51 protein-coding genes (1 of these 51 only partly in view) are annotated in these 57,671 nt (G+C 48.6%); 26 read left to right on the top strand and 25 right to left on the bottom strand.

The window, feature by feature from the left end; translation table 11 throughout:
* The 3 genes from J4G07_05515 to J4G07_05505 form a co-directional block, all read left to right on the top strand.
* A protein-coding gene (locus J4G07_05515) for a hypothetical protein (GenBank protein MCE2413442.1) crosses the window boundary here: on the top strand, window positions 1-360 show its 3' portion. 132 nt of this gene lie to the left of the window's left edge; 360 of the gene's 492 nt are visible here — the last part of the coding sequence; its start codon lies off the left edge, out of view; it ends in the stop codon at window positions 358-360.
* Window positions 361-419: 59 nt separating this feature from the next.
* Window positions 420-746, top strand: coding sequence for a hypothetical protein (locus J4G07_05510; GenBank protein MCE2413441.1), 327 nt, complete (start codon window positions 420-422; stop codon window positions 744-746).
* A 235-nt stretch (window positions 747-981) separates the two neighbouring features.
* Window positions 982-2,577, top strand: coding sequence for an AAA-like domain-containing protein (locus J4G07_05505; GenBank protein MCE2413440.1), 1,596 nt, complete (start codon window positions 982-984; stop codon window positions 2,575-2,577).
* A gap of 94 nt (window positions 2,578-2,671) precedes the next feature.
* Here J4G07_05505 and J4G07_05500 read toward each other — a convergent pair whose 3' ends face one another.
* From J4G07_05500 to aroC, 7 genes are all read right to left on the bottom strand, one after another.
* Window positions 2,672-3,499, bottom strand: coding sequence for an NAD(P)-dependent oxidoreductase (locus J4G07_05500; GenBank protein ID MCE2413439.1), 828 nt, complete (start codon window positions 3,497-3,499; stop codon window positions 2,672-2,674).
* 158 nt (window positions 3,500-3,657) lie between these two features.
* The gene (locus tag J4G07_05495) at window positions 3,658-5,337 is read right to left on the bottom strand and encodes a hypothetical protein (protein MCE2413438.1); all 1,680 of its coding nucleotides are present in this window, start codon (window positions 5,335-5,337) and stop codon (window positions 3,658-3,660) included.
* 89 nt (window positions 5,338-5,426) lie between these two features.
* Window positions 5,427-6,401 (bottom strand): ROK family protein, encoded by a 975-nt coding sequence (locus tag J4G07_05490; GenBank protein ID MCE2413437.1) that lies wholly within the window; start codon window positions 6,399-6,401, stop codon window positions 5,427-5,429.
* A gap of 105 nt (window positions 6,402-6,506) precedes the next feature.
* The gene (locus tag J4G07_05485) at window positions 6,507-7,082 is read right to left on the bottom strand and encodes a CHAD domain-containing protein (protein MCE2413436.1); all 576 of its coding nucleotides are present in this window, start codon (window positions 7,080-7,082) and stop codon (window positions 6,507-6,509) included.
* A 7-nt stretch (window positions 7,083-7,089) separates the two neighbouring features.
* Entirely contained in the window at window positions 7,090-7,593 is a 504-nt protein-coding gene (locus J4G07_05480; GenBank protein ID MCE2413435.1) for a CHAD domain-containing protein, read from the bottom strand.
* Window positions 7,594-7,607: 14 nt separating this feature from the next.
* Window positions 7,608-7,877, bottom strand: a complete 270-nt coding sequence (locus J4G07_05475) for a magnesium transporter (protein MCE2413434.1) — start codon at window positions 7,875-7,877, stop codon at window positions 7,608-7,610.
* Window positions 7,878-8,080: 203 nt separating this feature from the next.
* On the bottom strand, window positions 8,081-9,211 hold the full coding sequence (gene aroC, locus J4G07_05470) for a chorismate synthase (GenBank protein MCE2413433.1): 1,131 nt from the start codon (window positions 9,209-9,211) through the stop codon (window positions 8,081-8,083).
* Between the two features lie 302 nt (window positions 9,212-9,513).
* Between aroC and J4G07_05465 the strand changes: the two genes are divergently transcribed.
* Window positions 9,514-10,221: a M50 family metallopeptidase gene (locus J4G07_05465; GenBank protein ID MCE2413432.1), complete on the top strand. Its 708-nt coding sequence runs from the start codon at window positions 9,514-9,516 to the stop codon at window positions 10,219-10,221.
* A gap of 46 nt (window positions 10,222-10,267) precedes the next feature.
* On the opposite strand, the gene J4G07_05460 is transcribed toward J4G07_05465, so the two are convergent.
* Window positions 10,268-10,480 (bottom strand): hypothetical protein, encoded by a 213-nt coding sequence (locus tag J4G07_05460; protein ID MCE2413431.1) that lies wholly within the window; start codon window positions 10,478-10,480, stop codon window positions 10,268-10,270.
* A 299-nt stretch (window positions 10,481-10,779) separates the two neighbouring features.
* Here J4G07_05460 and J4G07_05455 point away from each other — a divergent pair, with 299 nt between their 5' ends.
* The 5 genes from J4G07_05455 (at window position 10,780) to pyrB (ending at window position 16,201) form a co-directional block, all read left to right on the top strand.
* Window positions 10,780-12,729, top strand: a complete 1,950-nt coding sequence (locus J4G07_05455) for a hypothetical protein (GenBank protein ID MCE2413430.1) — start codon at window positions 10,780-10,782, stop codon at window positions 12,727-12,729.
* A 126-nt stretch (window positions 12,730-12,855) separates the two neighbouring features.
* Window positions 12,856-13,128 (top strand): hypothetical protein, encoded by a 273-nt coding sequence (locus J4G07_05450; GenBank protein MCE2413429.1) that lies wholly within the window; start codon window positions 12,856-12,858, stop codon window positions 13,126-13,128.
* 10 nt (window positions 13,129-13,138) lie between these two features.
* Entirely contained in the window at window positions 13,139-14,068 is a 930-nt protein-coding gene (locus tag J4G07_05445) for a dihydroorotate dehydrogenase (GenBank protein MCE2413428.1), read from the top strand.
* A 41-nt stretch (window positions 14,069-14,109) separates the two neighbouring features.
* Complete coding sequence (locus J4G07_05440; protein MCE2413427.1) at window positions 14,110-15,066, top strand: hypothetical protein; 957 nt, start codon at window positions 14,110-14,112, stop codon at window positions 15,064-15,066.
* Window positions 15,067-15,121: 55 nt separating this feature from the next.
* Complete coding sequence (gene pyrB, locus J4G07_05435; protein MCE2413426.1) at window positions 15,122-16,201, top strand: aspartate carbamoyltransferase; 1,080 nt, start codon at window positions 15,122-15,124, stop codon at window positions 16,199-16,201.
* 200 nt (window positions 16,202-16,401) lie between these two features.
* Here the strand turns inward: pyrB and J4G07_05430 are convergent, their stop codons facing one another.
* The 5 genes from J4G07_05430 to J4G07_05410 form a co-directional block, all read right to left on the bottom strand.
* Window positions 16,402-16,704, bottom strand: a complete 303-nt coding sequence (locus J4G07_05430; GenBank protein ID MCE2413425.1) for a hypothetical protein — start codon at window positions 16,702-16,704, stop codon at window positions 16,402-16,404.
* A 442-nt stretch (window positions 16,705-17,146) separates the two neighbouring features.
* The gene (locus tag J4G07_05425; protein MCE2413424.1) at window positions 17,147-17,911 is read right to left on the bottom strand and encodes a hypothetical protein; all 765 of its coding nucleotides are present in this window, start codon (window positions 17,909-17,911) and stop codon (window positions 17,147-17,149) included.
* Window positions 17,868-18,104 (bottom strand): hypothetical protein, encoded by a 237-nt coding sequence (locus J4G07_05420; protein ID MCE2413423.1) that lies wholly within the window; start codon window positions 18,102-18,104, stop codon window positions 17,868-17,870. Before J4G07_05420 ends, J4G07_05425 begins: the two co-directional genes overlap by 44 nt.
* Complete coding sequence (locus J4G07_05415) at window positions 18,076-18,465, bottom strand: hypothetical protein (GenBank protein MCE2413422.1); 390 nt, start codon at window positions 18,463-18,465, stop codon at window positions 18,076-18,078. Before J4G07_05415 ends, J4G07_05420 begins: the two co-directional genes overlap by 29 nt.
* A gap of 29 nt (window positions 18,466-18,494) precedes the next feature.
* The gene (locus J4G07_05410; protein MCE2413421.1) at window positions 18,495-19,745 is read right to left on the bottom strand and encodes a hypothetical protein; all 1,251 of its coding nucleotides are present in this window, start codon (window positions 19,743-19,745) and stop codon (window positions 18,495-18,497) included.
* A gap of 428 nt (window positions 19,746-20,173) precedes the next feature.
* Here J4G07_05410 and dgoD point away from each other — a divergent pair, with 428 nt between their 5' ends.
* From dgoD to J4G07_05380, 6 genes are all read left to right on the top strand, one after another.
* Entirely contained in the window at window positions 20,174-21,277 is a 1,104-nt protein-coding gene (gene dgoD / locus J4G07_05405) for a galactonate dehydratase (protein MCE2413420.1), read from the top strand.
* A 45-nt stretch (window positions 21,278-21,322) separates the two neighbouring features.
* On the top strand, window positions 21,323-22,123 hold the full coding sequence (locus tag J4G07_05400) for a sugar phosphate isomerase/epimerase (GenBank protein ID MCE2413419.1): 801 nt from the start codon (window positions 21,323-21,325) through the stop codon (window positions 22,121-22,123).
* 47 nt (window positions 22,124-22,170) lie between these two features.
* The gene (locus J4G07_05395; protein MCE2413418.1) at window positions 22,171-22,986 is read left to right on the top strand and encodes a sugar phosphate isomerase/epimerase; all 816 of its coding nucleotides are present in this window, start codon (window positions 22,171-22,173) and stop codon (window positions 22,984-22,986) included.
* 136 nt (window positions 22,987-23,122) lie between these two features.
* The gene (locus tag J4G07_05390; GenBank protein ID MCE2413417.1) at window positions 23,123-24,268 is read left to right on the top strand and encodes a DUF2961 domain-containing protein; all 1,146 of its coding nucleotides are present in this window, start codon (window positions 23,123-23,125) and stop codon (window positions 24,266-24,268) included.
* A gap of 119 nt (window positions 24,269-24,387) precedes the next feature.
* The gene (locus J4G07_05385; protein ID MCE2413416.1) at window positions 24,388-28,482 is read left to right on the top strand and encodes a hypothetical protein; all 4,095 of its coding nucleotides are present in this window, start codon (window positions 24,388-24,390) and stop codon (window positions 28,480-28,482) included.
* A gap of 61 nt (window positions 28,483-28,543) precedes the next feature.
* Window positions 28,544-28,882 (top strand): DUF350 domain-containing protein, encoded by a 339-nt coding sequence (locus tag J4G07_05380; GenBank protein MCE2413415.1) that lies wholly within the window; start codon window positions 28,544-28,546, stop codon window positions 28,880-28,882.
* Window positions 28,883-28,894: 12 nt separating this feature from the next.
* Here the strand turns inward: J4G07_05380 and J4G07_05375 are convergent, their stop codons facing one another.
* Window positions 28,895-29,068, bottom strand: a complete 174-nt coding sequence (locus tag J4G07_05375) for a hypothetical protein (GenBank protein ID MCE2413414.1) — start codon at window positions 29,066-29,068, stop codon at window positions 28,895-28,897.
* Between J4G07_05375 and J4G07_05370 the strand changes: the two genes are divergently transcribed.
* The 3 genes from J4G07_05370 to J4G07_05360 all read left to right on the top strand — a co-directional run bounded on the left by J4G07_05370 (window position 29,062) and on the right by J4G07_05360 (window position 31,851).
* Window positions 29,062-29,871, top strand: coding sequence for a phytanoyl-CoA dioxygenase family protein (locus tag J4G07_05370; protein ID MCE2413413.1), 810 nt, complete (start codon window positions 29,062-29,064; stop codon window positions 29,869-29,871). The two genes, J4G07_05375 and J4G07_05370, sit on opposite strands and share 7 nt — an antisense overlap.
* A 23-nt stretch (window positions 29,872-29,894) precedes the next feature.
* On the top strand, window positions 29,895-30,716 hold the full coding sequence (locus J4G07_05365; protein ID MCE2413412.1) for a nucleotidyltransferase domain-containing protein: 822 nt from the start codon (window positions 29,895-29,897) through the stop codon (window positions 30,714-30,716).
* A gap of 76 nt (window positions 30,717-30,792) precedes the next feature.
* Window positions 30,793-31,851, top strand: a complete 1,059-nt coding sequence (locus J4G07_05360; GenBank protein ID MCE2413411.1) for a zinc-binding dehydrogenase — start codon at window positions 30,793-30,795, stop codon at window positions 31,849-31,851.
* A 147-nt stretch (window positions 31,852-31,998) separates the two neighbouring features.
* On the opposite strand, the gene J4G07_05355 is transcribed toward J4G07_05360, so the two are convergent.
* The gene (locus tag J4G07_05355) at window positions 31,999-32,331 is read right to left on the bottom strand and encodes a helix-turn-helix transcriptional regulator (protein ID MCE2413410.1); all 333 of its coding nucleotides are present in this window, start codon (window positions 32,329-32,331) and stop codon (window positions 31,999-32,001) included.
* Window positions 32,332-32,729: 398 nt separating this feature from the next.
* Between J4G07_05355 and J4G07_05350 the strand changes: the two genes are divergently transcribed.
* From J4G07_05350 to J4G07_05315, 8 genes are all read left to right on the top strand, one after another.
* A complete protein-coding gene (locus tag J4G07_05350) occupies window positions 32,730-40,088 on the top strand; it encodes a LysM peptidoglycan-binding domain-containing protein (GenBank protein ID MCE2413409.1) in 7,359 nt (2,452 codons plus the stop codon).
* 141 nt (window positions 40,089-40,229) lie between these two features.
* Complete coding sequence (locus tag J4G07_05345) at window positions 40,230-40,409, top strand: hypothetical protein (GenBank protein MCE2413408.1); 180 nt, start codon at window positions 40,230-40,232, stop codon at window positions 40,407-40,409.
* Window positions 40,410-40,520: 111 nt separating this feature from the next.
* The gene (locus J4G07_05340; GenBank protein ID MCE2413407.1) at window positions 40,521-42,509 is read left to right on the top strand and encodes a hypothetical protein; all 1,989 of its coding nucleotides are present in this window, start codon (window positions 40,521-40,523) and stop codon (window positions 42,507-42,509) included.
* 253 nt (window positions 42,510-42,762) lie between these two features.
* Window positions 42,763-43,830 (top strand): hypothetical protein, encoded by a 1,068-nt coding sequence (locus J4G07_05335; protein MCE2413406.1) that lies wholly within the window; start codon window positions 42,763-42,765, stop codon window positions 43,828-43,830.
* A 116-nt stretch (window positions 43,831-43,946) separates the two neighbouring features.
* Window positions 43,947-44,408, top strand: coding sequence for a PqqD family protein (locus J4G07_05330; protein ID MCE2413405.1), 462 nt, complete (start codon window positions 43,947-43,949; stop codon window positions 44,406-44,408).
* A gap of 144 nt (window positions 44,409-44,552) precedes the next feature.
* Window positions 44,553-45,365: an ABC transporter ATP-binding protein gene (locus tag J4G07_05325; protein ID MCE2413404.1), complete on the top strand. Its 813-nt coding sequence runs from the start codon at window positions 44,553-44,555 to the stop codon at window positions 45,363-45,365.
* A 108-nt stretch (window positions 45,366-45,473) separates the two neighbouring features.
* Window positions 45,474-46,592 (top strand): aminotransferase class V-fold PLP-dependent enzyme, encoded by a 1,119-nt coding sequence (locus J4G07_05320; protein MCE2413403.1) that lies wholly within the window; start codon window positions 45,474-45,476, stop codon window positions 46,590-46,592.
* Window positions 46,582-47,292, top strand: a complete 711-nt coding sequence (locus J4G07_05315) for a metal-dependent hydrolase (GenBank protein MCE2413402.1) — start codon at window positions 46,582-46,584, stop codon at window positions 47,290-47,292. The genes J4G07_05320 and J4G07_05315 overlap by 11 nt, the downstream gene beginning before the upstream one ends.
* Here J4G07_05315 and J4G07_05310 read toward each other — a convergent pair.
* The 10 genes from J4G07_05310 to J4G07_05265 all read right to left on the bottom strand — a co-directional run.
* The gene (locus J4G07_05310; GenBank protein ID MCE2413401.1) at window positions 47,284-48,219 is read right to left on the bottom strand and encodes an NTP transferase domain-containing protein; all 936 of its coding nucleotides are present in this window, start codon (window positions 48,217-48,219) and stop codon (window positions 47,284-47,286) included. The two genes, J4G07_05315 and J4G07_05310, sit on opposite strands and share 9 nt — an antisense overlap.
* Before the next feature lie 111 nt (window positions 48,220-48,330).
* Window positions 48,331-49,095 carry a LamG domain-containing protein gene (locus J4G07_05305; GenBank protein ID MCE2413400.1) on the bottom strand — a complete coding sequence of 255 codons (765 nt, stop codon included), beginning with the start codon at window positions 49,093-49,095 and terminating at the stop codon, window positions 48,331-48,333.
* 218 nt (window positions 49,096-49,313) lie between these two features.
* Window positions 49,314-50,339, bottom strand: coding sequence for an ATP-binding cassette domain-containing protein (locus J4G07_05300; protein MCE2413399.1), 1,026 nt, complete (start codon window positions 50,337-50,339; stop codon window positions 49,314-49,316).
* A 169-nt stretch (window positions 50,340-50,508) separates the two neighbouring features.
* Window positions 50,509-51,309, bottom strand: coding sequence for an ABC-2 family transporter protein (locus J4G07_05295; GenBank protein ID MCE2413398.1), 801 nt, complete (start codon window positions 51,307-51,309; stop codon window positions 50,509-50,511).
* A 109-nt stretch (window positions 51,310-51,418) separates the two neighbouring features.
* A complete protein-coding gene (locus J4G07_05290; protein ID MCE2413397.1) occupies window positions 51,419-52,234 on the bottom strand; it encodes an ABC-2 family transporter protein in 816 nt (271 codons plus the stop codon).
* Window positions 52,231-53,277: a Gfo/Idh/MocA family oxidoreductase gene (locus tag J4G07_05285; protein MCE2413396.1), complete on the bottom strand. Its 1,047-nt coding sequence runs from the start codon at window positions 53,275-53,277 to the stop codon at window positions 52,231-52,233. Before J4G07_05285 ends, J4G07_05290 begins: the two co-directional genes overlap by 4 nt.
* Before the next feature lie 162 nt (window positions 53,278-53,439).
* Window positions 53,440-54,675 carry an ABC transporter permease gene (locus J4G07_05280; protein MCE2413395.1) on the bottom strand — a complete coding sequence of 412 codons (1,236 nt, stop codon included), beginning with the start codon at window positions 54,673-54,675 and terminating at the stop codon, window positions 53,440-53,442.
* Window positions 54,676-54,701: 26 nt separating this feature from the next.
* A complete protein-coding gene (locus tag J4G07_05275; GenBank protein MCE2413394.1) occupies window positions 54,702-55,772 on the bottom strand; it encodes a Gfo/Idh/MocA family oxidoreductase in 1,071 nt (356 codons plus the stop codon).
* 113 nt (window positions 55,773-55,885) lie between these two features.
* Window positions 55,886-57,004 (bottom strand): hypothetical protein, encoded by a 1,119-nt coding sequence (locus tag J4G07_05270; GenBank protein ID MCE2413393.1) that lies wholly within the window; start codon window positions 57,002-57,004, stop codon window positions 55,886-55,888.
* 158 nt (window positions 57,005-57,162) lie between these two features.
* Window positions 57,163-57,671 (bottom strand): T9SS type A sorting domain-containing protein (locus J4G07_05265; protein ID MCE2413392.1); only part of this gene is annotated, 509 nt, incomplete at its 5' end.

Below are 57,671 nucleotides of genomic sequence, written 5' to 3'. Positions count from 1 at the left end.
GTCGCCGCCGCTTATCTCAATGCTAAACCGGATGCGCAACACCTACAGGTGCGAGTGAGTCGGTTTAGCAGTAACCTGAATAAGTATTTCGTTGGGAAAACATGGAGACGACGCAACAGTGAGACATTTCCGCACAACATTGACTTCGATTATGATGTTGAGTACGTCCGCGGTAGACAGATTCAAGGATCCTCTGTGGATCCCCTCCCTGAAGGCGGCAAACCGTCATCCGTTTTGCAACCCCGTAGTGATCTTCACCGTGAACTCGAACACGTGGTGCGGTTAAATGGGATTGACTATGTTTGGATATATCGCGTCCTTGACACACGCGGAAAAAACGTTCCAGCGGTAACACAATGAACCTACGTCTGCTTATCAGCGAAAGCGTGAAGGGATGAAAATCGTTTTTAGGCATCGTTATGAAAAAAGAAATTATTCTTACAATCTCTGAAAGACATCGCGTGAACACCGAAAAAATCCGTATTACAGGGCATACACAAACGGGGGACGTATACACCTTTTACGTTCTCGGAGACAACGCTTGGTGGTTTGAAAGCTTCCTCTCTGAAGGCACACAGATGACCCTCTGCCCTATAGAAACCTACGCAATCTACACAGGGACACAGGAGAACCCGATTCGCATTCCACCCGAAAGTACCATCAAGGTGGAGAAGCAAATTGACAATCAGGGATGCGTCAAAAGCGCAGAGACAGCACAAGACTTGACGCAATTTGAACCGCTCTGAAGGCACTATCAAATCACACCTCCGAAATACACGACTCCAACTCCGAGAACAACTCACCCCCTTTTTCGTTTGAAAAGCTTCGGAAAGGGGTGTATAATTCTTAGCAGTCAGCAGTCAGAAAGAGTCGCGAGCGCAGCTCGCTCCTACAGCTGATGGAAACCGAAAACCGATGAAAACCCATTGCGAATAGGCTGAAAGTCGATAGCCACTACGAAGTTTGGAGATGCGAATAAATATGCGACGCTTTGGAACCCAAGGCCGCCTATATCCTGAAGATAACTACCTCGTCCCTCGGACAGCAGAGGTTTCCGATTTTATTAGGCGCGTCAAAGAAGGAAAGTATATCGTCCTTTTCGCGCCCCGGCAGACGGGTAAAACGACTTTCTTCCAATTAGCACTCGCAGAACTCGCCGCTACAGATTTAACCTACTTCCCTATACACCTCAATTTTGAGGTATATGAAGGCTGCACGCCTGCAGAGTTTTACGGAGGCATCGCGGAAGATATTCCTGAGAAAGTAGTGGCTGTCTTCCAAGAACGGGATGAGTCACTGCCTGAGCCACTCGTGCAGCCTTTGGGGAACGCGCAATTCACGAATCACCTCTCCTTGCGAAGGTTCTTTAGACAATTAGCAGGATTTCTAAAGAACCAAAGGGTTGTCCTCATTATTGACGAATTTGATGCGATTCCACGTGGTGCCGTGACGGGGTTTCTCCGCGTGCTCCGTGATATTTATCTATCGGGTAAAATACGGTGCCCCCATAGCGTCGGGATCGTTGGGGTCAAAAACATCACACAACTTGATTACGACCGTTCCATCTCGCCGTTCAATATCCAAGATGAATTCCACCTCCCCAACTTCACGCGCGAACAGGTAGGCGATCTGCTTGCGCAGTATACGGACGAAGTTGGACAAACCTTCGCTCCTGAAGTCATCACATCGCTCCATAAGCAGACTGCTGGGCAGCCCTTCCTCGTCAACCGATGTGCACAGATCCTTACGGAAGAACTGGACATCCCGAAAACTGAAACGATTACGATGGCACACTTTGCAGCAGCACATACACGCCTCCTTGAGGAAATAAATGTCAATATCGCCCACCTACTGACCAATATCCGCAGAAATCCGCGTTTTGAAAGCATCCTCATGGAAATCGCCTCTTACGAGAGCGGGGTGCGCTTTAACCGGGACGACCCGGTCATCGACGAACTCACGACTTATGGTGTCATTGTGAGAGGGGCTGACGGAATGTGTGAAATTCTCAATCCTATTTATCAGCAACGTATTTTGCAAACGTTCAAGCCGCTGGTGAATGGGTTAGAGCAGGAATATTTTCCTGAGGGCACCAGCCCCGACCTGGCTGATTACCTCACGCCTACAGGGCAGATTGAGATGGGTTTACTCCTTGATAACTTCCGGGATTTTATTGCCCGTGCAGGCTTCCGGATCCTGCAAATCCCTGATACCCCGAAAGAGTTTGTTGGGCAATATCTCCTCTATGCGTATCTGGATCAGTTCGTCCAATTGGTGCACGGAAATATCTACCTTGAAGGGCAAACCGGGCGCGGCAAAATGGATATAGCGATTTTCCATCAGGGGCGAAAACATATTATCGAGACAAAGATATGGGAAGGGGCCCGATACTACGAAGCTGGTAAAAAGCAACTTGCAGCGTATATGGAATTGGAAGACACTGCAGAGGGGTACTATGTTGTCTTCGATCATCGTCAAAATCCAGAAGCGCGAACAGAGACAGAAACCGTTAACAGTGTGAAGATTCGGAGTTATGTGATTCCGGTGGTGCAAAAACGCCTATCGCAGGTCCTCTAAATCTGATAGATCGTTAATCTCTCGCAAACTGGCAAGTTTGTCCAAGCCTCACAGGTTAACGGTTTCCTATGGTACATTCGCGAAAAATTACGCGCTATGTCTTTTTCGCCTGCTCTAACAATTCTGCCAACCGGTCAGCAAAACGGAGTTGGCTGTCGTCCTCAGGGGCGTAGCCTATCACCTTCCGTGCATTGGCGATACTCCAAAATTTATGCGAATTGTCGCTGATACCGTAGAAAATCTGGAACGGGATCCCGTTTTCGTCCTCTATGTCCTCTGTCTCAATGCTCTTGACGAAGAGTTGGACCTGATCCCGGATGCTCAAATACGCGCCAAGTCCTCGGTGCATCGCCTTCAAATCGTCCGCTGAAGAATTCGCCATATCTGTCTCGCGCGGCCCACCGATACGCAGCTGGACGTTCTGTAATTTCTTACCGTCAACATGTCCTGTCGCAAAGACAAAGCCGAGGTGCTCATACGCCTCTTTCGCCCATCCGTAGAAGTTATCGGAGAGCGGTCGCATCTCTGGGGTTACCACATCCCACTTATCTGCCCAGATGAGACGTTCGTAATAGTCGGCAGCGTGGTTGGAACTACAGACGACGACGCGTCGGACACCGGTCTCGACACAGGTCTGATAAAGGTTATATGCCATCTGGACGTTGGCAAGTTCATTCTCAAAACTGCCGCCCTTAAAAGCACAGTGGACGACTGCATCAACACCTTCAAAATGGTGACGATACGCGTCTCGATTGGGGTCGGTCAGTTCAGCAATTTGAACGCCTTCTACCTCCTCGCCCTGTCGATTCGTGGTTTTCACGTCTAACAGGACGAGTTCATAACGTTGGCGAAATTCGGGGAGCATCCGTCCAGCGATATAGCCGGACGCACCGGTGATAAGAATTTTTCTACGGTTTTCCATTTTTTAAATTTTCCTTGCGATTCGGATAACGTGGAATCGGGTACTATCCGTTCAACCCAACCTACGAGGTCCCGATGCAATTTTTTCTAAAATTGACAGCTATGGGTTCACCTGCAGTTCAATCAAGGGGAAACACCCAAGCAAAAACACCTACAGATTTACGGAATTTCCAGCTTCTCTTTGCAATGCCGAGCGAGGATTTTCATTTCTGCGATGACCTGTGCCTCGGTTTGCATCAACTGATTAAAGATGGGTGGGAGAGGTCGCCTGCTGAAAAGTCTTTCAAAGAAACCCTGTTGGACATGGAGCGGCACCCCAAAACGCGAAGTTCCAATACGGTCAGGTTCCAGCCCTAAGTATTCAATTGAGAGATAATGTACAACTTCGTCCTGGGTAAGGTCGCCTTCATGGATGCTGCCGGTATTCCTGCGTCCGTAACTCACGAGATAGATCCTCCCACTCATCCGACTGAGGATGGTATAACCACCGACATCGACGGCTTCATTCCAACATTTTTCAAATCCGTTTTTAGGGAGACGTTCGCGGAGCTCCTCGGCGGAACGGACCACGAATTTGTTCTGATGCGGTGTTTTGATGATGAGGAACTCTTCATCCTGGTCCTTTAATGGCGGTTGCCCTGTGAACAAATCAACGGAATCTAACGTCCAGACGATACCATCTCGGATACCTTTCGCCATGTTATGATGCCGTTCAACAAACTCGTCGTTCAGTGGATGCAGGCGATAAGCACCGCCACCATTAAAAATACTTCGCAACTTTCGACGATGTTCTATAACAGAAAACCGCTTTTTAGTGACGGGTATTTCTAACTGGAGCGTATATCCGGTATGTAAATCGGTTGTGAGATTCAACTGAGATTGGCGAAGCTCGGCTAATCGAGTCAGAGCCGTCTGGCTTTTCGACAAAACGCGTCCGATGAGGTATTCGCGGCGGAGTCCAGGGATCTCCGTAGCGAGCCGCTCAAGCGTTGGAGCATCTAACTGATCCAACATAACTTTGTGTTCCCACCGTGTGCCGCGTTCATGTGCTAAAATTTGGAACTGTTGCGCGTCGCCAGTGGTGCGGATATAGCCGAGTGCTGTCCACGGGTCGAATGTCGCACGGTAGTTCCCGCTGGTTTTCGCATCGCCATCTGCCAATACACAATCTCGTCGTTCATACCGAGAATAGAGACCAAACCGAAATTCAAAATCTTCGTAGGGTGCTAACGCTTCGCGCAAATCATGGGCAAATTCTTTTCCCTTGGCAAAACGTTTGAAAATTTGCTCAGTCTGTTTCGGTTGATTCAGCGCATCAAGGAACGTTCCAATCTGAATCCCACCCTCTTCTACACCTTCATCTTCATTCTTTCCAAAAACCTTAGTTTTGGTTTTAAAAGGCGGATTCCCGAGAGACACGTCGCGTTGTGAGACGAGATGTAACGCCGGATCACCTGTTACCTTCTTGAGTGCCGGTGCATCGCCGAGGATTTCCGCGAGTTTGGCATCGTCAATCTTTTCCGTCAAGTCAATACCGCGTTTTAATTCAGCAAAATGGATGATGTCATCAAGACTATACTGTAGGGGTGCACTCGAAGAGAGGTTGTCGTAGTTAGAGCGATGGAAGCGGATGCGCGGCTTGATACGAAATACCGGCGTGAGACCGTAATCCTTCAGCAACACATACAGCGTGACGGTATAGGAGTCGGCGTGAACCTTCTGCGCCAAGATTCCATCCTGCTTTGCGTCTTTTTCCACGATTAACCGCTCTTGAACGAGACGGCTATCGTTGCCGAAAATCATCATCCGGTGTTCTTCTCTGTTATCATCAACTAACATGGATTTACCCTCCCTCGATTTTGGCGCAGCTTGCAAGCCAAAACTTGCTATAGAAAAGTAAAACGATACCGTCGCGGGTCTGAGTTTCGCTACGCCGCTTCGGATCGTTGCCGTGCCAGTGCTGCTGCGCCAAGAATAGCGGAATTATCCCCCAGCTTTGCGGGTACAATCTGAACCCCGCTCAGCGTATTGGGCAGCGCGTATTTTTCCGCAGCGGCGCGAATATCGTCCAAAAACGTGTCGTCTAATGCTTCAACGACACCGCCGCCCAGCACAATCATCTCTGGATTCAAGAAATTCACAATGGAACCAATGCCGATTCCAAGGTATTTCGTTACTTTTTTGAAAACTTTGAGGGTTAACTTATCGTTTAAGCGGATCGCTTTCGCCAAAACACCACTCCGAATAGCGGTCAGGTCGCCACCGGTGAGTTCGGAGAGAACGCTTTTCTGTCCCTTTTTTAGAATAGCCTTTCGGAATTGCTTCGTCATTGCCGTGCGGCTGGCGATCGCTTCCAAACAGCCACGCGTCCCACAGCCACAGCGCGGACCGCCAGCTTTGACAATGATATGCCCGATTTCACCAGCTGTCTTGCTCGCACCATGGAACAATTCACCGTTTAGAATGATGCCACCGCCAATACCCGTGCCGACAAAAATCCCAACGACGTTCTGAACACCTTGACCTGCACCAAACACGTATTCACCGAGTGTTCCGACGTTCACATCATTGTCAACAAAAGTTGGGAAGCCGGTGCGTGTTTCCAACTCCGTCTTCAGTGGAACATCCCGCCAGCCGAGATTCGGGGCGAAAATGACAACGCCTGTTGCCGGGTCAAGCGGTCCCGGAGCACCAATGCCGATCGCTTGAATTGAATCAGAGGCAACGCCTGATTTGTCAATCGCTTTTTGGACAGAGCCTGCGATCCGATCAATCACTTCGGATGCCCCTTTGTTCGCCTTTGTTGGAACTTTGGCTGTGGCTAAGATATTCCCTTCTGCATCAATGACAGCGGACAGAATCTTGGTGCCGCCCATATCCACACCGATAACATTAGCACTCATAATTTTTTAACTTTCCTTGCGGTTCGTTGCGGCGGGTTTGGTACGTGATGTGCCCTTGCGCAGATCCGCCCTCCACTACGTCCCGGGCTTGCGTGTTTGGTTTTTCTACGATAGTAAAAATGATAACAACTTCTGTTTGAAACCTGCGGCGGAGAGTTGATCCCACTTCTCTAAAAACGTTTCATAATCCGATTCTCGGGTTTCCTTCGTCCGAGCAATGAGTGTAACGACACCCGATGGGACATCAATCTGTCCTCCTTGGTTTCCCGATTGAGATGTATAACCCGCTAAAACCTCTAAAACGACATCAGCATCATGAATATCGCCGAGTATCTCTTGTAAATCAACGATCACGGCAAGAAATTCAGCGTACTGGTTATAAGTAATCAAGTCGCTTCGCCCTCGACTTTCAGTGGACACCTGAAACTGGCCGCTATTCCGCCGACGGCTGACTGCTGATTGCTGACCACCATTTGGGTAAGCCACGCGAAAAAGTTCCATGGTATAGCGGAGGCGTTTAATGGAAATTCGCATATTGTGGAGTTCTTCACACCTCGTCTCATCTCGAATGAACGGCTCCCACGTGTAGACCTCTTCAAGCCTTTGTGGGAGAATGATGCGAGCATTCTCCTGATAACTCCGCAGCGGTGCAACACCGATGACCTTATGTGCCTTTGCCATTTTTTAATTATACCTTGCAGTTCGGTGAAGTCGATTGGCGACCTACAAAGAATTCCAAAAACTCGGTCTCAAAATTGGTTTCTTCCAATTCCTTAAAGAGGGTTAGCATCGGTTCTCGTGCGTCCTTCCGTTTCCGCCGTAGGGATTCGATCAATCCTCGGAGGTCTTGTTGCTCTACTGTAGTCAGATTTGTTAATTCGGTCTCAAAACGAACGATGAGGACATCCAAATCCCGCACGGCTCCCATCGTTTGGGTTATTGCCCTTATCTTTTTGTAATGTTTTCTGAACGGAGACCTCCTTGGAAAGCAGTCAGCGAAATTGTCCATTGCGGCTCGTAAACGACGCGAGGTGACGCGCATATCATGGACAAATTCGATATCAGTTCCCACTTTAGCACCCTCTTTATAGGACATCATTTCATGAAAGTAACTGGCGATTATCTGCCGAGCACAGACTTCCAAGGTTTCATCAGGCGATATTCCTTTAATTTCCGGTTTTGTGGTTTCCATTTGTCGCATTCCAATTAGAAGAGTAAAATTTTCGCCAGCAAAAAATAAGCGAAAATACCGACCACATCAATAGCAGTTGTAACGAACGGTCCTGTCGCAATAGCCGGATCAATGCGAATCCGTTTGAAGAACATCGGAATAAGCGTGCCAACGGTCGCGGTAATGATCATAGTTACATCATCTGCAGGCACTGTGTGCAAGATGCTCGCGACAACCGATGGCTCCGTTTCTTCAACGAATTCGCCGATATCGGCACTGTTGAGATCCCGTAGAACCTCTCCCATCCGTTTTTCCTCAATCAAAACCTTGAAGAGGGTCGCCTTCGCTTCAGCACGGAGGTGCGGAAACCAGCGAGCGATGTCCGCTGAGTGGGTTTTGGCAATAATATTCCGGAGGTTAGGGAAGGCGCGCCGCTGGATCAGTCGAACAACCGTAGAAATAAACAGTTCATCGACATCGTGTGTCGTTATGATTGTTTGGCCCTACATCAGAATCTTTGCGGAGGCACGCCATCACGATGATCGAGATCGCGTGACCTCCGAGCGCGCTGGCGGAGTAGATGATCCGTGAGGACAAGTGCTGCCATCGCTTCGACAATAGCAGGGGCTCGCACTAAAACACAGGGATCGTGTCGTCCGCTTGCTTCTAACGTCACCTCATTCCCGTGCATATCAACGGTCTGTTGCGGTTTACCGATTGTCGCTGTCGGCTTGAAAGCGACTTGGAACAGAATATTTTCGCCATTTGAAATACCGCCCTGTGTGCCGCCGGAATTGTTCGTGCGGGTCCGAATTCGGTCGGTCTCTCCGCCTTTCTCCATATAAAAAGGGTCGTTGTGTTCAGAGCCGGTCATTGCAGTTCCCTCAAAGCCTGAGCCGATCTGGAATCCCATCGTTGCGGGGAGAGACATCATTGCTTTCGCCAAATCCGCTTTGAGTTTGTCAAATACCGGTTCGCCAAGCCCCACAGGAACGTTACGAGCAACCGATTCAATGATACCGCCGAGAGAGTCAAGATCACGCCGCGCCTGATCAATGCGTTCTACCATTTTTGGACCCACAATCGGGTCCGGGCACCGCACAGGACTTGCCTCTATATCTTCAAGCGTCACCCTGTCTGCATCCACTTCGGCTTCCAATGTATGAATCTGCTTGACGTAAGCAAGTGTTTCGGTCCCGGACACTTCGCGCAAGACTTGCTTGGCGATTGCCCCTGCCGCGACGCGTCCAATGGTTTCCCGTGCGCTCGCTCTACCGCCACCTTGCCAGTTTCGAATACCGTATTTCTCTTGATACGTAAAGTCGGCGTGCGAAGGTCTGTAAAGGTCTTTCAGATGTTCGTATGCTGAGGGACGCGCGTCTTTATTCCACACCAGCATCGAGATAGGCGTTCCGAGCGTCTTTCCCTCAAAGACACCGGAAAGTATTTCAACGACATCGCTCTCCTGACGCGGTGTTGTAAGTCGGCTTTGCCCGGGTCTCCGCCGATCCAGTTCAAATTGTATTGTCGATATATCCAGGGCGATTTGCGGTGGACACCCGTCAACGACAACGCCGACAGCCCCGCCGTGCGATTCGCCCCAAGTCGTAATCCGAAAAAGATGACCGAATGTATTCATTTATTTATTCATTGTTGGTTGTCAGTTGTCGGTTAGAGACTATTCTGGGACAATCTACCCAAATTTGGTTTCCCACACGCGGAGAGCCAAATTTGTCTTTGCTCTACACGCTTGGAGTACTCCAGAAAGAGGTACATTGTTACGCAGAAACCTCTTAACTGAAAACTGAAAACCGAGAACTGATAACTTATACTTAGAATTGTATATTTTCAACGTCTTATGGTATACTATATCAAATTCCATCGCAAAAAGCAAGCATTTTTAACTACCCGCATCATCTAACCGCAAGGTAAAATTAAAACATGCTAACAATTTTTCAACGCTACATTGCGCTGCTCCTGATTTTCATCGGTATCGGGTTTTTATGGAACACGCCGTTTGTGTATCCCCTCAAAATCTTTGTCGTCTTTATGCATGAAGTGAGCCACGGTCTTGCGGCGATCGCAACTGGAGGCAGTATTGTAGAGATTCAGATTAATCCGCAGCAGGGAGGGCACGCGCTGACACAAGGCGGCTCGCGGTTTTTGACGTTGACCGCAGGTTATCTTGGTAGTCTGTTATGGGGCGGACTCATCTTACTCTTGGCAGCGAGAACCCGTTTAGATAAAGCGATTAGTATCCTTATCGGCACCGGTATGGTGGCTATCTCCATCGGCTACGGCGAGAGCACATTTACTTACCTGTTCGGCATCGGCTTTGGCATCGCGCTGGTGGCAATCGGTTTCTACCTCCCAGAGGCAGTCAACGATTGGATTCTCCGTATTATCGGCGTGACGAGTTGTCTCTACGCAATTCTTGACATTAAAAGCGATGTTCTGGACAGATCGAATCTCCGTTCGGATGCCCGAATGCTCTCGGAAGTCACAGGCATTCCGACTGAGGTTTGGGGGGTACTGTGGATTCTCATTGCAAGTGGACTCACGCTATGGTTTCTCTACCTCTCTGGCAAAACAGCGGATGCCGAACCGACATCTGCCGAAGAAAAGACCGAGGAAATCTCTAATTTATAGGGACACTGACAATTGAGGCGCACACCGATCCAAGAATTCCGTATCATCAAAATGGACTAAAGTTCTCAGACGATACGCCACTGAAGAAGATAAACCACACACAGAGACCTAACAGAAAAAGTGGAACGCAGATAAGTAGGATAAGAATCAAAAATCCCCATATCCACGACTTCTTGGATTTGGTAACCGTTGCCAGTCGTGCAAGCAACATACCGCCACATATCATAACTATAACAACGAGCGTAAATACTACTATCATCTTTTAATTTATCGGCTCCTTGGTTGCTTGCCGCTTCGTTTCAGGCAGGTTTTTGGGCACATTGATTTTAATTAAGGAACTTGTTCGGCTTTTTAAATATTTTATCCGCACATACCCTCCTAAATTTACACATCATTCGGCTTAACCCTTACTCGAAAAACCCACCTATACGAACCACAAGGAAAGGTAAAATATGAAATCACCAAAGCACGTAGCCCGCAACGTAGTGGAGGGCGGCTGCTCGGAAAAAACGTCAAAGTCCTAATCCACCTTGTCTAACCGCAAGGTAAATTAAAAACATGAAACACCCTTCAAAAAGTCCTATTACGCTACGTGCAACGCTGATCGGTATCCTCCTCATCCCCTTTAATAGTTACTGGGTTCTACATCTGAGTTATATCTGGGATTCCAACCGACCTACGAGTTTGGCATTACTGTTTAATGTTCTATTCACGTTACTCGTCCTGATCGGATTCAGCGCGGTCCTGCGCCGTTTACGCCCCACACTGGCGTTTACGCAGAGCGAATTGTTAACCATCTATGCGATGCTGTGCCAAGCCTCCGTTTTCGCAGGTCGCGATATGCTACAGGTCTTGGTGCCGTTAATGGGTAACGGTTTTTGGTACGCAACGACCGAAAACGAATGGGCACAACTTTTCCATCAACATCTCCCCGAATGGCTTGTCGTCGGAAAACAGGAGGTACTGCAAGGCTTCTACAAAGGCGAATCCACATTCTATCTTCAGACAAACATGCAGGCATGGCTGCTGCCAACACTGATATGGGTGGGCTTCTGCCTCGTCATCGGAATGACAATGCTCTGTCTCAACGTGCTTTTACGCAAGCAGTGGCAGGAACATGAACGGCTCACCTACCCGATCGCGCAACTTCCTTACGAAATCACACGCGCAGCTTCAAATGTAGGAAACTCCCTGCGAACAACGTCTCATCTATTTTTCAATAAACGGATGATGGTTGTCGGCTTAAGCATCGCGGCTGTCCTGAACCTACTCTATAGTTTACACCAAATCGATCCAGTTTTCCCTACAATTCCGTTGTATCGCGGATTCCGACTCCCCGATAAGCCGTGGAGCGCGATGAACAATCCGGGTTTCCGTATCAGTTTTTTTCCGTTTGCGATTGGCGTAGGTTTCCTGATTCCGCTGGATTTAGGGTTCTCCTGCTGGTTCTTTCACCTATTTTGGCACTTCCAACGGATCGTCGGTGAAATGTTCGGCTGGCGCGGAGCCATTGGATTTCCGAGGGAAATGGCGCAAATCCGAGGTGTATGGATAGCCCTCTTCCTCTGGACATTATGGATGGGACGCGCACACGTCAAGGTCGTGTTGCAAACGATTTTCAGTAGGGGCGGGGGAACCCCACCTCTACACGACGAAGGTGAAGCGTTACGCTACAGGACAGCGGGAATCGGGGTGGTTGTCGGATTTATTTTGATTATGGCGTTCTGTCTCAAGGCAGGGATGTCGCTCTGGTTTGCGGGTCTATTTTTCGCGCTCTATTTCGCGATGTCCATAACAATCACCCGGATTCGTGCCGAACTCGGACCGCCCGCGCACGATCTCTACAACGCCGGTCCAGATCTGCTCTTGACAGATGCATTGGGTACACGACGCATCGGGAACCGGAATCTTTCGGTGATGTCGCTCTTTTTCTGGCTGAATCACCTCTCCTATCGCGCGCACCCGATGCCGCACCAATTGGAGGGATTAAAACTCGCACATCAAACCCGTTTCAACCCGACACAACTGCTGTGGGTATTAGCGATCGCCATTTTTGTAGGCGCACTCTCCGCCGCTTGGGGACATCTACACCTCTCCTACGAAGTCGGCTTAGAACAAGCACGCTCGTGGTATGCCCGCGCTGCTTTCAACAGGCTCGCGGGATGGCTCTACAATCCCACCGAAACGAGTATTAGCGGTATGCTCTATACCAGCGGCGGATTCGCTTTCGCCGTCAGCCTTTTGCTCTTGCGATGGCGATTCGTTCAGTGGCCCCTACACCCCGTCGGTTACGTCGTCTCGAGTTGGTGGACCTTTACTGGACTCTGGTTTCCACTCTTAATCAGCTGGATTGTGAAACGGATTTTGCTTTCAACGGGTGGTGTTCGGTTGTATAGGCGTTCTATCCCCTTTTTCATCGGTCTGGTTATTGGAGATGTAATCGTTGCATCCATCATTAGCATTCTGGGACTAATTTTCGACTTTCGCGTCGTCTATCTGAGTTGGTAACATGCGTTGCTAAAAGCGTGCGAAAAATTACTTGACTTCCGAAGTATATTGGTGTTACACTTCTTGGACTGAAAGGGTGAATCTTTAACACACTTCAAAATCATATCGTCCGTAGGAGCATTTTCTATGAAACGGCACCATGTTGTCGGTATCATCGCGGGAATATGTGGGATAGGTTTGACAGTGGACCGTGTTCTTTCGGGAACTATCACCGGCTGGGCAAATATCATCGACGCAGTCGTAACTTTTATCCTGTTATCTGTTGTAGCCCTTTCAACCTTCTTTAAAGACAGATTACCATCTCAACTGTCCCAACGACGAATACCGACATCTTGGGGATTGGTTGTTATAGTTGGCATTTTATTGTTTTGCTCTGTTGCTCTCGACTATTTTCGCTAAAATGGACACAATGGATTTATCACTCAACGTGAATATCGGCGGGATTCAGATGCGAAATCCTGTCATGACTGCATCTGGCACCTTCGGCTACGGCAGTGAATACGTCGATTTCGTGGATCTGAACCAACTCGGTGCAGTGGTTGTTAAAGGCGTTACGAGTGTGCCGTGGCCCGGCAATCCGATGCAACGCATCATGGAAACCCCGTCCGGCATGCTGAATGCAATCGGACTCCAAAACGTCGGTGTAGATGGCTTCATTTCGGAGAAACTCCCCTATCTGCGCGATTTTGACGTGCCGGTGATTGTCAACGTCTGCGGGAAAACAGTCGAGGAATACCTCATCGTAACCGAAAAACTAAACAGCGCAGATGGTGTTGCGGGTATAGAACTCAATATTTCCTGTCCGAACTTAGACTGTGGTGGTATGAGTTTCGGTGTTGATGCGACATTGGCACACCAACTCGTCAAAGAGGTTCGGGCGAAAACCGACCTATCCATATTGGTCAAACTCTCCCCAAACGTTACAGATATTACAGTGATTGCCCGTGCTGTTGAAGATGCCGGTGCAAACGCACTCTCTGCCATCAACACACTCCTCGGCATGGCGATTAACGCAGAAACGCGGCGACCAGAACTCGCAAACGTGACAGGTGGACTTTCAGGTCCCGCGATAAAGCCGGTTGCTTTACGATTGGTTTGGGAGGTCTATAAAAGCGTCTCGATCCCCATCGTTGGAATGGGCGGTATTATGACTGCCACGGACGCTGTCGAATTCTTCATCGCTGGGTCATCCGCTGTAGCAGTTGGGACAGCAAATTTCGTCAATCCACAAGCATCAATGGAAGTGGTGAAAGGTATCCACACCTATCTCAAGCAGGCAAATATGAAGTCGGTTAAAGAACTGGTTGGGAGTCTAAAAGTCAGTCTTAACTTACCATAAAAACGTTGATATTTCCTGACACTCTGGTGTAAAATAATAATATGGCACAGTATTACAACAATGCATCGAAATATATCATGCTGGAACACTCACAAGAATTCGCAGAATTCATAATCGGACATTCAAATCTCAAAGTTCTAGAGAAACTCGAAACTGAAGAACCGACACTCAAAACGCATCAAAATGATAGTACTTTGAAGGTGCAGCTCCCAAACGAAACAGTAATACTCCACACCGAAGTACAAACAGGCGATAGCCAAAAACCGATGTGGAGCCGCATTGCAGGCTATAACGGTTTTCTTATTCATCTACATCAGATACCTGTCTATTCTAACGTCATCTATCTGCGCCCTAATGCAGGTAGAAATGATAAAGGTTATTATGCTTATAAGGGACCCGGTTACGAGTACATACTACGCTATAAAGTGATAAGACTGATTGAGATAGACGGACAATCGGTTTTGGAAATGCAGGCACCGGGATTATTGCCTTTAACACCGCTGATGAAACCACCAGAAAGAATAGAACCAAACCGCTGGCTGGAAAAATGTATTGACGTGACAGCGTCGGTACGCGCGGATCAATACACCCGGGATATTTTACTCGCAGCACTCGGCATTTTTGGTGGATTGATTTATGAACCACAATTGATTAAACACCTTTTACCGGAGGGCATCATGCAAGAATCCCCTTTTTTTCAACTTTACATTCAAGAGGCAAAACAAGAAGCTCTTGAACAAGGAATTGAACAAGGAATTGAACAAGGAATTGAACAAGGAATTGAACAAGGAATTGAACAAGGAATTGAACAAGGCGAGAGAAAAGGCACTATCGAAAGCATCATCGCATTGTTAACAATGCAATTCAACACTGATGCTGTTGAAACCTTAAAGCCTGCCCTTGAATCTATAGACGATTTGCAAGACCTCAGGCAATTGCTACTCACAATTCCTCAATCCGATAGCCTTGAAGCGTTCATGCAATCCCTACGCAGATAGAAACTCGTCAGCAAATTCAGAGGGGACGTTTACAAAACGCCTCCAGAGGAGAAGAATGCGGCATCTGGTAACACTCGACGATTTGTCGAATTTTGAGATTGAGCAGATCTTTCGACTCGCGGCAGGCATGCAGTCGCACTTGGAAACATGGGCAGGGATCTGTCGCAGTAAATTGCTGGCAACCCTCTTTTATGAACCGAGCACGCGGACACGACTTTCGTTTGAAAGTGCGATGGAACGGCTCAACGGCGGTACACTCGGCTTCGCCGATCCGCAAGCAACTTCCGCCACTAAAGGGGAAACCCTCGCTGACACCGCACGGATGGTGACAAACTACGCCGATCTCATTGTCGTTCGGCACAACTGGGCAGGTGCGGCGCGTGTCATTGCACAGCACGCGCATATCCCAGTTATCAACGGCGGCGATGGAAGTCACACGCATCCGACCCAGGCACTTGCAGACCTTTATACGATTATACAGCGAAAATCCAAGATAGAAGGGTTAACTGTCGGCATCTGTGGCGATCTCCAGTTTGGACGGGCGGCACATTCCTTTGCTCTTGCAGTCGCCCGATTTGGCGGGAACCTGATTCACATCGCGCCGAAACCGCTACAAATGCCACCTTGGGTGCTCGCACAACTCGAACAGTGCCATGGACAGATACCTCTCGAGGTAGAAAGTATTACAGAAGTGATTGACAGGTTGGATGTCATTTACGTCAACCGACTCCAAGAGGAACGGCTTCCGCCGAATATGGACGCGGCAACCGTGCGTGGAAGTTATCTGTTGAACGCAACAGTCATGGAAAACGCCAAACCCGATGCGATGATTATGCATCCACTCCCGCGTGTCAATGAACTCGCCTATGAATTAGATGACGACCCCCGCGCTGCCTATTTTGAGCAATCCGCGAACGCAGTACCGGTTCGGATGGCACTGATCGCGAGCCTTGTTGGACTCGAGCAACTTATCTTGACACAACCCCCAGAGCGAGACATTGCCGTTTCTACACGGACGTGTGAAAACACAAACTGCGTCACGAATTACGAGACCTACCTAACGCCTGAACGTGAAACGTTTAAGGGGGATGTCAAACTGGACGCTTGCGCCTACTGCGGAAACCTGCTTCCATAAGGCACCCACACGCAATTTACACGTTTTTTCCTGTTCTGACCACTTCATCGGGGCGGACCTGGTAACTCCAAAATCAGATCTTCGCGGCGTTCCCCGACTTTGAGTACAAATATCTCCGACGTTGCGCAAAGCCCATTATATTCAACTGACACTCTGTAGCTGGTTGCCCTGTTCCTATCTACATACTCCACAAAGTATCCTTACGCATCGGTCTGCCCCGTCCCTTGGACATCCCCAACATTATTTCCATGTAAACCTTGTGCTCTTATGTTGATGTCAACCGTTTTGTTTGCTAAGGGGGTGCCGTCTGCAAAAACGATTTTCGCGCGAATCCGCATCCCAGTTTCATCAACAACACGCCCCGAAAAACCCGACGTGTCTCCTTCTATCACGGTTTCGGATAACGCGACAGAGGAGGCATCTTCAGTTTCACCACAAGCCAGTAGGGTGCAAATCAGGAGGGGAATTACCACAATTCCATACAAAAGGTTTTGGCGATGCATAAGTTGCCTCCATCTCATGTAAGCAAAATGTTCCACACATCCCACCCAAGTTAGAGCAAACACTGAAAAATCTATGCCCCACATCAACACATCATAGGTTTTGTGGTAAGGATCGACTAACTTAATTGGAAAAATTGTAAGGGAGAAGTGAACATTGAACGAAACCGCCGCAGATGCCAACCAACGCCAGTTTGAAAATAAATCTGTAGGTGTTTTTGCTTGGGTGTTTCCCCTAGGTAGAGCGGTAAACACGCCAAAAAAATCGCAGAATGTGGAGAGATGTGTCGTTTTTCAAGACACTTTCTGTGTCAATAACGGTAGCGAAACCCAACTTGACACTTTTATCAAACTCACGTAACTATTATTTTCTTCAGCAGGGGAACTGTGGGACATATCCGCTTTTCAAGGATCGCCATCTTCGTCACACGTCAGATAATACCATCTACTCATCCGTAGACTTTGGTGTAGGAGACATTGTAGAAACCAAGCCGTCTTTTTCGATGACTGCCCATCGTGCCATGCGCCAGAGCGGACTTTCGGGACCGGCGGATTGCCACCCGCCTTGTCTAAAAGTAACCACGACATAGTCCTTTTCGGTGTCTGGAAGTCTATCAGGAAAGATTGGTTGGGTTGCCCAGTTGGTATAGGTGACGGGTTCACCGCTATCCCACCGCCATTCCCCCTCTTTTTCCACATCGGTGAGTCCGATCCAAAAGGGTTTGTGCGTAAAGATTACCTCAAGCCAATGCTGTTCAGCTTCGTCATTGATAGAGACGAGGTGCGCGCCTTCCTCAACCGCCTTGCGTTGGGCATCCTGCCAGTCTTCACAACGAACCTTTTTGTAGGCGTGTCCATTCGTGGGATTAATGATCCACACGCTTTTTGCTATTGGCGGTGCAGGTGGCTGGCGAAACTCAATGTTACCGGGGGCTGGAATGTTATCAGTAGAGGGTTCAACAGGAGCCGGCTTACCTTCGAGCGTTAAGATAATCTCCTCAGGCTGCACGCCATCTTTGAGAAGGAAGGGACCCGCGCCTGCAGAAAGGTCGTTATATTCTACAGATAGTGTATAAAACCCCGGCTCATTCGTATATTCCGTAAAGTAACCACCGGCATCCGTAAAAAAGTTGGTACCATAGCTGCTACTATGATTTGGACGAAATTCATGACGCTGTTCCATAGAGAGATCCGCTTCGAGGTGTGCCATCGGCGTAAACAACGCGTCCACGAATCCGAAGTCGTGACTTAACGGTAACTTTGACATCTTCAATAATCACACCGGGTTCGAGTGCAAAGGTGAGTCCTTCAGAAAATCGGTGCTCTCCTATATTGAAGAAGGTGACCGTTCCGACTTGAATAGAGAGAATCTTCTTATCTGGATGAAGTCCGCCACGGCTCATCAATTCTGGCGGAATTTCGCCTCTCCGGGTCAAACATTTCAAACGCATCCAGCAAGGGAGCTGGAATTGCGATTAATTGAACAAGCCCGGGCTGGATATCGTTGACAGTGAAAGCACCCGCCGAATCCGTTTCTCCCTTGGGTAAATCGACTGGGTTCCCTCGATCAGGTTCCAGAAAACCGTCGTGTAGTTGGACGGGTCGAATGCCAAATGTGAAGCCAGCGATAGCGTTACCCTCTAAATCGACGACTTTCCCAGAAATTCCACTAAGCTCTTCTGCCACTACTTCAACGCCTACCACGACAAGCAAAAGTATCAATGCAAGCGACACTAACTTTGGGATAGTATATGTCCGGTTCATGTTAATACCTCCTCGCGTCTTGACGTGCTTTAACGCTTCTCAATATCATCGTCTAACTCAGGTGCTCCAACAGTGAAACGCTCTTTCTCCAGAATCGCTCGTTCAGTGAGACGTGCGAGCGGATCGCCTTGACGTGTCTCTTGCCACTTTCCTGTCAATCCGATGAGAACAGTGTAATTTTGGTTTGCGTCACCGGCTTGACCTGTCTCTACACTACTCGGAATCTTCTCTGATGAACTCCAGTCGGTATACGTGACAGGTTCGTCGTTATCCCAGTGTGGGTTCTCCGCTTTTGAAGCGTCGGTCAGTCCAATCCAAAAGTTTTCTCGTCCAAAGACTTCAAGGAGCCATTCCTGTTCCGCTGCATCGTTGATAGCAACGAGATGCGCCCCTTGCTCAACAGCGCGGGTGCGCGCCTCCTCATAGCTTTCGCAATAAATCCTTTTGTAGGCATGCCGATTTTTAGGATTGATCGCCCACATACCTTGACGATCGCGGTTCCACGCGGCTTCAAAGCGTTCTCTGTTGGGGGCGCGAGCGACCGCTCGGTCAGGCTTCAGAGGCGATTTATCGTCGAGCGTCAAGACGAGTTTATCATGACGTTCCCCGTCTTCAAGCAATATTTCTTCCGATGTTGCGGACTGTCCCTGATAGCCCACGGAGATAGTATAGTAGGCAGGCCTTTCCATGTATTCCACAAAGTAGCCATCTGCATCGAGGTCCCTCGTGCCGCCACGATCACCACCACCACCACCTTCTATACGTCGGCGTTCTATCCTGATACTGACGCGCGCATTACGAAGCGGGGTGCCGTCTGCAGAAAGAACCCGCCCACGAATCCGCATTCTCGGACGAAGGGTTATCTCCACACCTTTGACATCCGCTCCCGGCGTAATAGCAAACGTGAGACCACCATAACGACCCCGATTCTCATCAATATAGAAAGATATACCCTCAATTTTGGCAGCGTGAATTTCATACGCCGCAGCACGGAAGGGAAGTAACACCAATTGAACCGAAGGTGAAGTAATATCGCTAATTAGGAACTCGCCAACATAATTCGTCTCAGCCTGTTGAGAGGGAAGAAACACAGGTTCATCTTGGTCCTGAGGTGTGGTCACTCTGAATCCGGGCAAGGCTAACTCAACACCAGCAACAGGCTTTCCAGACTCATCAACAACGCGACCGGAAAATATCGTAGCGGCACTCTGGAGAGACAATGAGAACAGAAGTGTGATATTGGTGATAAAAATCAGGGCAAGGACATAAGAACGGCTCATTGTGCAGGTCTCCTTTTGTGAATTTCAAGGGGTTTGCTCAAAAAGGTAATTGTGCAGGAACACACGAAAAATGAACTCAACCGTGCAACACTGAACGAAATCATTGAGAAAATAATAACACGTCTGGAGATTTGTGTCAATGTCGCTATTTTGCAACTGTTGACAAAATTCACAGAAAATGGTAAGGTAACATCAAAATCCACAAAGCAATCCGTTTCAAGTGGGAATTGCCGCTTGCAAGCACCTATTAACTTTCAAGGTGTCCGTAAAGAGGTTTTTGTTAGACTTAAGCGCGTAGCCCGTAAGCGTAGCGGAGGGTGTTTTTGATAGGGTGTTTCTGCGGATTTCCCCAGGTATACCGGAAGGTTGATTAACCGGCAGCATAAAGTCCTAACGCCCCTGACCGAACCGCAAGGAACAATTAAAACATGAAGATAACAAAATTGGAAACTTTTCTGGTGCAACCGCGCTGGCTCTTTCTTAAAATCCATACGGATGAGGGTTTAGTCGGACTCGGCGAGCCTATTCTGGAAGGACGTGCGAAAACGTGTGCGCAAGCCGTCGACGAACTTGCCCCCTACCTCATCGGTCAAGATCCGAGACGCGTTGTCCACCATTGGCAAGCGATGTATCGCCACGCGTTCTATCGCGGCGGTCCCATTCTGACAAGCGCCTTGAGCGGTGTAGAGCAAGCACTCTGGGATCTCGCAGGGAAATCGCTTGGTGTTCCTGTCTATCAACTCTTCGGTGGACCGACGCGAGACCGCATCAGGCTCTATAAAGGCGGTGGGGACCCAGACGGAATCAAAGAGTGGATTGACAAAGGGTTCACCGCATTCAAAACAGGTCCTGCAGGCGGCAGACCCGCACGCATCATCGAAAACAAAGCCTTTATCGACAGAGCCGTGGATCACTTCGCAGCGTTGCGCGAAGCCGCAGGCACAGAAGTTGACCTCGCAATTGACTTTCACGGGGCAGTCAGCCCGCAAACCGCAAAAGTTCTGATTAAAGCGTTAGAACCCTACCAACCGATGTTCATTGAAGAACCAATTCAGTGCCAAAATGTGGACACCCTCGCCGAAATCGCGCGGAGCACCCACATTCCGATTGCGACAGGTGAGCGTGTGTTCACAAAATGGGGTTTCCGTGAAATCTTAGAGAAACAAGCAGCATCTATTCTTCAACCTGATCTCTGTCATGCTGGGGGGATCAACGAGGTGCGCATCATCGCTGGGATGGCAGAAGCCTATTACGGTGGTATTGCCCCGCACAATCCGCTCGGTCCCATCTCTTTAGCAGCGTGTATTCAATTAGATGCGTCAATTCCGAACTTTTTGATGCAGGAGCATACAACACTCGGTGAAGGCTACCTTAAGAACCCCTTTGTCTTCAAAGATGGGTTCGTTGAATTGCCCACCGGTCCCGGACTCGGTATCGAACTCGATGAAGACGCACTCGAAGATAAGATTGACCATGATTGGCAGAATCCCGTGACGTACCACCCCGACGATGGTTCTGTTGTCGATTGGTAACGTAATAGGCACGTTTCGCTGTGCCACAAAACCGATGGAAAAAATATGAAATTTATTATGTTCACGAAACATCTGGAAGGCTTAGAAATTCCAGATATTATTATCGCGTTACAATCGGTCGGCGTCAGCGGTGCCGACCTGTGCGTTCGTCCGGGCTATCCAGTGAACCCAGAAAACGCGACGGAGGCATTACCCGCCGCCGCAAAGCAGTTCGCCGCTGCTGGCTTGTCTATCCCACTCGTCACAACACCGGGTGATTTTCTTGATCCGGAACAGGAAGAGACGCGTCGTGTCTACGCCGCTGCAGGTGAAGCGGGTGTTGAAAACATCAAACTCGGATACTGGCACTGGCACGCAGAAGATGGTGGCTACTGGGCACAAGTCGATTCCATCCGCAAGCAATTGGACGGGTTTGCGAAACTCTCCGCGCAATATGGACCTCGGACATGCATCCATAATCATTCCGGAACCTCTATGGGACTGAACTCGTGTGCCGTGATGAACCTCGTAAAAGGTTTTGACGCGCAGCACGTCGGCGTTTTTTCCGATACAGGGCATCTGTCCATCGTCGGTGAACCGATCGACATGGCACTGGATATTGTCAAATCGCATCTCGCAGTTATCGCCTTTAAGGACCTCGCGCGTTCGCCGGGCATGCGAGGCGGCAGCGTCGTCCGAATGGGACACGGCTTCGTTAATTGGGAAACAGCAGTGAATACATTACAAACAATCGGCTTTTCAGGTCCTGTGAGTTTTCATAGCGAATACAGCGGAGAACCTGTGGACACTGTCATCGACCTTGCGCGTATAGATGTCCGTTTCATTAGAAGTTTGTTGGAGAAATAAGGGGGTTTTGAAGAGCAAGTTTTGGCTTGCAAACTTCGCCAAAAAGCATGGCACAATTTCAATTAGCCTTAAATACAAGCACAATCCGACCTGCCGGATTAATGGATAAGATTCAGATCGCCGCCGAAACCGGCTATTCAGCGATTGAACTGTGGAATGACGATTTAACCGCCCACGAGGAACAAGGCGGTTCGCTTACGGATGTCAAAAAAGCACTTGACGATCATGGACTTTCGGTGCCTACCGTTATCGCTTTGCACGGCTGGCTCGATACGACAGGCGAGGAACATCAGGAAGCGATTGAAGAGGCAAAACGGCGTATGGCGCAAGCCGCCGCTGTCGGCTCAACCTACATCATCTCAAGTCCGCCGCGTGAAGTGGCAGACCTCCAATTAGGTGGCGAGAATTACCGCGAACTGCTTGAACTCGGACGCGAATTCGGCGTTAAACCCGCTATGGAATTTCTCGGTTTTGTCGATGGTGTCAATCAAGTCAAGCATGCGTCGGAGGTGATGGAAGTGGCAGATCATCCGGATAGCACGATTGTCCTCGATCCGTTCCATATCTATCGCGGTGGTGGCGAAATAGACGACATGCGAGGCATCCCCGGCAACAAAATCGCTGTCTTCCATTTCAATGACGCGCCTGCCGAACCTGCACGTGCGGAACAAACAGACGCGGATAGGGTTTATCCGGGCGATGGTATCCTCGATCTCGGGGAGATGATCTCTATTCTAAAAGATGCCGGATACGCAGGTGTCATATCACTGGAATTGTTCAATCCGAGTTATTGGGAACAAGATCCCGCAGAAGTCGCACGTATCGGATTAGAAAAGATGAAAACCGTTCTATCCGATGCTTAGTCAGGATCCAGAAAACACACAAGCCAAAAACCGTATTGATTTTCCACGCGTATGTGGTATAATAGTAAAAACACCTTACATGTCTCCTCGCACTTCACGACTGGGGAACTTTGAAAAATTAATAAGGGAAAACTGAATGACTTACGTTGACGGATTATTGTCATCGCTGACGCGCGTTAGAAAAGCATGTTCGTTACGCGCTTCTTCATGGGATATAACAGGCAGAAATAACGACGCATGGAATGTCGAACCCGGCGAAACACGTGTTATCGCAGACCTTCAAGGACCCGGCTGTATCAATCACATCTGGATGACGCAACCAAACGGTTATCGAAACGTCCTGATTCGGATGTTTTGGGACGATGAAGAGCACCCGAGCGTTATATGTCCCTTAGGCGACTTCTTCGGGCTTGGCAACGAAATTGTTAATTCTTATGATTCCATCCTATTCTCTGCCTCCACACACCAGAACAATCAGTTCAATACAGGATGCGCGCTCAATTGCTATTTGCAGATGCCCTTTAATCGCAGTGCAAGGATTGAACTCGTCAACGAAGGTGATACGACCCACCGCCAATACTTTTATATCGACTATGAGCAGTACCCTGAGCCCCTCGACGATGATATTGCCTATTTCCATGCCCAATTCCATCGTGAAAACCCGTGTGACGGGTGGGGACATGAAATTACTGTGAACACCCCTGAAGCCAATATTATCAATGCGGAACGGCTCGCATGGGACAACAATTACCTGATTCTGTCCGCCGAAGGCAGAGGACACTATATCGGTTGCAACCTGTCGGTTACCAACTTCCAAGGCACGTGGTGGGGTGAAGGCGATGATATGATCTGGGTCGATGGCTATAAGTGGCCCCCAGATTTGCACGGCACTGGTTCAGAGGACTACCTCAACCAAGCGTGGGGCATGCAACAGAACGCCTTTGCACACAACGGTTCCTCCATCTATGAAAACAATACCGACGGTTACCAGACCTCCTACGTCTATCATATTGAAAACCCGATCCGTTTCGAGAAAGAGATTCGGGTTACGATAGAGCACGGACACGGGAACCATCTCAGCAATGAGACATCCTCTGTGGCATACTGGTATCAAATTGAACCGCATACGCCTTTTGCTGTGCTACCTGTCGCCCAGCGTAAACCTGTGCTGAAGGACGAATCCGGTGCATGGCAGATTGAAACATCTGCCCAGACCCCCTCGGTGGAACTCGTGCTCAATGACGAAATGAAACAAATGAAGCAGAAATGGAGCCGGTCGTAAGCCAAAGCACTTAGCCTGAAACGAAGTGGAAGGGTTTTTGCTTGGGTGTTCTTCAGACATACGGAAAGGCATATCAAATCCCCAACTCAGCTTACCGAACCGCAAGGAATTATTAAAAAATGCTCACCGCCCCCTATATCGTTCAACAGTTTTTAGCCGCTTGTATCGGAAATACAGAGGAAGAAACCAACCCATCAGGATCCGATGCACAGCAGAGTAACGAACACCAAACGGAAACGGAATTCGCAACCGACGATAATTCCACAGGCGATTCTGAATCCGCAGCATCAGATACCTCCGATACCCCGGTTTCCAAATCCTCGGAAATCGAAAATGTTGACGCGCCACCTGAGTCGGAGGAAACATCCTCTGAAGACGATGGGTCTCCTCTTATCGCTATAGATGATGACAACCCTCAAACACAACCCGACAGCGAGGATCTACCTATCTCTATAAACGAAGAGGCTCATACGAGTGAGGACGACACTCCCGATACACCCAGAGCAACAGAAACACCTATCGTCGAGATCGCCAATCTCGCCTCGTCCGATGATGAAGCAACTGAGTTCCCGGAAGACACCCACCCTGCTTCTGAAGATAAGACAGAATCTGCAACAGAGACTGTAACATCTGAACAGGAAAATGAGAGTGCTATAACGCAGCACGCACAGGTTTCTGACGTTGAAATCACAGCAACTAAAACACAGGAAACAGACGGAAGCGACGATACCGAAACAGAGCAGAAACCAACGCTGTTAGGACTTGGCATTATTGAAGATATTTATGACTTCGTGGAGATGTTTGGACAAAGTACTGTTTCCGGTACAGATCAGGCATCCGTCAGCGGAACGGATTGTTCCGGCGGTGTGACAAAGCCTGCTATCTTTGAACACCCAACCCCAACAGAAGCCGCAAAAATCGACTATACGTTTGCACTTCCAGATGTTGATAAAAAAGAGAAACTCTTTCTACATTTTTCCATCGGGTTACGGGATGGTGTTGCTTTTGACGACGCGGAGCGACAGCCCGGAGGCGTGAAGTTCGCTATCGAAATTTTCGATCTTCTTAATACAGGTGTAGAAACTACACCCGAAAGATGTTTCGAATCCGTATCAACCGAATGTCAGTGGGTAGAAGAAAGCATCGAGCTCACGTCCTACGCCGGTAAAGAGGTCGTCATCTCATTTCTGACGGAATGCAACATAGAAGGTAATAGTAACTTCGCGTGGGCTTTGTGGGGGAAGCCGCAGTTGCGCAAGCTTAAAGAGATGTCCCTCCGAAAAGGGAAAAGAAACACCGAACCGGAATTTCAATGCGGAATCGCCATTCTACATTTCAATAATGATACAATGCGATTGCGGGAGTTCAGTCAACCCACATCAACGAGGGCTTCCGATTTAGCAAACTTATGTCTCGAATCGCACGCCCCCGAAGAGCCACCTGTCAAAATATCGCTCTACGCTGCACAGCCAAAATTAGAAATTGTGAACGTAGGTGCGACAGCTGCAGTTGTCACCGCAGGCGAAGATTTTGAAGTGCAATGTACACTTCGGAATATCGGCACAGCACCACTTGGTAAAGCGGACACGGCGCGAATCGCTATCAACGGCATGAAACTACGGCGCGGACGCCCCAGACAAACCATTAAAGAAATTGAACCCGGTGAAGAAGTTCCCGTCTCGTGGATAGTGCGTCGCTTCCCAAATCCGACTGTAACTTCTATTTCTGTCTCGCTCAAATGTCAAACCGCAGCAGGTGAAGAACGTCAAACAGCCCAAGAAAACGTTGTGATTCGTCCTGAGCCACCTAAACTCGCTGCCAAGGTGGTCAAAGAACTGCACACCTATACGGAAAATGGTAGCGTCGTGCTGGCGAATAAACACCTTCGTATCGTTTTCGTCCGCGGAACCGAAGCAACACCAAAAATCAGCAATGAAAACAACCAAGAGACTGAGGGTGTTGACGGAGGGTTCGGGTATTGCATAATCTTTGTCGCAAAAGGTGGTAACTACCAACAGGTAGCAACCTGTCCAGCACTCTCTGAGGTTGTCTATTTAGATGCATCACAAAATCGCCAAACGTCACAACTCACACCTACAAACTATCAACTTTCGGGTAACAATCAAGGGGAATCAATTGTCCGCCTAAGCGGCTCGGATACGGATGTAGATGGCATTGAGTGGACTTATGAGATGCAGTGGACGCTGAGCGAAAGTGCAACGCGGGTGAAAACGGAATATCAACTGCAAACGGATGGGAATAGAGAACTCCTTGCCTTTCGCGGTCCGATGCTTTATGCGGGGCAAGGACGACATCGCGAGAAGAAAACGGCAGCACTTTTCCCCGGACTCGAATTCCTGGAAAACGATGAACGCTCCTCAAGCACACGCGACGCAGCCTCGCCATTCGACAACCGGCTGGTCCCGCATCCCTACAAAATCACAGTGCCGGTCATGGCAGTAGAGATGCAAAAATCAGTGGTCGGCATCATCTGGAATCCACTGGAAACTTGGGATGGTGAGAATCAAATGCTCTCTGCGGTATTCGCTTCTCCCAATTGGCATCAGTATCAGAAAAATCACGCCCTCGGTGTATTCGTTCCTACTGTGCCAGCATGGGTCCCAGAAAACCAGACAGAGGCTTCTATCCCGTATCCACTAAAACCATCGCGTCCGGTGTCCATCAAAACCGAAATCATCGTCGATGGAAATACCTCTATCTTAGATGCTATCGCGCATTGGAACGACGCTTACGGTGCCCCTGAACCACTATCATCACCCCGTAGTGACGCAGATGAGGTTTTACTTTCGCGGCACGGGTTTATGCAGACAACATGGGACGAAGCGACTCGAAAATCCCGTCACTGCGTAGGCTGGGCACCGCACAATGAACCAGGTTTCGGTACTCTACTTTGGTACGACTACCTTGCTACAAAAGATGAACATGTGAAGGAGCGGGTGTTAGAAATTGCCAAAAACACCATAACGGAATCCGGAGCAGGTGGTTTGGCGGCACGCGGTTCGTGCCACATCTTAAGATGGGAATTCCCATTCTACATCGGTCATATCAATGCTGGATTATCTTACATGGAGGAAGAAACACAGCAACGGATTGCGACACAAGAATCGGACGGAAGTTGGCGGTGGCACCCAGCAGACGCGAAAACCGCTTCGCTCGGAACGGCAGGTGAAGCAGTACTCGGCACTTGTGCTGAATCAGCACTTTTACTCCTCAAACACGCTCGGATTACCGGAAATAAAGCCTCTCATGAAGCAGGTTTGAAAGCACTTGGATTTATTCAGCAATTTTCTGTGCCACGCGGGGCTCAAATGTGGGAATGTCCGATGTATCAACCTGATGTCCTTGCGGCTGCGCACGCCATTGGTGCCTATGTTGAGGCTTACGAATTGACAGCCGATAAAGAACATCTCACACGCGCAACGTATTGGGCGGCAACAGCATTGCCATTCCTCTACCATTGGCATCTCCCAGACCGACCCGGTATGCAGTTCGCCTCCATACCCGTTTTCGGGACATCTTTCCACACGCATCCGTGGTTCGGTGTCCCTGTTCAATGGAACGGATTAGTCCTCGCCTACTACTTACAACGCTTAAACCGACACATCGAAGATGACAGATGGCTTCAAATCGCTGAAGGTATTACGGTAAGTGCGATGTATCAACAGTGGGATGATGGTGAACTCAAAGGCACCTATCCCGATGGATTTTATGGGTTCTGCACCGAAGGTAAGGGACCCCACTTGAATCCCGAAGATATTATGGTGAACGTTTATACGCTCCGAGGGGTCGATCCGGGAATTAAAACCGCTATCGTCGGGGAGATACACCTCAGTTCCGGCGCGATAGTAGATGGACCTACCTTAACCGATAACGGTCAACTGAAATGGCAACTCAGTTATGCCGACGACGAAACGAGTTATACCCTTATCGTTGGTTATGGACGGGCACCACAAGCCCTTCGGGCACGCTATCAGTTTTCACCACCAACGGACGAACCCTCAATTGCCGATGCGGATGCACCCGCTGACGCTTCTGAACCCGATAGCACATCGGACCAATACGCAGAGATCGAGATTGCGAATGTGCAAACGCTCGAAGACGTCGGATCCGGATGGCTTTATATCAAAGATAAGGACGCTATATTGGTAAAATATCTGCACACCACTACGGATGTGCAGTTTGAGATCGTTTAACAATCTGAGTTACCGCACCAGGGCTCCTAAACCGGTCCCGAAAAATAAGGAGAGTCGTAAAATGGCTAAAAAAATTGTATTCACCACATTTATGCTGGTCACTGTGGCAATTGTTGCCTCTGTTCTGTTTTCACACAATGCTGTTGCCCAATCCGACGCGGCTGCGTCTGGAGATGTCCCGATGATAGATTTCAAAGTCTTGGGCGGTTTTATCGTTGAAGGCGTTGTTTTCAGTATCGTCGGTTTAATCATTTTGATGGTAGGCTACAAAGTCTTTGATATGGCGACCCCCTACGACTTAAACCGTCAGATCGCCGAAGAGAACAACACCGCTGCAGGTATTGCGGTGGCGGGTGTCCTTGTCTCACTCGGCATCATCGTCGCTGCCGCGATGGGTTAGCAAGAATAACCGTCAGCAATCATCCATGAAAAAAAAGCAATCAGCAATCAGCAAGATAGTTCCATCAGCAATCAGTAGATCGTTGTGGTGGTTGAATTTGTTTTCACCTGCCACACCGTTCTCCTTACTGATCGCTGACAGTTTCCAACGGCTGATAGCCATCCTATGGAGGGTGGAAAATGGCACAAACAACCTACCTTGCAGATCAGGTTGTCAGCGAGGCACAAATCCAGGAATGGGTAGAGACATTCCACGAGCGAGGCTGCCTGTTCCTGCAAAACGTTTTGCCTCCTGATTTATGCGCGCAACTTCGACAAGATTTAGAGTGGGCACTCAAAAACGATCCGAATAACTTAAACGGTGGAAGCCCCGCAGGTCGTATGCACTTGAGCCACCGAATGTTTGAACACAGTGAAGCGAATCGGCGATTGTTTGACCTTGAACCGATTGTCTCTTTCGCTGAGGCACTCGTCGCGGAAAACTGCCATGTCATTCACAACAATTCGTTTCAGACGTTCCCCGGTGGTGGAATTACATCATGGCACCAAGACGATGCCCCACACTACATTGTAACGGATGGTGAACCCCCAAAGAACGTTCGGTTACCGGTTCTGCTTTTCACGGCGAATTACTATCTCACCGATGTCACTGAAATTGAACACGGCGGCACAGAGGTTGTCCCAGGTTCACATCTTTTCGGCGCATCGCCTCCGAACCCGATAGAAGGAACAGAGTGGGAGGACAAAATTCAGTATAATCTCGGAAAAGCCGGAAGCGTTATTATGTTCAACAATCAGGTCTGGCATCGCGGAGGCCCGAACCAGACCGACCGCATCCGATATATCACCCAGGTGACCTACGGACGCCGCCTCGTTGGGCATAAATACTACCCGTTTATGAACTACAATATGCCGGCATCTGTTTACAAAGATGCAAGTCCTCGTCTCCGCCGACTGCTCGGCTTCCTCAATCACGGTGCCTACGGGTAGATTTTCCGCTGTAAGGATTGGAAATGCATCAAGAATATCTGAAAGCATTTGCAGATAAAGTCGCGTCGGACGTGCGCGTATTAGGGACATGGATTGAAGGGAGTTTCGCAACAGGCACCGCTGACAGATATTCAGATATCGACCTTCACCTATTGGTCGCCGAAGAGAATAAAGAAACTTTTCAACAGGGGTTAGAATCTTGGCTCTCCAATATTCAGTCGTTGGTTCTCTTCAAAAATACTTTCGCCGGACAGATGGTGACCTGCATCACAACAGCAGGCTTGCGAGTTGATGTCTGGTTACACACCGGAAATACAATCGTCCTTGAACCTACTAAAGTTCGCGTGTTGTCCACTACCGAAGGATGTATTCAATTTAAGGAAACGTGTAGAGACAAAGAATCAAAAGATATTAGTTCGGTACTAAAGCAGCATTTCAACGAGTTTTGGCGTGTGCTTGCTATACTTCCTACAGTCTTGGGACGTGAGGAACGCATTGCGGGATTTATGGGCACTACATTTGCTGTAATGTCGCTCACAGAAGTACTCATCATAGGCAGTGGGAAACAGAGAGACAGAGGTGTAAAAAACATTAATGCTTTTGTGCCGCAAGTACTCAGAGAAGAAGTCGAAGACGCATTAACAATGCCAAGCATTGATAGAGAAGGCATTGCGAAAGCACATCTCCGGTTAACAGCGATGATGCAACGGTACGGACCGGATATTGCAAAACAGCACGGAGTCGGCTATCCGTTGGCATTGGAAAAGGCTGTCCTTAATTATGTCTCCAGAGAATTACAGATATTAGGGCTTTCTGATTGTTTAGATGCATTACATAGGCTTTAAATCCCTAACCATAGTATGAATTAGGAAGTTCGCTCTATCTATTGCCTGTCTTCCTGTCCATCTCCCAACTAATAATATGAAAGCAGTAGTTTTTTCAGAACAAGGCAGCGCGGAGGTCCTTCAGTACACAGATGTCCCTAAACCGACACTTGATCCCAATGAAGTGCTCGTTAAAGTCGAAGCCTGTGCGGTGAACTATCTGGATATTCACGCCCGGCGAAACCGCCCCGAGATAGAAGCGAAACTCCGTCGCAGCGATACACCACATATACTCGGTTCCGACATCGCTGGGACAATCGACGAAATTGGTGATGCAGTCCGCGGTGTTACGGTCGGGGATCGCGTCGTTCTCGCGCCTTGCATTCCGTGTGGTATTTGTAGCGACTGCCATAGCCGTGCCGAAAATTTGTGTGACACACAAGAACTCATCGGCTTCCAAACAAATGGCGGATACGCAGAATACGTAAAAGCCCCTGCCCAAAACGCGATTCAGATGCCAGCGACACTGTCATTCGTTAACGCCGCTGCGATGCCAATAGCGTATCTCACCGCATGGCATATGTTAATAACGCGGGCAGAACTTCGTCCAGAGGACGATGTCTTAATTCTCGGTGTAGGGGGAGGGGTCGGAAGCGCGGGATTACAAATCGCAAAATTAACGGGTGCCAGAGTTTTTGCGACAGCAAGCAGCAATGAGAAACTACAACGCGCACGACAAATGGGTGCTGATGTTACAATTAACTACAAAGACACGGATTTTTCGGAGATCGTGCTGGAGGTAACCAACGGACGAGGCGTGGATGTTGTCCTTGAGCATGTTGGTGCTGCAACATGGGAGCAGAGCATCGCGAGTCTTGCTAAAAATGGGAGACTTGTTTCGTGCGGTGTGACAACAGGAAATATTGGCACAATTAATATCCGGAAGATGTATCAAAAGCAGCTAACATTGATGGGCTCTGCCCTCGGCACAATCTCCGAACTCCGAACACTTGTCTATCTCGCTGGACAAGGAAAACTGGAACCTATTATCGACAGGATTTTACCGCTCGACCATGCAGGTGAGGCACACTTATTGTTAGAGAAACGCCAAAATTTCGGAAAAATTTGTCTTTGTCCAAGAATAACTGAAAGTTAAAAAAAAATTTAACAGTTTTTAGTAACGTTTCCTATAGTCTCGACAACAAACACAGTTGCTACGAGGTTTCTTAACTTCCGATTAGAATGTGTTTGGGACACGAACTGATGGGTCAAACCGACAAAGACTTCAATATGAAACAGCCTGCTATGTGTTTGAGGTGTTAGAGAGTTTTTTCGCTTTCATCTTAAGAAATTCGTAGAACTCGTAGAGCGTTTCCTTATCTTTTTCCGTAAATTCCATCATCCCTTTGAACATAGCACTAATCTTGGGGTCGGCTAAGAGGTCATCGTAACTTTTGTCGGCTTTTCCAAGTAGGTAATCGGTAGTGACTTTTAAAGCATCGGAAAGACTTGAAAGTGTTTTAAACGACGGTTTTCGGGCTCCTGATTCAAATTGAGAGATCGCAGCAGGTGTTAGATTTGCCACCTTTGCAAGTTCCGTTTGTGTCAACTTCAGTTCATGACGACGTAGTTTTATACGTGAGACGACTTTATCTGTATTTGAGTCTCTTGATTCTTTGCCCACGTTTGGCTCCTTATCAGGCAGCAAAATTATGCTCACGCTGCTGATTTTTTTAAATTTTTTTAGTATTGCTGCAGTATTGCAGTGAAATGTAGTTTGAAGAGGATTCTGCTTCGATGAGAGGCAAAAGCGTTAAATATATTTTAACCTAAAAAAGCCTTAAATGCAAATTTTTTTAATTTGACAAAAATTGTAATAATAATATACAATATAGATACTGTCTCCTAAAATTACGCCAATAGGCTCCGAAAACGGGAATCTACAACGAAAAGTGACGACTTTATGACTTCCGAGCACCGAAATAAATAAAAAAGTGGTCTGAAAAACCAGAAAAAGGCGAGGGACTTCACAACATGAAAATCCATAGTAGACACGAGTGCCGCGGGCGGCATTTCAGTGCGCTTTTTGCGCAAGCCTATAGAGACTTTCGAGACAATGTATTAATGTTCTCTCTTTCGGTTTTGCTTGTCGCTGGGGTACCACTATCCGATACTGCATACGCACAAGCAGTTTCCAGTACTGGTATGCAATCTGCAGCCATCCAGATTCGGGATGACCTCTCTATCGGTAACATTCGAAAGGACATTGCACGCCTCTCAAGTCTCGACAGTCGCGTAACGGGTTATCCACAATCGGCAAGCGGGAGCAAATATATTTTTGATCGTTTCGTTGAAACCGGTTTGCAGAATGTGGAAAGCCGCGAATTTTCTGTCACCGTGCCCATCGATCACGGTGATAGTATTATTGAAGTCCTCTCGCCGGAAGCCAATGTGCTACACGCCTTTAAACTCACACCCCTCTGGCCCAACCTTGTGCGGACCTCCCTATTAGCAGATGGCATTAAACACACCGTATTAACAGGAGAAACACTCAACGACATCGCAGAAAGTTACCAAGTTGATGAGACAACTATTCTTGCAGACGAGCGGAATCAATTTCTGGCAACCCCCGTTGTCGAAGGAAGCACTGTGTTTATTCCGACAGGTGGTTTATCTGGTCCCCTCCTCGACGGCGATGATGCTGAACTCGCTGATTTCAACGGGACTAACATTGGCGGATTTTGGCACAAGCTCCAAGAGGGAGATACACTTACAACGCTCGCCAGACGTTATCGTATCACCGAAGCCAGTATCACCGATGATATACTTAATGAGCACCTGCAAAAAGCATCCGATGGCATCGACAACGATGAGGATGGCACTATTGATGAATACGGTGAAATCCCCCTGCTTTCTGAAATCTTAGGGTGGGGAACAGATGGTATTGACAACGATGCCGATGGATGGACAGACGAAATTCCGGGTGACGATACCGATGGCATCGATAACAATAACGATGGGCACGTCGATGAATCTGGCGAGTTTGTCGCCGCGAGTGAATCACACATCTTTATCCCAAAAGGGGCAATCGTCCTTATCGATTTTAACTCCAGCACTCGTTATATCAATGCAGCAATGCTCGGTGGCACTGCTGTCATCTTTATCGAACCCGAAACAACCATCCGAGGAGAAGCAGAAAATAAGTTCGGTACCGTCCCCGCTAACATACCGCGATTCTGGATTTCTAAAGAAGATGCTGCTGTCCTAACCAATTTGATAGAGGAACAGCACACGCAAGGCAATCAAGTTAATGTTCGTGTGAGAGGTAAGATGACATGGGAACGCCGCGTAGGGCAAAATATACGCGGGTTTTTGGAAGGCGGAGACCCAACCTTACGCGATGAACTCATCGTTCTCACAGCTTATTACGACGCCATGTCCGTTGTTCCCGCAATGGCACCCGGTGCCGATCCGACTTGCGGCATCGCAACCCTCATGGAACTTGCACGCCTTTTTAGTCAGCCCCAATACCGACCCGGCTATTCTGTCCTCTTTGTTGCAGTCGATGGACACTTCCAAGGGCTTGCCGGCATGCGCGCCTTCATGGAAGGAATTGGACAAGATATTGTCGGTTCCGACACCGATTCACCCGGCACACCAACGATGCACGGCCTTCGCCGTGGACTCTCTACAGATGTCCTCGAATTTGAAGAGTTGGGCAGAAGGCTTGTCCTCTCCATTGACCGGAGCGTCCTCGTCGATCTCCCCGCTGATTTTTTCCACGGTATACATAACGTAAAGTCTGACTTGGACTCCCTCACAACTACACTAAACGGCTTGTCAGAAACACGGTCTGAGATTGAATCCCTTACGGAGCAGCAGCGGGACTTTTCAGAACGCCAGAAGAAACAGGCAGATAGGAATCGAAAACGCGAAAAGCAAGGCTTCACAGGTGAAGAGAAGAGTCGTTTGTTAGCAAACCTCGCCCGATCGAAGAAAGAGGCTTTGCAAACGACACATTTCCTCCGAGATATTGTCGGCAGGATGGCTGAGGTGCGTGCTGTTGCGCTCAGCACAAGCCGATCCGCACAGCGAGAATTGATCGAAACGCTTGGGCTACCGATTGCGCGTCTCGACACATGGGCGGTCAAGAAACTCATTCACGCGATAGAGACCGGCAGTACTGATGGATATGATACGCACCCAAATGATGCCTACCTTATTCCGGTGCAACAGGGTTCAGATTGGCAAATCCCCATACCCGAAGACCTCCCAGAAGAACGCATCTCTGATATTGAGATGCTTAACACAACCCTCGCAAACTGGGAGATGAGCGACAAACGCAAATTTGCGCTGATGTGGACTCCTGAGAAAATACTCGACCGGCATCTCGACCTACATTCACTCAACAAAGCAAAAGAGGCACGTAGTGTCTTGCGCGATGCTAACGACACCCAAGAGATCGCGATCCAGCGAGAGGTCCAGTTACTTGAAAAGGTTCTGGTCCAAATACCTGATAGCCAACCGGTTGAAGATGAGGTTAAAACGAGCATTCGGCAACTCAAAGAAACGCCGATGGGAAAACCGAGCGGCGATTCTTTGATTTATGGTGGTCAGTTTTTGTCGAAAGCCGGGATAGAACGTCTCAACACTATCGATACCCAACTTCGACAGCGATTAGCCGAATCTGGAGACACTACTGATGTTGCTGTATTGATAGCAGATCTTCTCAAAGATAAACAAAGTATCTTTGAAATCGCACTCCGGAACGCTCGATTGGAACGAACGCGTATCCAAAATTTGATCGCAACCGCTGAAACTTTGGGGCGAGAATACTTGGATGAAGAACGTCTCATTTTGGAAAACTACCTATCAGAGGATGAAGTTGAACAGGCACTTTCTTTGCGCTCGCGCATCGCATCACAGATCACTGAAAATGAATTGTTAACGATCGTCAAAAAGCGGGCGGATACAGATATCGTAGCACTCGAAAACCTGATTGAACGGTTACCCACATTAGGTACCGATTTGGATGAAGAGACGAAGACACTCCTACGCGATAATATGTTGACCCTCCGCAATGCACGTTTTCGTAACATCCAGAGTCGTATCGAAAAGATGTTGCGTATTGATACCGATGAATACAACCGAAAACTCGGGCAGATCGAGGCAGCAATCGCACTACAAGACCTGTTCAACCGGTATTATACCTCTCTCTATATTAGCATTGACCTTTCCTCACAGTCAAATCAGTTCGGCGTGTTCAACAAGGGATGGTTCTACGATCAGCAGCCCGAATTTGTATTACGGCGCGAGTTTGCAAGCATCGGTAATAAACTTGCCGCTTACGCCGAAGATGCTGATTTTGGTGTCCGTGTCAGGAAACTTTGGCAGTGGACAGACGATCAAATTCGTCAAGCCGTTATGGCACGCCAATGGACAGTGGCAAACGGGATATCCGATAAAGCGGCTCTTGAAGGAAAGACGCTTGAAACGTTACTGAGTTCGCACTTCAACAAACTCACCGGTCTCAGTGGAGTGAGCCGACTCATGAAGATGCAGTTTGAACAGTGGCGCAATCAAGGTGAACCCTCTGAGGATATGCTCAAAGATATGGATTACATCCGCAAAGAGGTCGAGCGTTTCATCCGAAATGATGTCCGCACTGCAAAGAAGAATCGAAAGAATAACATCCGTACGCGTGAGCAGCTCGATGCCATGCTCCGACTTCGACACGAAGATCCGGATACCTTCTCCGATGAAGAAATTGAGGATATTAAAACCCTCATTTCGATCGCCGGTCTCGGCGGCGAGTCAAACTTCGTTAACGCTATCTCCGCAAGCGGCGGAAAGACGTGGAAGACCTATATCCCAGGTAAAATCGCCTTTGACAGCGAGGTCGCAACACTTGTCGGAAAGACCGGAATCGCTTTTGCAACTATCGAAGACGCTCGCGTCTTAACGGACACACCTCTTGACACAATCGAACGCGTTGATTTGCGCGAAGGTGGTAATCTCCATCAGCAATCACAAACATTAGCATCCTTACTCATCCAAGCACTTCGGGACGAAGAAATGCCCACCGCCGCACGTGTCGGGAATTTCTACTGCAACCTTTTCGGTGATGTCGTCGAATTTGACGCGCGCGAGTCCGCACTCCCGAATAAACCGGTGCCTTACCCGATTTTGACGCTCCGCAGGAAACACAAAACCATGATGGGGGTTCGTGGCGATCTGTTTGTGATGGGCGATAACAAGGGGAACTTTGAAGTCGCCGGGTTAGCGATGGAAGGCAGAGCCACACGGCGTCTCGGTGGTGCTCAAGAGGTTGAAGCATACATTCTTGACAAAGACTCCGGAGACATCGTCTATGCCCCCGATCTCGGGAACTATGGCGCGAAACTGCTTCCCAATAAAATTCCGATCAACACCCGTAGACGTGGGTGCCGTGTTGTTACATTCCCGTGTGTATCTACAACTATCTACGACTTGGTGGATCAACGGTATCTGCGAACCCTGCGGGAACTCGAAGTCTATGATGCCCTCACGGATAGTGCACCAGAGAAATTCGGGATGTCCAAACCGTGGCAGCAGGAAGGTGTGTCCGCAGCCGAACCCATTGCCCTCGTGTATAGCGAACCCAACACGCGCATTAAAGTTGGAATGGCATACGGACAGATTGGTAAACGTCTCCTTCTTATTAAAGCGACGAAGAGCGGTATGAAGAACCCGACGCTTTATACTGGTGAAGGTTTTGTCGTTCGCGAAAACGGGCAAATTCGCCTCACGCCGTATGTCGTTGTCCGAGATATGTGGTGGCTTGATGAGAACCGCTCACGACTTTACAAACGGTTTGGTATCTCCAGCGACCGGCTTGACAAACTCCATCAATTTGCGAACGATTACCTCGCACGCGCCGAGACCGAATTACTCCAAAGTGACTACCAACAGGCACTCAAACTCGCACGCGCCGCGTGGGGTTATGAATCACGCGCATACCCAGACGTCAAACAGACGGGTAACGATGTCGTTAACGGTGTGATGTTCTATCTCGCCTTACTGATGCCGTTCGCCTACTTCATGGAACGGCTCATTTTCGGTTTCCCAAATATTCATAAGCAGATTCTGGGTTCATTCGGCATCTTTTTACTCGTATTCTTCTTCCTCAGCCAAGTTCATCCCGCATTCCAGATTACCACCACCCCTGTGATTATCCTGATCGCGTTCGTTGTGCTTGCCTTGACGGTTATCGTTATCAGTATCATTGTCCGAAAATTCGAGGAGCAACTCGAAAAGATCCGGCAAGAGGGAAATAAGGTTTATAAAGCCGATGTCGGCAGATTGAGTGCAAGTGCTGCTGCATTTAGTTTAGGTATTTCCAACATGCGGAAACGGAAAGGACGAACTGTCCTGACATGCTGCACGTTGGTAATTCTTACCTTTACTGTTATATCGTTTACCTCTGTGCGGACGTTTATGCACCCGAATAGAACGAGTCTACCACAGGTGACACCACGCTATACAGGACTCCTTATCCGCGACCAGTATTGGCGTCCACTTGAGGAACCCGTGCTTACCTCCGTGCTGAACGATATGCAAAAGACACAGATCACACTCACCGCCTTAGAACGGCTTTTGGAACGCAAGAACGAACTCTTGGTTAAGCAAGGAGAACAGCCTGTTGACCTCGCGGAAGCACGGAGAACTTTAGAAGAGAAGGGTTTCATCGAACAGGTAGACGCAGAATCCGTCTTAACCGTCCGGAATGTCGTCGCACCGCGCGCATGGTATCAATCCTCAGGAACCGGAGACCAATCGTTTGTCCAACTTACGCGTACTGAGAACGAATCAGATCCATCACCGCCGACACACCCACTCACGGGTGAAGCGTTGACATTCGCTGCAAACATGCTCGTGGGTATGAATGAATCAGAACCCGGTGTCAGCGGTATCAACAGATACCTCCAATACGGAAAATGGTTTGACCCAGCAGATGCCAATGAATGGCCGACGGAGTGGCCCTACGCCATTGTGTTGCCCAAAGGAATGGCAGAACTGCTTAAGATCACCGAAAGCGATATGGGGAAAGCCACCGTCTCTGTTTACGGTGCCGACTTCACTGTCGTCGGTGTCCTCGGTATCGGCTTCAAGGATCTTACCGATAACGACGGCGAAGAACTCACACCTGTCGATTATCAGTTGATGCAACAGCAGCGGAGCCGGGGTGCCACTGGTGATGAGACGCTTGAAGGTGAATTACAGAAATACCTCCATCTCACGCCAGACAGTGTTGCCATCCTTCCTTATCAGGTAGTTATGAATCAAGGCGGCACACTCCGAAGTGTTGCCGTTAACATGGAACCGCAACAGGATGATCCGAAGTTGTTAGGTGCAATTGATAAGTTAGATCTCATCATGGCACCGCTCATGAACCGCATTGCCCTTGATTTCTTTGTGGGACGTGATAAAGATACATATCTCTACAGCAGTATCGGAATGACGAGTTTCAGTGGTATGGGTAACCTGTTCGTACCCATCCTGATCGCCGCTCTTATCGTTCTTAACACCATGCTTGGAGCCGTCTATGAGCGGGTCCGTGAAATCAGCATTTACAGTTCCGTCGGACTCGCGCCTGTGCATATCGCCTTCCTCTTCCTTGCGGAGGCATGCGTCTATGCCATCGTTGGTGCGGTGTTAGGCTATCTCATGGGACAAGCAATAGCAACAACCCTCGTGCATTTCGGTTGGCTCGCTGGGTTGACGCTTAACTATTCGTCAATGTCAACCGTCGTCGCAACAATTATTGTCATGCTTGTCGTTTTACTCAGCACCATGTATCCGGCAATCAAGGCTTCACGGATGGCAGTCCCTGATATCGAACGTAAATGGAAACTACCAGAACCTGAAGGGGATGTATGGCACTTCAACTTACCCTTTACCGTCCTTGAAGAAGAAGCACTCGGGTTGAACGTCTTTATGCGCGACTATTTTGATGCACATGCCGACGAATCCGCCAGCGACTTCTATACCGATCAGGTTGCGTTCAGCCAAATAGAAGCCGAAGATTCTTATCAGATCGGGATGATGGTATGGTTGGCACCTTATGACTTAGGTGTGAGCCAGTCGATCCAGTTCGTTACATCCCCAGTCGGTGGTGAAGAAGAGGATCTCTACAAAATCACGTTGGATGTCCACCGTGAGAGTGGCGAGATTGCCTCTTGGAAGCGGGTCAACCGACGTTTCCTCAATTTACTGCGGAAACAACTTCTGATTTGGCGGACATTCAGCGTCGATATCCGAGCAGAGTTCCATGAACGCGGTAGAACCGAAGGTATGGACCCGGAGGCAGAAGAAGCAGGACAGATGGAACCAGTACCGACACCAGCGGACTGATGTATTTAACAATTCTTTCAGAGAACCCACTTGCGTGTTTTTGCTTGGGTATTTCTGCGTATTGTTGCAGGTTGCGTTTTTGGTTTCACGTTATCTTAGCCCCGTAGGGGCGGTATCTGTGTAGAGGACCATAGTTAAAAAATGGAAAAATTAGCAAGTCTTATTATCATCATTGGCACCTTCTTATGGCTGTTTAGTATTTTCGCCCTCGAAGGACGTTGGCAATGGCAGATGTTCTCGGCTCTTGTGCTGATAGTTGGTATTTTCTGTGCGCATTTCTGGGAAGAACTACGAGACACCGAAGACTCAGGTGAAGAGTGAGAATTAGCCATCAGCAGTCAGCAGTCAGTTAAGAGTGGAAACCCGTATGAATCAAAAACTTCTTATAACTGATGGCTGATAGCCGATAGCCAAGAAAGGAGAACATTCAATTTGGCGAGAGAAAGAGTATCACAAGCAGATGAATGGCAAGCTTGGGCACAGCGATACGACATTGAAGGCGGTATCCGTACCTTTGAGTCGGGGCTAACAGTCAAGGTGTTTGTTGGAGCACTTTTCGTTGGCTTGCTGATGATGCCGGGTTCCATTTATCTCAGTTATGTATCCGGTGAATCCGGTGCTGGCGCAGCACCTTGGGTTGCCGTTATTCTATTCACTGAGCTCGCGCGGCGTTCCTTTACAACTGCCCGGCGACAGGAGCTTTACATGCTCCTCGGGTTAACAGGTGCAGCTGTCGGAAGTGGGCTTCAGTACCGGAACTTTATCTGGTACGCCTACTTTGTTAACACCCCGCAGGCGGCATCCTACGAAATCGCGGATAAGATTCCAGAGTGGATTGTACCCGCAGGCGATTCCGTCGGCGTGCTCACGCGAAGTCTCATACATCCAGACTGGTTCCTGCCTATCGGTATCTATCTCATAGGAAAACTCTTGGGTACCCTGCGTTTTGTCAGCGGACAGTATATTCTGTTCCGGCTCACGGCGGACCTCGAGCGACTCCCATATCCGATGGCACCGATTAGTGCCCAAGGGGCAACAGCACTCGCAGAAACGACAGGTAAAGAAGAGACGTGGCGCTGGCGGGTTTTTTCTATTGGCTCAATGGCAGGACTTATCTGGGGCTTCCTTTACATCGGTGTGCCTGCACTCACCGGTGTCATGATGAGTCAGCCGATTCAGATTCTGAAGATCCCGTGGATAGATTTCACACAGAGTATAGAAGGTTTCGCACCAACGGGTGTTTTCGCCTTCCGAACCGACTTTGGACAAATGCTCTTCGGGTTCGTGCTACCGTTTCCAATTGTGATGACAGAATTTATTGCCGCAATGGCGACGCAATTTGTCTTGAACCCACAAATCCTTTACCGGTATGAGATTCTCCACCAGTGGTCTCCGGGTTTGGATGTTCGTGGTGTCGAGTTGTTCAACAGACTGGATTTCTGGCAGAGTGCCGGCATGGGGAAATCCTTTAGCTTCGCCATCGCAGGTATGGCGGCTTCGGTTCCGATGCTCTTTAAAATGCGGAGGACTCAGAAAACTGCAGGCGAACGCGGCACCTTTGCTCCGCCTCCGAACCGTGGCGATTTCCCGATATGGTTGATGGGATTAATGTGGCTCCTCGGTATGGGTGGATTTGTATGGCTCATTCACTGGATGGTCCCGAACTTCCCGTTGAGTTTCCTGTTAGGCTACGCTTTCCTGTATACACCGATCAATTCGTATATTACCGCACGGACCTTCGGTGTATTGGGGCGCGACCTATTTGAGATACCGTATTTACACGAAATTACCTTTATTTTGAGCCGCTATGAAGAGGTAGATATCTGGTTCGCGCCACTCCCAGACGAAGATTATGGACGCGGCACCCAGAGTTGGCGAGTCCTTGAATTGACAGGAACGACCTTCACTTCAAATCTCGCTGGCACACTGTTGATTATGCCGATCCTACTTGTCAGTGGAATTGTGGTGCTTCACTTTATCTGGAAGATTGCACCCATTCCCAGTGCACAATATCCATTCGCACAGATGATGTGGCCCATTAACGCCACAAATGAGTGTCTCTGGAAAACGTCGCTGCGGGATGGAAATAGCCAAATGCTTCAAGCAATTCGGGGAGATTACATCGCTGCCGGATTTACGGGAAGCCTCGCGATCTATGGAATGTTGTGGGTATTCAAACTACCCTCAATGTGGTTCTACGGTATTGTCGGTGGCATCGGCGCAGATCCAGGAAGTATGGTTACCCGGCTACTTGGTGCAATTATCGGGCGGTTCTACATGATCAAGCGATTTGGAATGCGGCGTTGGTACATGTTCAACCCGGTACTTGCGGCAGGGTTTGCCTGCGGTGTCGGGCTGATCGGTATGGGAACCGTAGCAATTGCACTTGTCTCTAAAGCCGTAATCGTCAAACCGTTTTAATTTTTCCTTGCGGAGAAAACACTGAACATTCGGCCTTGACGTGTATTCCTCAAATGCGCCTGCGTGTTTAGGGTGTTTCTGCGGATTTCTGCGGATTGTCGCAGGCTACGCGGTTTGGTGATAAAATTAAAGATCACACAAAACCGGTAGTCCGTAACGTAGTGGAGGGGTTTTGCTTGGGTGTTTCTTCAGGTCTACGTAAAGGAAACCCATTATGAGACCCACTTCACCGAACCGCAAGGAAAATTAAAATATGGACTGGACACTTTTTGGCTGGGCAGGCATAGAACTGGAAATTCCCACAACATGGGAACTGAGTGGACTCAGTGGAGATCAGAAAACAGGATATCTCCGGCTCGATGATCCAGAGATGCCTCGTCTTGAACTCAAATGGGCGCATACCCGACGCAAAAAGCCAGACCTCCATGCAACGCTCGACGAATACTTCAAGTTGATTCGCAAGACGTATAAGAAGGGCACCGAACTCTCCTTCCGCCGGAACGTTAATCTCATCAAAGAAGAGGAATTCTTTGATGGACGCACCGTTCTCGGTTTCAGTTGGAAGGGGAGTATTCGTGCGAATGGGCTGATTTTTCACACCGGCAAACGAATTACAATCGTACAGGTGATGGGACGGCTCAAGGAGAATTGGCGACCTACGGTTCTTCGGATTTTCAAATCAATTACAGACCGCGGGGACGCGCCGCTAACGCTCTGGAGTGCTTACGGACTTAAGTTAGGGGTTCCGAAAGAATATAAGTTGGAAAGTCAGAAATTGCTCAGTGGTTACCTGTTGTTTGCCTTCGTTGCAAAGCCCGTTCGCTTTCAGCGTGCAGTCAGGCTTGCGAAACTGGCAAGCAGTCGCCTACGAAATAATGGTTCTATAGAAGATCGTAGGGGTGAGCTAACCTTGCGGAAACACCCAAGCAAAAACCCCGTCCCCGACAAAGGACGACTGAGTGTGGAACGATACGGACCAGCAGAAGTGATGCTAAGCGACCATAAAGATGCCGAAAATCCATTAGAGGCATGGTTTCGTGCCAAATACGCAAAAGCCATTCGTGGCTATGGGTTTGAAGTAACATCCGATACAGATTCGGCGGATGAACGCCTGACGCTTATTGGGGAACAGACGCGGCTCTATGATGGTGTACCATTCAGTCCGGTGCTGATGTTTGATAAGTTATCCAAAAGGACAGCACTTGTATTTCATCTATGGCGATGCAACCAGTCCAACCGTATCTATGTCATCCAGTCCATCGGTAGTACCGATGCGCGTTCGACCGTTCAAAAAGTTGCTGAAAGTATTGAATGCCACTAATAGTTATCAGTTATCGGTTTTCAGTTAAGAGGTATTCGTTTAACAAAAGCCTCTTGTAACTGATGACAGAAAGAAAATCTGCTCATGCAGATTTTCGTACCGACAACCATTAAAAAATGCTAAACAGAATTCTATACGCTCTCAAACTCAAGAAACGTCCGGAGATGGATCGGACTCGGATCATGAAGTCGTTTCCTGTTCGGAACCAGTTGATAAACTGGGAGATAGACGACAAAGGCGAAGCCTCACTCGTTGTTCCACAGAAAGACAAACTCTGGACCCGACTCGCCAGCAAACTTTTTATGCTCCCCGATAAAAGGGTTATTGTATTAGATTCCATCGGAACTTATGTGTGGAAGATGTGCGACGGTAAGCATACCATTTCACAGATTATAAAGGGAGTCCAAAACCAGTACCAGTTGACTCGGAAAGAAGCGGAAACGTCCCTCTTTACGTTTATGCAGCAGCTTGGCAAACGGAATTTTATAGGGTTCGCCATTCCGAACCCGCAACAGAACGCCCCTGTAACGCCCGAACCTGAAAAACAGGGTATTTTTGGATTCCTACAGAGACGGTAAGTCGTTTTGGGAACTTGTAGCATAATCTGTTAGATTGTGCAGCTTTAACGAAATTGGAGCCTGCAACAACGGCGCAGGCGGATATACGGAGAGGAGTGTTGGTCACTCAACCCACCTCACCAAACCGCAAGGAATAATTAAAAAATGAATATACCAACAGAAATCGGCGATGTTAATGCCATTCTTGCCGAAACGCCAGAAAAGTTCCAACGCATTCTTCCGAAGGAGAATACAGTTCGCGTCAGGAACCTCATCAAGCGATATGAAATGGGAACGCAGACCGTGGATGCTCTCCGCGGTGTTAATTTCCAAATCCAGCGCGGTGAATATATCTCTATTATGGGTCCCTCCGGTTCAGGAAAATCGACACTTTTCAACATGATTGGTGGTTTAGACAAACCGACCGAAGGTAGAGTCTACATCGACGAGGTGGACATCGCGCAACTTGACGCGTACGAACTCGCATGGCTCCGCTGCCGAAAAATCGGCTATATTTTTCAATCGTTCAATCTCATTCCAGTTATGACAGCACTCGAAAACGTTTCGCTTCCGATGATCTTCGCCGGTATGAGTGCCGACGAAAGCAGAGAAAAAGGCATTGACCTCCTCACACTCGTCGGACTTGGTGATCGCGTGCAACATAAACCGTTAGAACTCTCCGGTGGACAACAACAACGTGTCGCAATCGCACGTTCGCTTGCAAACGACCCCGCAATTGTTCTCGCCGATGAACCGACGGGAAACTTGGACACCAAAACTGGACTCGAAATCATTGCCCTACTCCGTCGACTTAATGCTGAAAACGGCGTAACCATCATCACCGCGACGCACGATCATAAAATGTTAGATGTCTCCGATCGCATCTTCCACATGGCAGATGGTAAAGTGGACAAGATTGAGTCGCGCGATGAGATTGATCTCCACGTCGGTAAATTAGATGGTGAGGAAGTCGGATAGATGGTTGTCAGCAGTCAGCAGTCGGCAGTCAGTGTGTGGCATGTAAAAGTTGCAGAACTGCCACAAGATGTCTTTGCTGAAAACCGATAGTTTCCGATAACCACTCAAATGAACATCTACAAACGCTTAGGCATTCGCACAGTCATCAACGGCAATGCGACGCTCACACGGCTCGGTGGTTCGATTATGCCATCTGAGGTGGTCGCGGCGATGTCAGACGCTGCCAAGCACTTTATAGACATCATCGAACTCCAAAAACGGGTCGGGGAAGAGATTGCGAAACTCACTCACAACGAAGCGGCGTATGTCTCCTGTGGTGCCGCTGCTGCCTTGACCCTCAGCGCAGCGGCGTGTATCACCGGACTCGACCCTGACAAGCGCGAAAAATTGCCCCACCTTGATGCATCAATGAAAAGCGAAGTCATTGTGCATCGTCACGGGCGTGTCGGATACGATTACGCCGTTCGGCAGGTCGGCGTCACATTTATAGAGATAGGCAACGAAAACGGGACAACTCCTGACGAGTTAGAAAACGCCATTACGGAAAAGACCGCCGCAATCTTTTACTTCGCAAACCCCAGCAGAGAACACCTCTGGGTGCCTTATGAAGAAGCCATCGCTATTGCCGAAAGGCACAACGTCCCCCTCATTGTTGATGCCGCCGCACAGTTACCACCCCCAGAAAACTTATGGCAGTTCACACAGATGGGTGCTGATTTGGCACTCTTTAGTGGCGGGAAAGGTTTGTGCGGACCACAGAGTAGTGGGTTAATTGTCGGCAAAAAATCGTTGATTGAGGCTATCGCCTTCAACGGACCGCCGCATCCATTTATCGGTCGAGGCATGAAAGTCGGGAAAGAAGAACTGGTAGGGCTCCTCGCCGCAGTCGAATGGTATCTGAATCAAGACCATGATAAACTACAGCAATCTTACGAGGATCAAGTTACCTATTACGATGAAGTGTTCTCGGACATCGAAGGCGTTACGGTGCACCGTATCTTCCCCTCCGAAGCCGGACAACCGATGCCCCGCACTGAAATCCGATTTGATGCGGAACAACTCGGCATCACACGGAACGAAATCCTTCAGCAACTTGCAGAAGGTGAACCCTCTATTGACATTCCAGGATCAGGAGAAAACGGTGTCATCATCAATGGACAGACGCTAATGCCCGGAGAGGTAGAAAAAATTGCCCAAAGACTAAAGGAAATTCTCGATGGAACTTAACAATGGTATTCGCCTGACGTGGCTCGGACACTCCACCTTTAAAATCGAAGCAGATGGACAAACGCTCCTCATAGACCCATGGGTAACCAACAACCCTGTGTGTCCTGATGCGCTCAAGACCTTCGACAGTCTCGATGTTATCCTCATAACGCATGGACACGCAGATCACATTAGCGATGCAGTACCACTGGCGAAAAAACATACACCGACAGTTGTGTCTATCGTTGAAATCGCAGGATGGCTTGGTAAACAGGATGTCGAGAACACGATCGGTATGAATAAGGGTGGGACTGTCTCTGTCGGCGGCGTGAAAGCAACGATGGTCTCAGCAAATCATAGTAGCAGTTTCACAGAGGAAGACGGTACAACAGTTTATTTGGGGGAACCCGCAGGCTATGTGATTGAATTCGGGAACGGCTACAAAATTTATCATGCTGGGGATACGAACGTGTTCGGGGACATGCGGATTATCGGTGAGATTTACCAACCTGACCTCGCATTGCTCCCTATCGGCGACCATTTCACGATGGGACCGCGTGAAGCCGCCTACGCTGCACAATTACTCAATGTCCCAACGATTCTGCCCATCCATTACGGGACTTTCCCACTCTTGACAGGAACCCCCGAAGAACTCCGTAAATTGACGGCATCTCAGGATGTGGAAATCATTTCATTAGAGGTTGGGGAAACATTAGACTAAGACATTCCGATAGGGACCGTGGAGACCAAAGGCATTCACGGTCTTCAACAAGTCCTGCGGGTTTCCGGTATCGTAACGCTCACCTGCGACGCGATACCCGTACATGCCTTCCTGTTTAATCATTTCCGACATTGCATCCCGCAGTTGAATCTCTCCATGCGTCACAATTCGGTGTCTGTAGTTGTGGTCCAGAATGTCAAAGAGGAGGGGGCTGAGGAGATCAATCCCGAAGTTGCAGAGGTATTGCTGATTAGGAACACCCTCAACACGGAGGTGCTCCCGCGCGAATTCAACTGTCGGTTTTTCGGAGATTTGTGCTAACGTATAAATTCTCGAGGATTCAGTAGAAGAAGTGCCATGAACGATGCCGTTGAGCGAGAGTTCACTCGCATGGCAGAGATCAAGACTCGTGACAGATTGCCCAACTTGTGTGTAGACCTCCGCCAGTTGTTTCGCGCAAGAGACATCTGACTCGGAAATATAGAGATGATCCCCGAGCAGAATCATGACAGGTTCACCAGCGGCGAAATCCCTTGCGCAATAGATGGCGTGCCCAAATCCTTCCGGTTCTGCCTGAATCGCGAAATGCAACCGCTCGCCTATTTCCTCTAACCGATCCGCCTGTGCTGCTAATTCCGCCTTTTCTCGAATCGCATCCGCAACGGTCCCAGAAAAATAGTCGGCAATCGGCTCGACCTGCTGGGGTTGGGCAACGAGACACACCTCTTCCACACCCGCCGTTAACGCTTCCTCAATAATCAACTGAATGATCGGCTTTGCGATACCATCCTGAGCGATAATTGGAAAGAGTGCTTTTGGCACGGCTTTCGTTGCAGGGAAAAGGCGTGTCCCATATCCGGCAATAGGAATAACAGCCTTCTTAATGGTTTTCAGTTGTTGGTCTTCAGTTTTCAGTTTAATATCCATCTGGAACAATTGATTCCTTCTAAGCGTTTTCAGTTTTCAGTTTAAAAGGACACCGGTTCAATAGATGCATTCCTTAACTGACAACCGATAACTGACAACCGATAACCGTTTTTAATTTCTCAATGCTTTGAGGTAACCCCAAGTCGCCGAGAGTTTGCCAGCAGGTTCAACAGGCAATTGATCGCTCTGCGACTCAAAATTCTGTGCAACCTCGTCTTCGTCAAGAATCCGGTCATAAATACGGACGTTATCAATCATACCGATCAGGAATCTACCGTCGTGTTCGCTACCGATACGGCGTTCGTCCATCAGTTCAGGGGTTCCGCCGGCGTTCCCTTCGTCAACCAACTCACCATCAACATAGAGTTTCAACTCATTGTCTTTGGTATTGCTGGTGTAAATGATGTGATACCACCTCTCCTCCTCAGCATTTAAGCGGATTTTCACACCATCGTTCTTATGAACTTGGATTTGGTTGCCCTCAAATTTGAAGTGGACTTTGCCCGCCGCCCACTGCCATGTAGATACGATGCCTTGAATGCCGCCGAACTGTCCTTCAAGCGCATAGCATTCAATACTCACATGCTCAAACTCACCCATCGCAGGGATTTCGATGTAACTGTCGCCTTCAAACTCCAACGCTTCTCCCGTGCCATCAGCCGCACCTTCGACGGATTTAAGAGTGCCTTCGATCTTCGCATCTTTGCCACCAAACACATCTTTGACAGTTTTACCGTCGATATCCGCTTCATTGAGGGTCCACATGGCAACGAGTCCATCTATTACGAAATCTTGTGCATCAGCCGCTGTCACATAGCAGAACACTGTGAGGAGTGCAGCGAGTGCACAGATTATTCTGATATTCCTTAGATACATTTAAATCGCTCCTTTTGATCATAGAAATCAGGCTTCGTTTTGCAAGCACCTATTTTCTATAGGTGCCTTTCTCATTATGCACAACAAGGTAGGCGCAATACGCAGATGAGCCCACACCTTTAAGCGTTACACAACTACTAATAAGACAAACCCATAACTATATCGGTTCGCCAAAACTCACTCAGACATTTTACCGTATAGATTTCAGGTCTGTCAAGTCAATTTGCCTGTGTGTTTGAAGATATCGGCTCTGTCAATTTACGTTCAAGCGTGAGATTGTCCTCGTAAACGGTTTTGATTAACTCTTCAATATCAGGTTCCTGAACGGATATGTCTACAATTTTGAATCGCTGAAGGATTACACCGATGAGATCCGCTGTGCTAATCTCTTCTGGGGAAAATCGGTACTGCACGCGAGCCTCCTCCTGATACACAATGTGCGCGCTGGGAATACTGACATCTGGATACGCTTCGGCATAATCAACACTCAAAATCCGTTCTGTTGAAAGTAAACGCCGAAGTGTGACGAGTTCCCCGTCAAAACGGAGACGCGCGTTGTCAATGAGAATGACACGTTTGCAGAGTTTTTCGACGTCGTCTAAATCGTGTGTCGTTAGCACAACCGTGACCTGCCGTTCAGCGTTAATTTTTTGGATAAACTGGCGAATACGCGCCTTGGCGACGACATCCAAACCGATTGTCGGTTCATCGAGAAACAGAACATCCGGATTGTGGAGCAGGGCGGCGGCGATGTCGGCACGCATCCGCTGACCGAGGCTTAATTGACGAACAGGTGTCCGGAAAAAATCGCCAATACTGAGCAATTCGTCAAACGTCTCCACGTTATAGCGGTATTGCGTCTCTGGAATCCCATAGATACGCTGCAACAACTCAAACGATTCTTCAACGGGTAAATCGAACCACAGATGCGATCTTTGCCCAAATACGACCCCAATGTGTTTAGCGTTTTCTTTTCGCTGACGATGTGGGATATATCCATTCACGGTCACGCTGCCCGATGTCGGCACCAAAATACCAGTCAGCATTTTGATAGTGGTTGACTTTCCAGCACCATTTGGACCCAAATATCCCACAATCTCGCCACGTTCGACGGTGAATGAAATGCTGTCCACCGCTTGGACCACGCGGTGTTTGCGAGAAAAGAGGTTCGCAAAACTCCCAAAAAATCCTTTGCGATGATGATAAACCTTGAAGGTTTTGCTAAGGTTGTCAACTTCAATCATCTTTTAAACTTACCTTGCGGAGAAATAGCCGTCGTTGTGTCTTGTAGTCCGTTTCTCAAATCCGTCCTCCACTCCGTTACGGACTACGGTTCCGACTTTAAGAAAGACCTAATAACCGAAAACCTATTCGTAAGCGTAGTAGAGAGCGGGGAAACCGAAACCCAATAAATTAGTGCCCCGTGCTTTGGTAGTGCAAGACCCCCCATCTCCAAAATAGCATGGTGATACCGAGAAACAGAAAACCGGCACCCGGTGCTAACAGGACACCAATTGGTGAACCTCCTGATGATCCAATTTTTTCGAGCAGAAAAAGGGACGGAAAATAGTTAACACACGCCAACGGGACAATGAAGGTGAAAAAATGCCGAAACCACCACCGATAAATGGAAAACGGGTAACTTCCCATGAAAACGCCGCCGTTCGTGAAGATATTAATAATCTCAATGGATTGGACAGTCCAAAAGCAACTTGTTGCGCCGATTACGAAGAGACCTACAAAAAAACAGGTCCCGCTCACCAGCGAAATGAACAGATACCCTGCCTTGGTAAGTGACCAAGCCACAGTCAACTGCGAATTAGCAATGAGAAACACGACGAGTGCTTGTGCTATCCTCCCTAACCGACGAAGCAGGAATTCATGCGAAAACACTTGAAAGAAAGTGCCAAGAGGACGGATGAGGACCGTATCAAAGTCCCCACGCACAATACTACTCTGAAAGACATCAAAGCCTCGCCCTACCATCTCGGCGACAGCGAAGCAGATACCAATCATGCCGTAGAGGAATCCGACTTCCCATAGACTCCATCCCGCTAACTCTTTAAAACGGTTAAAGAGGAGAGCAACCATGAAAAAATCGATGACAGAGATGCTCGCTTGGGCAAAGAGGTCAAAGACAAACGAGAGTCGATACTCCATCTGTGACCGGATGCGGAGTTTGACAAAATGGAAGTAGAGAGAAAGATGGTGCATTTTTTATTCGTTGTCGGCTGTCTGTTAAGAGGTAATCTGAAACGAGGAAACACCCAAGCAAACACCTTCTTTACCAACCGCTGACTGCTGATTGCTGACTGCTATTCTACTAACCGCCTTGTATCACCAACCGCGAAAAGCCACGGGTTAAGAGAAACCGTCCCAAGCCAATAAAAAAGAGGTTCCACCCCATCTGTTTGCCTATAGCAATCCAGACTTCAATACCTGTAATTTTGCCCAAATAGATACTAAATGGGATGTCAATCAAGCCTTCAAAGGGTAGCCATCTGGCGATGTGTGCCAACCATTCGGGCCATAGCGCAATTGGGACCAACATTCCAGAAAACAGGGTGATTATGGAATAAGACATTCCAGGAATTCCTGTTGTATCCAGCGTCCAGAACCCCGAGCTAAAGATTGTTATCGTGATAGCATTACTCATGAAAACAGCGAGCAGCATTGAAACTGTAAACGCCATCAAAACGGTGGGCTGCTGCGGAATTGTAACCTTGAAGAAGAGCATGCTGATAAGGAAGGTCGGAAATCCCCGCATGAGTAAAAAATAAAAGGCTCTCCCGCACTCATCGGCAAACCAATATGCCTGGAAATCGACAGGTTTGGTTAATTGGAGCGCAACGCTGCCGTCTTTAATCGCGCTTGTAACTTCAGAGCGAGTCCCCCAAAGCGGCATGAGCATGAAAGACACCTGACACAGAACGAAATAGGTGATAATTTCATTCAGACTAAGGGGTTGGGGAACGGTACGCGCTGCGTAGAAAGCAGTATAGACAAAGATATGCACCAGCAGAAAGAAGAAATTAGTCGTCAAGCCTGCGAGGTTTGCGACCCGATATTGCATCCTTCTCTGAAACGATTTCTTTATAAACGCCAGATAGACTTGGAATGCTAAATTGATGCGTTTCATCCGGTCGCGGCACTTAGATCTGCGATGGGCACAGACCGTCCCTTCTCTGCGGATTCGTAGATACCATCAAGCATCTGCATTAGCATAATGCCCTGTTCCGCTGAGGAGATCGGTTCTTTGCCATCAACAACGCATTCTACGAAGTGCTTTACCTCTTCGTCAAAGCCGTTAATCGAAGGCGCGCTAAGTGGTTTATCCAAGTCCTTGCCATCTTCTTCAGTATAAAGGGTGAAGGGACTGAGAGTCGCTCCTGCTTTCGTTCCTGCGACTTTAATGTAGTTGTCACCCGGTAAATTCAGTGCCCACGTTGTTTCAAGGATAATAGTCGCGCCATTTTCAAACCGGATTTGTGCAAAGGTTGCATCATCAACATCGTATTTAACGTCATCAGGCACCAGATGCTTAAAGTGGGAATAGGAGGTCCCCATAACTTCAACCGGTCTTGGAGAATTCATTAGCCACCAGACACAATCTAACGCATGGACCCCAATATCAATGAGAGCACCACCCCCTGCGCGCTCTTTATCGACAAACCACCCTTCCTTGCCGATAGGAACACCACGCCGTCGGACATAACCCGCTTTACCGAAGTAAATTTCACCGAGTTCACCTTCCCGTATCAACTGCTTGAGTCGCTGAGTGCTCCCATCAAACCGCTGCACGAGGGCATACATTAGGGTTTTTTCATTTTCAGCAGCGGCATCCCCCATAGCCTTCGCTTCCTGTGCACTTCGAGCAGGAGGTTTCTCACAAAGCACATGCTTGCCAGCGTTCAATGCGTCAATAGAGATCGGGGCATGAAGAAAATTCGGTAGACAGACGCTAACAGCATCAATATCCTCATTTTTCAACATCTCTAAGTGGCTGGTATACGTATTCGGTATTTTATGTTCCGATGCCACCTGCTTGACCTGCTTCTTATCTAAATCGCAGACAGCAATCACTTCTGAACGCGGATCGGCGGTATAGCCTTTAAGATGTTGCATCCCGGGCCAACCGAGCCCGACGACAGCAGCGCGAACTTTCGTTGTTCGATTTGACACAGCACGTGCTCCTTTATTTATTAGCCGTCAGCAATCAGCAATCAACAAAAAGCAATCAGCAAAAAGCAATCAGCAAAAAGGGCTTTTTAAACGAATACCTCTTATACTGACTGCCGAAAAGTTTTTTCGCAAGAAAAGCCGTGCTGATCGCTGATTGCTAATTTAGTCATGACGCAGTGCCTCTGTTGGGGTGAGACCTGCGGCTTTGTTCGCTGGATAGAGCCCAAAAAATATGCCGATTAATGCGGAAACGCTAAACGCGATCAAAGCGGCTTGGACAGACACAACAGCGGGCCAACTCGCCTTCATGAGTTTTGAAATAACCAAACCGGAAACAGAGGCGAGGCTGCTTCCAATGAAAATGCCAATAAGCCCACCGCAAATGCTTAAAACAATGGCTTCAATGAGGAATTGGATCAGGATGTCGCGACGTTTTGCCCCAAGGGCTTTGCGTAAACCGATTTCACGTGTTCTCTCCGTTACAGAGACCAACATAATATTCATGATGCCGATGCCACCAACGAACAAGGCAACACTCGCAACACCCCCCAAGAGTATTTGTACAATCCGACTGACGTTCCCTACCTGTTTTATAATCTCCTTAGCAGTGAAAAATTCAAAATATTTTTCATCACCGTGTTGTTGTCGCATAGCGACTTTGATTTCAGCGACGGCTTGTTCAACCTTTTCATAACTCTCGGCTTGCGCCCATAAGTAGATCCGGCCTTTCTGCTGCCCAATAAAACGGATTTCCATTGTGGTGAGGGGAATAACCACCCGATTATCCCACCCCTCACTCGCCATACTGTTGCCTTTTTCCTCCATGACCCCAATGACAGTAAACCGTTCCTCGCCGACTCTCAATTCAAGACCAATCGGGTCTTCCCTCTCAAACAGGTCCTTGCGGACTTCAGAACCGATGACACAGACGGGTTCTCTCCGCTCCATGTCACTTTCCGAAATAAATCTGCCAGCTTGAATGTACCAGTTATTAACCTCTTCATAGAAAGGTGTAACGCCTTGGATATTAAGCGACTGATTCACGTGCTTATGCGATACAGTGAAATTCATCTCTGACAACGCTGTCGCTGCTTTAAGAGAGGGACAATTCTCAAGGAGAAAATCCAAATCCTCGTATTCAATGTATTCTGGATGCCTATTTTCGTAGTAGGAACCATCCTCTCTACGAAATTCCCCTTTCCTAAAGCAGACAATCAGTCCTGCCCCGCCGATGCGTTCCAATTCAGCGAGCATAAGATGTTCAGCACCGCCGCCCACAGAAACGACAGCCACAACCGCTGCAATACCGATGATAATTCCGAGGGTTGTGAGCACAGAGCGCAACTTGTTGCGCTGCAGTGCTGACAAACCAACACTAACACCTTGTGTAATCTGCATAATTCTCTAATTCTCGTAGGCGACTCTTATCCTTGAGGTTTCATGGATTCGCCGTGCAACAAAAACGCGCGGATGTCGTAACGCCCAGGACGTTCAATAGGCAACTCTCCGCTTTCGATCATCAAATCCAACGGATTGGCATGCGTCCGCAGCGGTAATTGGACGACTTCGTGCATACGTGCGGACTCATAGATCGCCATTATAATTTCAACAGCAGCGCGCCCATGTTTCGCCTCGCCGCGGTGCTCAGGACCGCCCTCAATCCATTCAACCAGTTCAGTTGCTTGTGCGACGTGCTGATTCCTTCCATCAGACGGACGTTCTTCCCAGTCTGTAGCCTTGTTGTTGAGGAGACGGACGCGTCCCTCCGTCACATCTGCGATACCGTCTGTTCCATAGACGATGCCACCTTGATAGTTCGGTCTACCGATCTCCTGCAAGAGCATGCCGATGCAACCATTTGAAAAGCCAATAATTCCAGCACTCCGATCCTCAATTTGAATATCTCGCTCGTAACGTTCCGTTTTCCGTTCAACGTTACCGATAACCCACTGTGGATCCGGGTCGCCGATGACATAGCGCATCATATCAAAAAGGTGTGAGCAGTCATTCAACAACCCTTGACCACCGTGACAGACAATCTGTCGAGGTTCACCGATTGCCCCTTCAGCAATGAGGTTACGGGCATCCGTCCATGCGGAATTGAAACGACGCTGATGCCCGATGACGACCTTGACATTACTTCGATTCGCGGCGATTAACATTTCATCACATTCACCGAGACTGATACCCATTGGTTTTTCACAGAGCACCGCCTTTGGACTTCGCGCGCACGCTGCGATTGTCATTGGCGCATGGAGCTTATGCCACGTCGCGACACTGACAATATCAAGGTTTTCATTATCCAGCATCTCGCGCGCATCCAAATAACAGTTTTCAGCAGATACGTCGTAGGTGTCTGCAAACTTATCAAGAGCTGCTTGAACTGGATCGGCAAGTGCGACAATCTCGGTTTGCTCAACACCCTGATAGCCACGGGCATGAGCATTGGCGATACCACCACATCCGATAATTCCAACACGATATTTAGATGCCATCTTTTATTTTTCCTTGCGGTTAAGCAATATTTGAGGAAGGATGGAAGAAGGGATGGAAGGGTGTCCCATTCTTCCTTTCTTCCAATCTTCCAATCCAATTTGAAATATATGCTTTACTGACCGGCATTTGTATCCTCACCGAAATGCGAAGAAACAAGGACTAAATCAAGGATATTTACCGTCCCATCACCGTTTACATCCCCTTTAAGGGCTTCTCCAGACTGACCGAATTCGCTCGCAACCAAGACCAAGTCTTGAATATTCACAGTCCCGTCACCATTGACATCCCAAGGTGTTGGAGGTGGTGGCGGTGGTGGCAGCGCTTCTATAGTTGTTGTGGTTGTGACTTCGGCAGTCATTGTGTTATCTGTTTCGGAGGTAACTGTCACATTGATGTCATAATCACCGGGTGTTGTGAATAAGTCCCCTGCCACCTTCAACATTACTTCTGCATCTGCACCGGCTTCAAGTTCAACGGATCTGTCGCTGAGCGCGCCAAGGACACTGCCTTCAATGCCGACCTCTGCTGAGGCTTCAAGCATTACCGTGTCCATCATATTGCCGGTATTCGTGACTTTGAGGGTATAATTTACACCTTCAACGGCATTCATTGTAGAGAGTGCTGTATCTCCTACGATTTCCAAGGACAGACTAACAACTATGGGAACAGGGGGTGTTGATTCCGCTTGTTCTGTGTAGATATAATCATCTATAGGATTGAAATTCCCATTGGAAGCGTTTCCAGCAGCGTAGAAGATAATGGGACCTATATCCGCGTCAGGGGCAGTCCATTGGAATTCCCAACTGTGGGTATCGTTTGTGCCTTGAGCAGTTCCAATAGAAGTGTGTTTAATGTACTGCTTACTATTTGCTTCCGATAACTGCGTAGCCCCCGCAGCATCCACAGCAAACGAACCGGCGCTCGCACCATCGGCATCCAGTGCAGTCATTTCAAATCCCCAACGACTTTGCCCAGTACGCGACAAATCGACGACGATCGTATACACTTCACTCGGGACATAGGTTTCGGGGACAGTTAATATCAGTGAACCACCTGAGACGTTGAGATCATTAGCAGTATGGCATCCTACCTGAGCACAAGTGCCTTCATTGGGGGCTCCTGTCCTCTCATCCGGCGGGCCGGAAGAGAAAGCAAATGCACTGCTACTGCTCGCAATGAAAAACAGTAGAATCAATCCACAAATAGGCAAAATATTTTTTAGATAACTCAAAAAACTTCTCCCCTATGTACACATTAAAAAACGCCCCAACGCCGACTGCTAATCGGCGTTGGTTCGCAGTTAGCTCAACCGGCAAATTGGGGCGTTTTATTTTTCAATAGCAAATTTTGGCTCGCAAGCTTCGCCAAAAAGCATTTTCGCTGCGATACCTACTTAAGGATAACCATCCGTCGGGTCGCAGTGAAATCTGACGTCTGCAGCGTATAGAAGTAGATACCACTCGCGACACGCTCACCTACCGCGTTCTTACCATCCCAATACGCAGCACTCGACGGCGTCATATACGAACCTGTCGGCTGCCAACCCAAATCCAACGAACGCACCAAGTGACCCGATACATTATAAATATCGATCTTCACTTCTGTCGCTTTGTTCAACTGATACGGTATCCACGTTTCAGGGTTGAACGGATTCGGGAAGTTCTGCGCAAGTAACGTGTCTTGCGGCTGAACATCTCCAACATTCAGTTGAAGACTCAGGAACGCATTGCGAATGTCTGACGTCGTCACTGTCCGTTGGAAGGGTCCTGAGACGATCCTGTTGTTGTCGTCGTAAAGTGCGACTTTGAGCTTATCACCCGCTTCAACGACGCTCTTACGGTTCAGGTCTGCCCAGACAGCAGAGGAACGTCTCGCTGCGTTTGTGACGTTCTCCGTGG

It is taken from the genome of Candidatus Poribacteria bacterium (genome assembly GCA_021295715.1).
GTDB lineage: Bacteria > Poribacteria > WGA-4E > WGA-4E > WGA-3G > WGA-3G.
The sequence above is the reverse complement of the archived record's forward strand: the minus strand, read 5'-3'. Positions and strand labels throughout refer to the sequence as shown.

What these genes read in the sequence shown, in the direction of transcription:
- J4G07_05510 (MCE2413441.1), top strand. Translation starts at nt 420, where the DNA reads ATGAAAAAAGAAATTATTCTTACAATCTCTGAAAGACATCGCGTGAAC.
- J4G07_05505 (MCE2413440.1), top strand. Translation starts at nt 982, where the DNA reads ATGCGACGCTTTGGAACCCAAGGCCGCCTATATCCTGAAGATAACTAC.
- J4G07_05500 (MCE2413439.1), bottom strand. Translation starts at nt 3,499, where the DNA reads ATGGAAAACCGTAGAAAAATTCTTATCACCGGTGCGTCCGGCTATATC.
- J4G07_05495 (MCE2413438.1), bottom strand. Translation starts at nt 5,337, where the DNA reads ATGTTAGTTGATGATAACAGAGAAGAACACCGGATGATGATTTTCGGC.
- J4G07_05490 (MCE2413437.1), bottom strand. Translation starts at nt 6,401, where the DNA reads ATGAGTGCTAATGTTATCGGTGTGGATATGGGCGGCACCAAGATTCTG.
- J4G07_05485 (MCE2413436.1), bottom strand. Translation starts at nt 7,082, where the DNA reads ATGGCAAAGGCACATAAGGTCATCGGTGTTGCACCGCTGCGGAGTTAT.
- J4G07_05480 (MCE2413435.1), bottom strand. Translation starts at nt 7,593, where the DNA reads ATGGAAACCACAAAACCGGAAATTAAAGGAATATCGCCTGATGAAACC.
- J4G07_05475 (MCE2413434.1), bottom strand. Translation starts at nt 7,877, where the DNA reads ATGGGAGAGGTTCTACGGGATCTCAACAGTGCCGATATCGGCGAATTC.
- aroC (MCE2413433.1), bottom strand. Translation starts at nt 9,211, where the DNA reads ATGAATACATTCGGTCATCTTTTTCGGATTACGACTTGGGGCGAATCG.
- J4G07_05465 (MCE2413432.1), top strand. Translation starts at nt 9,514, where the DNA reads ATGCTAACAATTTTTCAACGCTACATTGCGCTGCTCCTGATTTTCATC.
- J4G07_05460 (MCE2413431.1), bottom strand. Translation starts at nt 10,480, where the DNA reads ATGATAGTAGTATTTACGCTCGTTGTTATAGTTATGATATGTGGCGGT.
- J4G07_05455 (MCE2413430.1), top strand. Translation starts at nt 10,780, where the DNA reads ATGAAACACCCTTCAAAAAGTCCTATTACGCTACGTGCAACGCTGATC.
- J4G07_05450 (MCE2413429.1), top strand. Translation starts at nt 12,856, where the DNA reads ATGAAACGGCACCATGTTGTCGGTATCATCGCGGGAATATGTGGGATA.
- J4G07_05445 (MCE2413428.1), top strand. Translation starts at nt 13,139, where the DNA reads ATGGATTTATCACTCAACGTGAATATCGGCGGGATTCAGATGCGAAAT.
- J4G07_05440 (MCE2413427.1), top strand. Translation starts at nt 14,110, where the DNA reads ATGGCACAGTATTACAACAATGCATCGAAATATATCATGCTGGAACAC.
- pyrB (MCE2413426.1), top strand. Translation starts at nt 15,122, where the DNA reads ATGCGGCATCTGGTAACACTCGACGATTTGTCGAATTTTGAGATTGAG.
- J4G07_05430 (MCE2413425.1), bottom strand. Translation starts at nt 16,704, where the DNA reads ATGCATCGCCAAAACCTTTTGTATGGAATTGTGGTAATTCCCCTCCTG.
- J4G07_05425 (MCE2413424.1), bottom strand. Translation starts at nt 17,911, where the DNA reads ATGGCACACCTCGAAGCGGATCTCTCTATGGAACAGCGTCATGAATTT.
- J4G07_05420 (MCE2413423.1), bottom strand. Translation starts at nt 18,104, where the DNA reads ATGAGCCGTGGCGGACTTCATCCAGATAAGAAGATTCTCTCTATTCAA.
- J4G07_05415 (MCE2413422.1), bottom strand. Translation starts at nt 18,465, where the DNA reads ATGAACCGGACATATACTATCCCAAAGTTAGTGTCGCTTGCATTGATA.
- J4G07_05410 (MCE2413421.1), bottom strand. Translation starts at nt 19,745, where the DNA reads ATGAGCCGTTCTTATGTCCTTGCCCTGATTTTTATCACCAATATCACA.
- dgoD (MCE2413420.1), top strand. Translation starts at nt 20,174, where the DNA reads ATGAAGATAACAAAATTGGAAACTTTTCTGGTGCAACCGCGCTGGCTC.
- J4G07_05400 (MCE2413419.1), top strand. Translation starts at nt 21,323, where the DNA reads ATGAAATTTATTATGTTCACGAAACATCTGGAAGGCTTAGAAATTCCA.
- J4G07_05395 (MCE2413418.1), top strand. Translation starts at nt 22,171, where the DNA reads ATGGCACAATTTCAATTAGCCTTAAATACAAGCACAATCCGACCTGCC.
- J4G07_05390 (MCE2413417.1), top strand. Translation starts at nt 23,123, where the DNA reads ATGACTTACGTTGACGGATTATTGTCATCGCTGACGCGCGTTAGAAAA.
- J4G07_05385 (MCE2413416.1), top strand. Translation starts at nt 24,388, where the DNA reads ATGCTCACCGCCCCCTATATCGTTCAACAGTTTTTAGCCGCTTGTATC.
- J4G07_05380 (MCE2413415.1), top strand. Translation starts at nt 28,544, where the DNA reads ATGGCTAAAAAAATTGTATTCACCACATTTATGCTGGTCACTGTGGCA.
- J4G07_05370 (MCE2413413.1), top strand. Translation starts at nt 29,062, where the DNA reads ATGGCACAAACAACCTACCTTGCAGATCAGGTTGTCAGCGAGGCACAA.
- J4G07_05365 (MCE2413412.1), top strand. Translation starts at nt 29,895, where the DNA reads ATGCATCAAGAATATCTGAAAGCATTTGCAGATAAAGTCGCGTCGGAC.
- J4G07_05360 (MCE2413411.1), top strand. Translation starts at nt 30,793, where the DNA reads ATGAAAGCAGTAGTTTTTTCAGAACAAGGCAGCGCGGAGGTCCTTCAG.
- J4G07_05350 (MCE2413409.1), top strand. Translation starts at nt 32,730, where the DNA reads ATGAAAATCCATAGTAGACACGAGTGCCGCGGGCGGCATTTCAGTGCG.
- J4G07_05345 (MCE2413408.1), top strand. Translation starts at nt 40,230, where the DNA reads ATGGAAAAATTAGCAAGTCTTATTATCATCATTGGCACCTTCTTATGG.
- J4G07_05335 (MCE2413406.1), top strand. Translation starts at nt 42,763, where the DNA reads ATGGACTGGACACTTTTTGGCTGGGCAGGCATAGAACTGGAAATTCCC.
- J4G07_05330 (MCE2413405.1), top strand. Translation starts at nt 43,947, where the DNA reads ATGCTAAACAGAATTCTATACGCTCTCAAACTCAAGAAACGTCCGGAG.
- J4G07_05325 (MCE2413404.1), top strand. Translation starts at nt 44,553, where the DNA reads ATGAATATACCAACAGAAATCGGCGATGTTAATGCCATTCTTGCCGAA.
- J4G07_05320 (MCE2413403.1), top strand. Translation starts at nt 45,474, where the DNA reads ATGAACATCTACAAACGCTTAGGCATTCGCACAGTCATCAACGGCAAT.
- J4G07_05315 (MCE2413402.1), top strand. Translation starts at nt 46,582, where the DNA reads ATGGAACTTAACAATGGTATTCGCCTGACGTGGCTCGGACACTCCACC.
- J4G07_05310 (MCE2413401.1), bottom strand. Translation starts at nt 48,219, where the DNA reads ATGGATATTAAACTGAAAACTGAAGACCAACAACTGAAAACCATTAAG.
- J4G07_05305 (MCE2413400.1), bottom strand. Translation starts at nt 49,095, where the DNA reads ATGTATCTAAGGAATATCAGAATAATCTGTGCACTCGCTGCACTCCTC.
- J4G07_05300 (MCE2413399.1), bottom strand. Translation starts at nt 50,339, where the DNA reads ATGATTGAAGTTGACAACCTTAGCAAAACCTTCAAGGTTTATCATCAT.
- J4G07_05295 (MCE2413398.1), bottom strand. Translation starts at nt 51,309, where the DNA reads ATGCACCATCTTTCTCTCTACTTCCATTTTGTCAAACTCCGCATCCGG.
- J4G07_05290 (MCE2413397.1), bottom strand. Translation starts at nt 52,234, where the DNA reads ATGAAACGCATCAATTTAGCATTCCAAGTCTATCTGGCGTTTATAAAG.
- J4G07_05280 (MCE2413395.1), bottom strand. Translation starts at nt 54,675, where the DNA reads ATGCAGATTACACAAGGTGTTAGTGTTGGTTTGTCAGCACTGCAGCGC.
- J4G07_05275 (MCE2413394.1), bottom strand. Translation starts at nt 55,772, where the DNA reads ATGGCATCTAAATATCGTGTTGGAATTATCGGATGTGGTGGTATCGCC.